Annotated in this window: 40 protein-coding genes and 5 pseudogenes (1 of these 45 only partly in view); 23 read left to right on the forward strand and 22 right to left on the reverse strand. The window is 74.6% G+C overall.

What is annotated here, in order from left to right; translation table 11 throughout:
• Nucleotides 1–3,285 carry the 5' portion of an ATP-dependent RNA helicase HrpA gene (gene hrpA / locus ACGFIZ_RS10655; protein ID WP_393417915.1) on the reverse strand. It extends 762 nt beyond the left edge of the window, so only the first 3,285 of its 4,047 coding nucleotides appear in the window; it begins with the start codon at nucleotides 3,283–3,285; its stop codon lies off the left edge, out of view.
• A 195-nt stretch (nucleotides 3,286–3,480) separates the two neighbouring features.
• On the opposite strand from hrpA, the gene ACGFIZ_RS10660 reads away from it, so the two are divergent.
• The gene (locus ACGFIZ_RS10660; RefSeq protein ID WP_393417917.1) at nucleotides 3,481–3,936 is read left to right on the forward strand and encodes a cytidine deaminase family protein; all 456 of its coding nucleotides are present in this window, start codon (nucleotides 3,481–3,483) and stop codon (nucleotides 3,934–3,936) included.
• A 36-nt stretch (nucleotides 3,937–3,972) separates the two neighbouring features.
• Here the strand turns inward: ACGFIZ_RS10660 and ACGFIZ_RS10665 are convergent, their stop codons facing one another.
• Nucleotides 3,973–4,341, reverse strand: a complete 369-nt coding sequence (locus tag ACGFIZ_RS10665; RefSeq protein ID WP_393417919.1) for a YciI family protein — start codon at nucleotides 4,339–4,341, stop codon at nucleotides 3,973–3,975.
• Between the two features lie 126 nt (nucleotides 4,342–4,467).
• On the opposite strand from ACGFIZ_RS10665, the gene ACGFIZ_RS10670 reads away from it, so the two are divergent.
• The 4 genes and pseudogenes from ACGFIZ_RS10670 (at nucleotide 4,468) to ACGFIZ_RS10685 (ending at nucleotide 8,585) form a co-directional block, all read left to right on the forward strand.
• The gene (locus tag ACGFIZ_RS10670) at nucleotides 4,468–5,514 is read left to right on the forward strand and encodes a FecCD family ABC transporter permease (RefSeq protein ID WP_393417921.1); all 1,047 of its coding nucleotides are present in this window, start codon (nucleotides 4,468–4,470) and stop codon (nucleotides 5,512–5,514) included.
• The gene (locus ACGFIZ_RS10675) at nucleotides 5,511–6,566 is read left to right on the forward strand and encodes a FecCD family ABC transporter permease (RefSeq protein WP_393417923.1); all 1,056 of its coding nucleotides are present in this window, start codon (nucleotides 5,511–5,513) and stop codon (nucleotides 6,564–6,566) included. Before ACGFIZ_RS10670 ends, ACGFIZ_RS10675 begins: the two co-directional genes overlap by 4 nt.
• 56 nt (nucleotides 6,567–6,622) lie before the next feature.
• Nucleotides 6,623–7,387: pseudogene (locus ACGFIZ_RS10680) on the forward strand (ABC transporter ATP-binding protein); the annotation flags it as partial.
• Nucleotides 7,388–7,640: 253 nt separating this feature from the next.
• Nucleotides 7,641–8,585 carry an ABC transporter substrate-binding protein gene (locus ACGFIZ_RS10685; RefSeq protein WP_393417925.1) on the forward strand — a complete coding sequence of 315 codons (945 nt, stop codon included), beginning with the start codon at nucleotides 7,641–7,643 and terminating at the stop codon, nucleotides 8,583–8,585.
• A gap of 115 nt (nucleotides 8,586–8,700) precedes the next feature.
• On the opposite strand, the gene ACGFIZ_RS10690 is transcribed toward ACGFIZ_RS10685, so the two are convergent.
• From ACGFIZ_RS10690 to trmB, 4 genes and pseudogenes are all read right to left on the reverse strand, one after another.
• A complete protein-coding gene (locus ACGFIZ_RS10690) occupies nucleotides 8,701–9,603 on the reverse strand; it encodes a type IV toxin-antitoxin system AbiEi family antitoxin (RefSeq protein ID WP_393417927.1) in 903 nt (300 codons plus the stop codon).
• A 280-nt stretch (nucleotides 9,604–9,883) separates the two neighbouring features.
• A complete protein-coding gene (locus ACGFIZ_RS10695) occupies nucleotides 9,884–10,528 on the reverse strand; it encodes a hypothetical protein (protein WP_393417929.1) in 645 nt (214 codons plus the stop codon).
• A 162-nt stretch (nucleotides 10,529–10,690) separates the two neighbouring features.
• Nucleotides 10,691–13,195, reverse strand: coding sequence for a DEAD/DEAH box helicase (locus ACGFIZ_RS10700; protein WP_393417931.1), 2,505 nt, complete (start codon nucleotides 13,193–13,195; stop codon nucleotides 10,691–10,693).
• Nucleotides 13,196–13,303: 108 nt separating this feature from the next.
• Nucleotides 13,304–13,921 (reverse strand): annotated as a pseudogene (gene trmB / locus ACGFIZ_RS10705) (tRNA (guanosine(46)-N7)-methyltransferase TrmB); the annotation flags it as partial.
• A 156-nt stretch (nucleotides 13,922–14,077) separates the two neighbouring features.
• On the opposite strand from trmB, the gene ACGFIZ_RS10710 reads away from it, so the two are divergent.
• Both ACGFIZ_RS10710 and ACGFIZ_RS10715 read left to right on the forward strand, forming a co-directional pair.
• Nucleotides 14,078–14,728, forward strand: a complete 651-nt coding sequence (locus ACGFIZ_RS10710; RefSeq protein WP_393417933.1) for a hypothetical protein — start codon at nucleotides 14,078–14,080, stop codon at nucleotides 14,726–14,728.
• A gap of 8 nt (nucleotides 14,729–14,736) precedes the next feature.
• Nucleotides 14,737–15,390, forward strand: a complete 654-nt coding sequence (locus tag ACGFIZ_RS10715) for a class F sortase (RefSeq protein ID WP_393417935.1) — start codon at nucleotides 14,737–14,739, stop codon at nucleotides 15,388–15,390.
• Between the two features lie 572 nt (nucleotides 15,391–15,962).
• Here the strand turns inward: ACGFIZ_RS10715 and ACGFIZ_RS10720 are convergent.
• Genes ACGFIZ_RS10720 through ACGFIZ_RS10730 form a run of 3 tightly spaced genes read right to left on the reverse strand, consistent with a single transcriptional unit; the run spans nucleotide 15,963 to nucleotide 18,055 of the window.
• Nucleotides 15,963–16,283, reverse strand: coding sequence for an antibiotic biosynthesis monooxygenase (locus ACGFIZ_RS10720; protein WP_347670547.1), 321 nt, complete (start codon nucleotides 16,281–16,283; stop codon nucleotides 15,963–15,965).
• Between the two features lie 16 nt (nucleotides 16,284–16,299).
• A complete protein-coding gene (locus tag ACGFIZ_RS10725; protein ID WP_393417937.1) occupies nucleotides 16,300–17,097 on the reverse strand; it encodes an exodeoxyribonuclease III in 798 nt (265 codons plus the stop codon).
• Between the two features lie 37 nt (nucleotides 17,098–17,134).
• Entirely contained in the window at nucleotides 17,135–18,055 is a 921-nt protein-coding gene (locus ACGFIZ_RS10730) for a proteasome assembly chaperone family protein (protein WP_393417939.1), read from the reverse strand.
• 412 nt (nucleotides 18,056–18,467) lie between these two features.
• On the opposite strand from ACGFIZ_RS10730, the gene ACGFIZ_RS10735 reads away from it, so the two are divergent.
• The 3 genes from ACGFIZ_RS10735 to ACGFIZ_RS10745 all read left to right on the forward strand — a co-directional run bounded on the left by ACGFIZ_RS10735 (nucleotide 18,468) and on the right by ACGFIZ_RS10745 (nucleotide 20,461).
• Nucleotides 18,468–19,385, forward strand: coding sequence for a peptidase M23 (locus tag ACGFIZ_RS10735; RefSeq protein ID WP_393417941.1), 918 nt, complete (start codon nucleotides 18,468–18,470; stop codon nucleotides 19,383–19,385).
• A gap of 119 nt (nucleotides 19,386–19,504) precedes the next feature.
• The gene (locus tag ACGFIZ_RS10740) at nucleotides 19,505–19,651 is read left to right on the forward strand and encodes a hypothetical protein (protein ID WP_393417943.1); all 147 of its coding nucleotides are present in this window, start codon (nucleotides 19,505–19,507) and stop codon (nucleotides 19,649–19,651) included.
• A gap of 51 nt (nucleotides 19,652–19,702) precedes the next feature.
• Complete coding sequence (locus ACGFIZ_RS10745; protein WP_393417945.1) at nucleotides 19,703–20,461, forward strand: EcsC family protein; 759 nt, start codon at nucleotides 19,703–19,705, stop codon at nucleotides 20,459–20,461.
• A gap of 12 nt (nucleotides 20,462–20,473) precedes the next feature.
• Here ACGFIZ_RS10745 and ACGFIZ_RS10750 read toward each other — a convergent pair whose 3' ends face one another.
• From ACGFIZ_RS10750 to ACGFIZ_RS10760, 3 genes are all read right to left on the reverse strand, one after another.
• Complete coding sequence (locus ACGFIZ_RS10750; RefSeq protein WP_393417947.1) at nucleotides 20,474–21,322, reverse strand: GDSL-type esterase/lipase family protein; 849 nt, start codon at nucleotides 21,320–21,322, stop codon at nucleotides 20,474–20,476.
• 220 nt (nucleotides 21,323–21,542) lie between these two features.
• A complete protein-coding gene (locus ACGFIZ_RS10755) occupies nucleotides 21,543–22,025 on the reverse strand; it encodes a roadblock/LC7 domain-containing protein (protein ID WP_393417949.1) in 483 nt (160 codons plus the stop codon).
• Nucleotides 22,022–22,393: a hypothetical protein gene (locus ACGFIZ_RS10760; RefSeq protein WP_393417986.1), complete on the reverse strand. Its 372-nt coding sequence runs from the start codon at nucleotides 22,391–22,393 to the stop codon at nucleotides 22,022–22,024. Before ACGFIZ_RS10760 ends, ACGFIZ_RS10755 begins: the two co-directional genes overlap by 4 nt.
• 290 nt (nucleotides 22,394–22,683) lie before the next feature.
• Between ACGFIZ_RS10760 and ACGFIZ_RS10765 the strand changes: the two genes are divergently transcribed.
• The 6 genes from ACGFIZ_RS10765 (at nucleotide 22,684) to ACGFIZ_RS10790 (ending at nucleotide 27,924) form a co-directional block, all read left to right on the forward strand.
• Complete coding sequence (locus ACGFIZ_RS10765; protein WP_347670538.1) at nucleotides 22,684–22,947, forward strand: DUF6343 family protein; 264 nt, start codon at nucleotides 22,684–22,686, stop codon at nucleotides 22,945–22,947.
• 12 nt (nucleotides 22,948–22,959) lie between these two features.
• A complete protein-coding gene (locus ACGFIZ_RS10770) occupies nucleotides 22,960–24,372 on the forward strand; it encodes an NADP-dependent succinic semialdehyde dehydrogenase (protein WP_393417951.1) in 1,413 nt (470 codons plus the stop codon).
• Between the two features lie 47 nt (nucleotides 24,373–24,419).
• Nucleotides 24,420–25,382 carry a TIGR03885 family FMN-dependent LLM class oxidoreductase gene (locus ACGFIZ_RS10775; RefSeq protein ID WP_393417953.1) on the forward strand — a complete coding sequence of 321 codons (963 nt, stop codon included), beginning with the start codon at nucleotides 24,420–24,422 and terminating at the stop codon, nucleotides 25,380–25,382.
• A 37-nt stretch (nucleotides 25,383–25,419) separates the two neighbouring features.
• Nucleotides 25,420–27,000 carry a Na+/H+ antiporter gene (locus ACGFIZ_RS10780; protein ID WP_393417955.1) on the forward strand — a complete coding sequence of 527 codons (1,581 nt, stop codon included), beginning with the start codon at nucleotides 25,420–25,422 and terminating at the stop codon, nucleotides 26,998–27,000.
• Nucleotides 26,997–27,254, forward strand: coding sequence for a UBP-type zinc finger domain-containing protein (locus tag ACGFIZ_RS10785; RefSeq protein WP_347670534.1), 258 nt, complete (start codon nucleotides 26,997–26,999; stop codon nucleotides 27,252–27,254). The genes ACGFIZ_RS10780 and ACGFIZ_RS10785 overlap by 4 nt, the downstream gene beginning before the upstream one ends.
• A gap of 151 nt (nucleotides 27,255–27,405) precedes the next feature.
• Entirely contained in the window at nucleotides 27,406–27,924 is a 519-nt protein-coding gene (locus ACGFIZ_RS10790) for a GNAT family N-acetyltransferase (RefSeq protein WP_393417957.1), read from the forward strand.
• 161 nt (nucleotides 27,925–28,085) lie between these two features.
• On the opposite strand, the gene ACGFIZ_RS10795 is transcribed toward ACGFIZ_RS10790, so the two are convergent.
• Together ACGFIZ_RS10795 and ACGFIZ_RS10800 are read right to left on the reverse strand one after the other, a co-directional pair.
• The gene (locus ACGFIZ_RS10795) at nucleotides 28,086–28,271 is read right to left on the reverse strand and encodes a DUF397 domain-containing protein (RefSeq protein WP_393417987.1); all 186 of its coding nucleotides are present in this window, start codon (nucleotides 28,269–28,271) and stop codon (nucleotides 28,086–28,088) included.
• The gene (locus tag ACGFIZ_RS10800; protein WP_393417989.1) at nucleotides 28,268–28,993 is read right to left on the reverse strand and encodes a DUF5753 domain-containing protein; all 726 of its coding nucleotides are present in this window, start codon (nucleotides 28,991–28,993) and stop codon (nucleotides 28,268–28,270) included. Before ACGFIZ_RS10800 ends, ACGFIZ_RS10795 begins: the two co-directional genes overlap by 4 nt.
• Before the next feature lie 240 nt (nucleotides 28,994–29,233).
• On the opposite strand from ACGFIZ_RS10800, the gene ACGFIZ_RS10805 reads away from it, so the two are divergent.
• The 3 genes from ACGFIZ_RS10805 to ACGFIZ_RS10815 all read left to right on the forward strand — a co-directional run bounded on the left by ACGFIZ_RS10805 (nucleotide 29,234) and on the right by ACGFIZ_RS10815 (nucleotide 30,742).
• A complete protein-coding gene (locus ACGFIZ_RS10805; RefSeq protein WP_393417959.1) occupies nucleotides 29,234–29,434 on the forward strand; it encodes a hypothetical protein in 201 nt (66 codons plus the stop codon).
• Nucleotides 29,435–29,510: 76 nt separating this feature from the next.
• Nucleotides 29,511–29,801, forward strand: coding sequence for a flavin reductase (locus tag ACGFIZ_RS10810; RefSeq protein WP_393417961.1), 291 nt, complete (start codon nucleotides 29,511–29,513; stop codon nucleotides 29,799–29,801).
• A 212-nt stretch (nucleotides 29,802–30,013) separates the two neighbouring features.
• A complete protein-coding gene (locus tag ACGFIZ_RS10815) occupies nucleotides 30,014–30,742 on the forward strand; it encodes a PP2C family protein-serine/threonine phosphatase (RefSeq protein WP_393417963.1) in 729 nt (242 codons plus the stop codon).
• Nucleotides 30,743–30,900: 158 nt separating this feature from the next.
• On the opposite strand, the pseudogene ACGFIZ_RS10820 reads toward ACGFIZ_RS10815, so the two are convergent.
• The 4 genes and pseudogenes from ACGFIZ_RS10820 to ACGFIZ_RS10835 all read right to left on the reverse strand — a co-directional run.
• Nucleotides 30,901–31,884 (reverse strand): annotated as a pseudogene (locus tag ACGFIZ_RS10820) (ATP-dependent helicase C-terminal domain-containing protein); the annotation flags it as partial.
• A gap of 321 nt (nucleotides 31,885–32,205) precedes the next feature.
• Nucleotides 32,206–33,705 (reverse strand): annotated as a pseudogene (locus ACGFIZ_RS10825) (helicase-related protein); the annotation flags it as partial.
• A gap of 31 nt (nucleotides 33,706–33,736) precedes the next feature.
• Nucleotides 33,737–33,937 carry a DUF397 domain-containing protein gene (locus tag ACGFIZ_RS10830; RefSeq protein ID WP_393417965.1) on the reverse strand — a complete coding sequence of 67 codons (201 nt, stop codon included), beginning with the start codon at nucleotides 33,935–33,937 and terminating at the stop codon, nucleotides 33,737–33,739.
• 38 nt (nucleotides 33,938–33,975) lie between these two features.
• Nucleotides 33,976–34,818 (reverse strand): helix-turn-helix domain-containing protein, encoded by an 843-nt coding sequence (locus ACGFIZ_RS10835; protein ID WP_393417967.1) that lies wholly within the window; start codon nucleotides 34,816–34,818, stop codon nucleotides 33,976–33,978.
• Nucleotides 34,819–34,954: 136 nt separating this feature from the next.
• Here ACGFIZ_RS10835 and ACGFIZ_RS10840 point away from each other — a divergent pair, with 136 nt between their 5' ends.
• A complete protein-coding gene (locus ACGFIZ_RS10840; RefSeq protein WP_393417969.1) occupies nucleotides 34,955–35,581 on the forward strand; it encodes a GPP34 family phosphoprotein in 627 nt (208 codons plus the stop codon).
• Between the two features lie 44 nt (nucleotides 35,582–35,625).
• A pseudogene (locus ACGFIZ_RS10845) lies at nucleotides 35,626–37,098 on the forward strand (APC family permease); the annotation flags it as partial.
• A 328-nt stretch (nucleotides 37,099–37,426) separates the two neighbouring features.
• On the opposite strand, the gene ACGFIZ_RS10850 reads toward ACGFIZ_RS10845, so the two are convergent.
• Entirely contained in the window at nucleotides 37,427–38,248 is an 822-nt protein-coding gene (locus tag ACGFIZ_RS10850; RefSeq protein WP_393417971.1) for a SigB/SigF/SigG family RNA polymerase sigma factor, read from the reverse strand.
• Between the two features lie 496 nt (nucleotides 38,249–38,744).
• Here ACGFIZ_RS10850 and ACGFIZ_RS10855 point away from each other — a divergent pair, with 496 nt between their 5' ends.
• A complete protein-coding gene (locus tag ACGFIZ_RS10855) occupies nucleotides 38,745–39,506 on the forward strand; it encodes a hypothetical protein (RefSeq protein ID WP_393417972.1) in 762 nt (253 codons plus the stop codon).
• On the opposite strand, the gene ACGFIZ_RS10860 is transcribed toward ACGFIZ_RS10855, so the two are convergent.
• Complete coding sequence (locus ACGFIZ_RS10860) at nucleotides 39,455–41,044, reverse strand: phospholipase D family protein (RefSeq protein ID WP_393417991.1); 1,590 nt, start codon at nucleotides 41,042–41,044, stop codon at nucleotides 39,455–39,457. The genes ACGFIZ_RS10855 and ACGFIZ_RS10860 overlap by 52 nt on opposite strands.
• Before the next feature lie 142 nt (nucleotides 41,045–41,186).
• On the opposite strand from ACGFIZ_RS10860, the gene ACGFIZ_RS10865 reads away from it, so the two are divergent.
• Entirely contained in the window at nucleotides 41,187–41,315 is a 129-nt protein-coding gene (locus tag ACGFIZ_RS10865; RefSeq protein ID WP_347670525.1) for a hypothetical protein, read from the forward strand.
• Between the two features lie 49 nt (nucleotides 41,316–41,364).
• Here ACGFIZ_RS10865 and ACGFIZ_RS10870 read toward each other — a convergent pair whose 3' ends face one another.
• Both ACGFIZ_RS10870 and ACGFIZ_RS10875 read right to left on the reverse strand, forming a co-directional pair.
• Complete coding sequence (locus ACGFIZ_RS10870; protein WP_393417974.1) at nucleotides 41,365–42,351, reverse strand: pirin family protein; 987 nt, start codon at nucleotides 42,349–42,351, stop codon at nucleotides 41,365–41,367.
• Between the two features lie 11 nt (nucleotides 42,352–42,362).
• Entirely contained in the window at nucleotides 42,363–42,842 is a 480-nt protein-coding gene (locus tag ACGFIZ_RS10875) for a MarR family winged helix-turn-helix transcriptional regulator (protein WP_393417976.1), read from the reverse strand.
• Nucleotides 42,843–43,281 lie beyond the last annotated feature (439 nt).

Here is a 43,281-nt window from a genome sequence, read left to right on the forward strand (position 1 = left end):
CTCGTCCACCAGGGCCGGGTACGCCGTGACCGCGTACCCGGCGCGGACCTGCTCGATGGTGCGCGGCAGCGCGCCGATGCTCCACTCCGTCAGGCCGGTGCGGGCCACGTCCGGCGCGGCGGCGGCCACCACCTGGCGTACCTCCTGGCGGAGCCGGCGTTGCAGCGCCGGCAGGTCCTTGCCCTCGGCGACCGGCTTGTTCTCCTCGTCGGTGACCCGGAAGGTGACCCGCAGGTGCGGCGGCAGCCGGTCGACGTCCCAGGCGTCCCGGGGCACGGTCACCCCGGTCATCCGGCGCAGCTGCCGGGTCAGCGCGTCCAGCAGCGGCTCCTGACCCGCGGGCATCGCCGCGAGGGCCGCGCGGGCGTAGTCGGGCACCGGGACGAAGTTGCGCCGGATCGCCTTGGGCAGCGACCGGATCAGCGCGACCACCAGCTCCTCGCGCAGGCCGGGCACCTGCCAGTCGAAGCTCTCCGCCGGCACCTGGTTGAGCAGCGGCAGCGGGATGTCCACGGTCACCCCGTCGGTGGGGGTGCCCGGGTCGAAGGTGTACGTCAGCGGCAGCGTCACCCCGTCGGCGGACCACTCGTCCGGGTAGTCGGCCTCGGCGACCCCGCCCCGGCCCGCGTTCACCAGCAGCTCGCGGGTGAACGTGAGCAGGTCCGGCCGCTCCCGTCGGGTCTTCTTCCACCAGGCGTCGAAGTGCCGGCCGGAGACCACGTCGGCGGGGATCCGCTCGTCGTAGAACTGGAAGATCGTCTCGTCGTCGACCAGGATGTCCCGCCGCCGGGCCCGGTTCTCCAGCTCCTCGACGTCGGCGAGCAGCTTCCGGTTGTCCGTCCAGAACCGGTGGTGGGTGGACCAGTCGCCCTCCACCAGGGCGTGCCGGATGAACAGCTCCCGGGACAGCGCCGGGTCGATCCGGCCGAAGTTGACCTTCCGCGACGCGACGATCGGGACGCCGTACAGGGTGACCTTCTCGTACGCCAGCACCGCCGCCTGCTTCTTCTCCCAGTGCGGCTCGCTGTAGCTGCGTTTGACCAGGTGCTGGGCGAGCGGTTCGACCCACTCGGGCTCGATGCGGCCGTTCACCCGCCCCCAGAGCCGGGAGGTCTCCACCAGCTCGGCGGACATCACCCAGCGCGGCGGCTTCCTGAACAGCGCCGAGCCGGGGAACAGGGCGAACTTCGCGCCCCGGGCGCCCAGGTACTCGTGCTTCTGCGCGTCCTTGAGCCCGATGTGGGAGAGCAGCCCGGTCAGCAGCGACTGGTGCACCCGCGGGGTGTCGATCTCCTCCGGCAGGTCCGCCCCGCCCCGGCGCCGCCCGCCGTCCGCGGCCGCCCGCCCGCCATCCGCGCCGTCCGGCGCCGGCCGCCCGCCGCCCTGCTCCGGCGTACGTAGCACCTGGCGCAGCTGGCTGACGATGTCCTGCCACTCGCGGACCCGCAGGTAGTTCAGGTACTCCGCGCGGCACATCCGGCGGAAGGCGCTGGACGACAGCTCCCGTTGCTGCTCGCGCAGGTACCGCCACAGGTTGAGCAGCGCGACGAAGTCGGACTCCTTGTCGGTGAACCGGGCGTGCGCCTGGTCGGCCTGGGCCTGCTTCTCCGCCGGCCGCTCCCGAGGGTCCTGGATGGACAGGGCGGCGGCGATCACCATCACCTCGGTGGCGCAGCCGTTGCGCTCGCCCTCGACGACCATCCGGGCCAGCCGGGGGTCGACGGGGAGCTGGGCCAGCCGCCGGCCCAGCGGGGTGAGCCGCTTCGCCGGGTCGGGCTCGGCCGGGTCGAGCGCGCCCAGCTCGTGCAGCAGGTTCACGCCGTCGGCGATGTTGCGCCGGTCCGGCGGGTCGATGAACGGGAACGCGGCGACGTCGCCCAGCCCGATCGAGGTCATCTGGAGGATGACCGAGGCCAGGTTGGTGCGCAGGATCTCCGGGTCGGTGAACTCGGGGCGGGCCAGGAAGTCCTGCTCGTCGTACAGCCGGACGCAGATGCCGTCCGACGTACGCCCGCAGCGGCCCTTGCGCTGGTTGGCCGACGCCTGGGAGATCGCCTCGATCGGCAGCCGCTGCACCTTCAACCGACTGGAGTAGCGGGAGATCCGGGCGGTGCCCGGGTCCACCACGTACTTGATGCCGGGCACGGTCAGCGACGTCTCCGCGACGTTGGTGGCGAGCACGATCCGGCGCCCGGCGTGCGGGGCGAAGACCCGGTGCTGCTCGGCGGCCGACAGCCGGGCGTACAGCGGCAGGATCTCGGTGCCGCGCAGCGCCGGCTTGCGCTCCACCAGCTTGCCCAGCGCGTCGGCGGTGTCCCGGATCTCCCGCTCGCCGCTGAGGAAGACCAGGATGTCGCCCGGCCCCTCGGCGGCCAGTTCCTCGACCGCGTCGCCGATCGCCTCGATCTGGTCGCGGACGTTCTCCTCGTCCCCGTCGTCCCCGTCGTTCTCGGCCTCGACGACCTCGACCAGCGGCCGGTACCGCACCTCCACCGGGTACGTCCGCCCGGAGACCTCCACGACCGGCGCGGGGTTGCCCTCGGCGTCGGCGAAGTGCTTCGCGAACCGCTCGGTCTCGATGGTCGCCGAGGTGATGACCACCTTCAGGTCGGGCCGGCGGGGGAGAAGCTGCTTCAGGTAGCCCAGGATGAAGTCGATGTTCAGGCTGCGCTCGTGCGCCTCGTCGATGATCAGGGTGTCGTACTGGCGCAGCATCCGGTCGGTCTGCAGCTCGGCCAGCAGGATGCCGTCGGTCATCAGCTTGACCAGGCTGCGGTCGCTGACCTGGTCGGTGAAGCGGACCTTGTAGCCGACCACGTCGCCCAGCTCGGTGCCCACCTCCTCGGCGATCCGGTCGGCGACGGTGCGGGCGGCCAGCCGCCGGGGCTGGGTGTGCCCGACCAGCCCGTGCACCCCGCGCCCCAGCTCCAGGCAGATCTTGGGCAGCTGGGTGGTCTTGCCGGAGCCGGTCTCGCCCGCGACGATCACCACCTGGTGGTCGCGGATCGCGGCCGCGATGTCGTCCTTGCGCTCGCTGACCGGCAGCCCGACGGGGTACGTGATCCGTGGCACCGCCGCCCGGCGGTCCGCCAGGCGCTGCTCGGCCCGGGCGACGTCGGCGGCGATCTCGGCGAGCGCGGCCTCGCGCCGCTGCGGCTCCCGCAGCCGGCGGACCCCGTCGAGGCGGCGCTGGAGCCGGCGCTGGTCGCGGAACATCAGGGCGGGCAGGCGGCGGTGCAGCTCGCGGACGGTGTCGGGTGCGGCGGGTGCGGCTGGATTCTGCATGTCGTCGCCAAGGATAGGCAGCGCAGCGCCGGGCCGCCCCCGGGTTACCGGGGCCGCGGCGGAGGAGGCCGGCCGGCGGGTCGATCCGGGGCAGCGGCGGAGCGGGTCGGCCCCGGCTCGTCGCGGTCTCCAGCCCCGGCTAGGCGCGGTCTAGAGTTGACCGCCGACACCGACCACGGGGGCCGAGAAATGACGATGCGGGACACGGACCGGGCGCTGGTGCAGGCCGCGACGGCGGTCGCCAAGCTGCGCTGCCGCAGCGACAACCACACCGTCGCCGCCGCGGCGCGCACGGCCGACGGCCGGGTCTTCACCGGCGTCAACGTCTACCACTTCACCGGCGGCCCGTGCGCCGAGATCGTCGCCGTCGGGGCCGCCGCGACCCAGGGCGCGGGGGAGCTGGAGACCATCGTCGCGGTGGGCGACCGGGGGCGGGGCGTGCTCCCGCCGTGCGGCCGGTGCCGGCAGGTGCTGCTGGACTACTTCCCGTCGATCCGGGTCATCGTCGGCCCGATGGACGCGCTGCGCGCGGTGCCCGTCGCCGACCTGCTACCCGACACGTACGTCTGGGCGGACCACCAGGTGGCGGTGCCGGTGGCGCCGCGCGCCGAGGGGCCGCCGGTGGTGCCGGCGCCCCGCGCCGACGCCTGAGTTGCCCGGGCAAGGTCGCCCCGCCCCGGCCGGGCGTTACCGGTACACGTCCCCGGCGGCGGCCTCCAGCATGGCCACCGGGATCGGCACCTCCCCGAACCGGACGCTGCCCTCCGGCACCCGCCAGCTCGCCACCCGCGCCACGAGCCGGCCCGCCCGCACCGCCGGATCGTCGCGGTACAGCTCGCGGGCCTCGTCGGGGCCGACGGGAAGCATCACGAAGCCGGACATCCGCTCGTCGTCGGGGTCGACGAACGGGCCGGCCGCCAGGACCAGGCCCCGCTCGACCAGCCCCGCGTGGTGGGCCAGGTGGGCGTCCCGCAGCCGCTCGGCGGCGTCCGGGGGCAGCTCCGGCGCGTCCGGCGGCCGGACCAGGAGCACGACGGTGTGCTGGTCGTATCGCATGTGGTCAGCGTATGGGTGGGTCTGCCCGGTTGGTCTCGCCATCGAGCGAACGGGATGAAGGCCCCCTGCTCAGGCGGCCCTGGATCGCGAGCTAAGGTAAGGCGTACCTAAGTTAAGGGGAGCTTCGTGACCACCGTCGCCGCGCGGCCGATCCGGGCCGGCAACCGGACCGCCCGGGGTCTGGGCCGCCGGGCCGGCGTCACCGCAGCGGCGGCGCTCGTGCTGGCGCTCGCCGTGCTGGCGAGCCTCGCCCTCGGCAGCCGGCCGCTCGCGCCTGGCGCGGTGTGGCACGCGCTGGTCGCCCCCGACGGCGGCGACGCCAGCACCATCGTCCGCGAGCTGCGGATCCCGCGTACCGCCCTGGGGCTCGTCGTCGGCCTCGCGCTCGCCGTCGCCGGGGTGCTGTTCCAGGCGCTGACCCGCAACCCGCTGGCCGAGCCGCGCATCCTCGGCGTGAGCGCCGGCGCGTCGTTCGGCGTGGTCCTGGCCATCGCCGTCTTCGGCGTCGGCAGCCTCACCGGGTACGTCTGGTTCGGCATCGCCGGGGCGCTGCTGGCCGGCCTGGTCGTGTTCGTGGTGGCCAACCGGACCCGCGAGGGGGCCTCGCCGGTCACCCTCGCGCTCGTCGGCGCGGCGCTCGACGCCAGTCTCGGCGCCGTCGTGTACGCGCTGCTCAGCATCGACGCCCGCACCTTCGAGGAGTACCGGTTCTGGGTGGTCGGCGGGCTGACCGGCCGGGACGTCGGCGTCGCCGCGCAGGTGCTGCCGTTCGTCCTCGCCGGGCTCGCGCTCGCCGCCCTGGTCGCCCGGGGCCTCGACGCGCTCGCCCTCGGCGACGACGTGGCCCGGGGCCTCGGCCACCGGATCGGCCTGGTCCGCCTCGGCGGCGGTGCGGCCGGGGTGCTGCTCACCGGGGCGGCCGTCGCGGCGGCCGGGCCGATCGCGTTCGTCGGCCTCGCCGTGCCGCACCTGGCCCGCGCCCTGGTCGGCGCGGACCACCGCTGGACCCTGGCCGTCGCCGCCCTGCTCGGGCCGGCCCTGCTGCTCGGCGCCGACGTCGTCGGACGGCTCGTCGCCCCGCCCGGCGAGGTGCCCGCCGGGGTGGTCACCGCGCTCGTGGGCGCCCCGCTGCTGGCGTTCCTCGTCCGCCGGGCGAAGGTGGTGACGGCGTGAGCACCGGCACTCTCGTTCCCGCCGCGCCGTCCGGGCGGTGGCTGCTGCGCGTCGGGCCGGTACGGGTGCCGGTGCGCCGCCGCCCCCTGCTCGTCGCCGCCGCGCTGGTGGTCCTGCTCGCCGCCGCCGGGGTGCTCAGCCTCTCCCTCGGCACCCCGTACGTCGCGCCGGCGGACGTGCTGCGCGCGCTCTCCGGCGCCGGCACCCCGTACGACCTGGTGGTGCTGGACCTGCGGCTGCCCCGGCTGGTGCTCGCGGCGGCGGCCGGCGCGGCGTTCGGCGTCGCCGGCACGCTGATCCAGAGCGTGGCCCGCAATCCGCTGGCCAGCCCCGACGTCATCGGCATCACCCAGGGCGCCGGGCTCGCCGCCACCGTGGCCCTGACCAGCGGCGCCGCCGCCGTCCTGGTGGCGCCGGCGGCGCTGCTCGGCGGGCTCGCTGCGGCGGCCGTCGTGCTCGCCCTCGGCGCCCGGCACGGGCTGGCCGCCCAGCGGTTCGTCCTTGCCGGGGTGGCGGTGGCCTTCGCCCTGCGGGCGCTGATCGAGGTGGTCATGCTCACCGCCGACCCGATCGACGGGCTGCGCGCGCAGGTCTGGCTCATCGGCACCCTCGCCGGCAAGGGCTGGGCAGAGGCGGCGTGGATCGCCGGCACGCTGCTGGTGCTGCTGCCCGTGCTGCTCTGGGCCGGCTGGGCGCTGAACAGCAGCTCCCTCGACGACGACACCGCCCGGGGAATCGGGGTGCGCCCGGTGGCCCGGCGGGTCGGGCTGGCCGGCACGGGCGTACTCGCCGCCGCGATGGTCACCGCCCAGGTCGGCGCCGTCGACTTCGTCGCCCTGGTCGCCCCCCAGCTGGCCCGCCGGCTGGTCCGGGCCGAGCGTCCCCCGATGCTCTGCTCCGCCCTGGTCGGCGCGCTGCTGCTGGTGCTGGCCGACCTCGCCGGCCGCCGGTTGTTGGCGCCCACCCAGCTGCCGGCCGGGGTGCTCACCGCCGCGATCGGCGGACCGTACCTGATGTTCCTGCTGCTGCGCGGCCGGCGGAGGACGTCGTGATGCCCGGTCCCGACGCCGTGCGACCGCCCGCCGATCCCACCACCCGAGGAGCCGCGATGCTCTCCACCCGTGACCTGGTCGTCGGCTACGACGAGCGGATCGTGCTGGACGGCCTCGACGTCGAGCTGCCCGCCGACGCGTTCACCGTCGTCGTCGGGCCCAACGCCTGCGGCAAGTCCACCCTGCTGCGCACCATGGCCCGGCTGCTCACCCCGCGCCGGGGTACGGTGCTGCTCGACGGCACCGCGATCCGCGACCTGCCCACCCGCCAGGTCGCCCAGCGGCTCGGGGTGCTGCCGCAGAGTCCGCTGGTCCCCGAGGGGGTGACCGTCGCCGACCTGGTGGGCCGGGGCCGGCAGCCGTACCAGCGGTGGTGGCGGCAGTGGTCGGCGCGGGACGCCGAGGCGGTCGCCGAGGCGATGGCCCTCGCCGACGTGGCGGAGCTCGCCGACCGCCCGGTGGACACCCTCTCCGGCGGCCAGCGGCAGCGGGTCTGGATCGCCATGACCCTCGCCCAGGACACCGAGGCGCTGCTGCTGGACGAGCCGACCACCTTCCTCGACCTGGCCCATCAGGTGGAGGTGCTGGACCTACTGCACCGGCTGCGCGCCGAGCGGGGCCGGACCGTGGTCGCCGTGCTGCACGACCTGAACCAGGCCGCCCGGTACGCCGACCACCTGGTCGCCATGCGCGCCGGCCGGGTGGTGGCCGCCGGCCCGCCCCGGGAGATCCTCACCGCCGAGCTGGTCCGCGACGTCTTCGGGCTGGACTGCGTCGTCGTGCCCTGCCCGGTGACCGGCGCGCCCCTCGTGGTGCCCGCCCTCACGTCCCCCTCCCTGGCCGCCGCCTCGACCCCTGCTCCGGCCGCCGCTTCCGTGCCGGCCACTTCCCCGGCGGCCGCTTCCGTGCCGGCTGCGTCTCCGGGTGTCGCTTCCGTGCCGGCTGCCTCCCCGGCTGCCTCCCCGGCTGCCTCCCCGGCTGCCTCCCCGGCTGCCGCTTCCGCTTCCGTGCCGGCCGGCTCCGCCTCTACCTGCGCCGGCCCGACCGCCGGTTGAACCATCGGAAAGGAAACCCATGCGTCGTCTCGCCGCCGCGCTCGTCGCGGCCCTCGCCCTCGGCGTCGGGCTCACCGCCTGCGGTGAGAGCGACCCCGTCGCCGGCACCGCCACCGGGGAGACCCGGGAGATCACCCACGCCATGGGCACCACGAAGGTGCCCGCCGCCCCGAAGCGGGTCGTCGTCCTCGACACCGACAAGATCGACACGGCGCTGTCGCTCGGCGTGACGCCGGTCGGCGCCGCCACCGCCGGTCAGGCGAAGAGCTGGCCGACGTACTTCGGCGCGGACAAGCTGGCCGGGATCAAGGAGGTCGGGGTGCTCACCGAGCCCGACCTGGAGGCGATCAATGCGCTGCACCCCGACCTGATCCTCGGCAGCAAGTTCCGCCAGGAGAAGTTCTACGACGAGCTGAAGGCCATCGCCCCGACCGTGTTCACCGACAAGGTGGGCATCACCTGGAAGGAGAACTTCCTCCTCGACGGCAAGGCACTGGGCAAGGAACAGCAGGCCAAGGATCTGCTCGCCGCGTACGAGAAGCGGGCCGAGGAGTTCGGCGCGAAGCTGGGCGACGCCGCGAACCGAAAGATCTCGATCGTTCGCTTCATCCCCGGCGCGATCCGGGTGTACGGGCCGGACTCGTTCTCCGGCATCGTCGTCGGCGACACCGGCCTGGGCCGCCCCGAACGGCAGCAACTCGCCGGCAAGGAGGACAGGCGCTTCGACGTGGTCAGCGCCGAGCGGGTCAACGAGGTCGACGGCGACGTCATCTTCGTGACCGCGTACGGCGAGAAGGCCGCCGCGGAGCAGGCCGACGTCACCGGCGGTGCCCTGTGGAAGGGCCTGTCGGCGGTCAAGGCCGGCAAGGCGTACGTGGTCTCCGACGAGGTCTGGATGACCGGCATCGGCGTCGGCGCCGCCAACAAGATCCTCGACGACCTGGCCAAGTACCTGACCGCCTGACCCGCCTCGCCCTTCGGGGCCGCTCAAGATCCGCGCAACTTCTGGGCTTCTGGGAAGATGCTGCCTCGATACTGGACGGGGCAGCAGCTTCCGTGAAGTTGCGCGGATCTTCGCGTCAGCGCAAGCGAGCGGTGCGGGAGGACAAGACTCGGCGGAGCTCGGTCAGGAAGCCGTCGAAGTCCGTGCCGAAGCGTTTTGCCGTGAGGTGCAGGACGATCCACTCCTCGCCGAGTAGGCGGTTGAGGCGTTGCCGGTCGCGGTGGAACTGCTCGGGGTCGTGGTGCCAGAGGCCGTCGTACTCGACCGCGACCTTCAGCTCCGGCCAGGCGAGATCGACCCGGGCGATGAACCGGCCGTCCCGCTCCACGACGAACTGCGTCACCGGTCGGGGCAGGCCGGCAAGCACGAGCCGGACCCGCACCCGCGACTCCTGTGGCGACTCGGCCCCTCCGTCGGCCAACTCGGCGACGCGGAGCATGCGCTTCCAGCCCCGGACGCCCACGCTGGCCCGGGCTCGATCTCGCAGCTGACCAGGGCGAACCAGCCCGTGCCGGACGAGGCTGTCCACCAGCGCCACCGCATCCTCGACCCCGAGCCACTGTGCCAGGTCCCAGCAGGTGCGCTCCGGCGTGGTGACCGGGATCCCGTCGCGCTGCCGGATGTCGCCGTCCGTCATCGCTGCCGTGTGCACGGCGAGGCCGGCGACGGGACCGAAGCGCCGACCGGCGGGCACCAGGACGTCGAGAGGGGCGGTGGCGTCGACGGTCCCCGCGCCGAACAGGGCGGCCGCACTGCGTCCGGCAATCGTGATGCCCTCGGGAAGCAGCCACCGTGCGGCTGCGACGCACCGGAGCCGGTGCGAGATCGGGACGTTCGCGTCGACGTAGATGTCCTTGAACAGCGGTCGCCAGGCCCGGCTGCGCAGCTCGGACCGGGTCAGCAGCCCGCGGGCGACGACCTGTGAACCCCGGAAGACGCGCCCCCGCAACTGATCGGGACGCCGAGGAGAAACCGCCATCCACCAACCCTGACCGCCCCCGACCCCCCTCCGCGACCCCTGTGGATAACCTCGATTCCCTGCCAGGACTGCAAGATCCGCGCAACTTCAGCGAAGATGCCGGGTCGCGGCGCGGCGATGCAGCATGTTCACCGAAGTTGCGCGGATCTTGGGGCGCGCCGCGGCGCGGGGCGGCGCGGGCGGCGCGGGGGCGGGGTGGGGGCGGGGTGGGGGCGGGGTGGGGCGGCGCGGCGCCCCGCGGTGGGGTTGGGTGGGGCGGGGGTGGGTGGGTGGCGGTGGGTCAGGCGGCGGTGGACCAGATGGCGCGGAAGGCGGCCGCCTCCCCGGCCAGCCACTGCTCGATCTGCTCGGGCTTGGTGCCATCCGGCATGCGGTGGGCCTCGCCGCGACGGACGTCGACCAGGACCGGCTCGGCGTGCGGGAGCACCGCGTCCATGTGCCGGGCCATCAGGTGCAGGGTGGCCAGGGCGGCCTCCTCGCTCGGCGGGGCCTCGTCGAAGTGCAGCCGGACGGCCTCCGCCCGGCCGTCGGCGTATCGGATGCCGAAGTGCGGGTTGATCTTGACAGGTAGGTCGCCGAGCATGGCAAGGGCGTCGCGGGTCTGCGCCAGGTCGACGCCGGTCGGCTCGCCGAGGGTGTGCAGCCAGGCAGCCGCCCCGGGGACGAGGGCCTGGTAGAGCGGGCGCCAGCGCGGCTTGACGAGGTCGGCCACCTGGGCGAGGTGGGTGCCGCCGGTGTGGAAGGCGATGTCGGCCTTGAGCGCCTTGACGAACTGGCCGTGCGGGTTGAACCCGTGCTTGCTGGCCCGCTGCTTGCGCAGGCCACCGACGAAGCTGGCCTTGGTCGGCCCGGTGCGGTCGACGTACCGGGTGAAGCCGAGGAGGGTGGCGTAGGGCGGGAGGGTGCTGGAGGTGGGCGCGGTCACGGACGTCCTCCCAGGTCAGGACTTCGATTAGTACATACATTCTAATCGACGGGACTGACATCGCCCAGGGAACGAAAGGGGCCGTCCGGGCATCCCGGACGGCCCCTGTGAAGAGTTTCCACGGCCCCTAAAAAGAGGGTTCCACGGCCCTGAAAAGAGGTCCTACAGCTGCCCGACGTCGGTGATCCGGACGACGGCGGCGCCCGCCTCGTCGGAGGCGGCCAGGTCGATCTCGGCGCTGATGCCCCAGTCGTGGTCGCCGTCCGGGTCGTCGAGGATCTGCCGGACCGTCCACCGCTGCGGGCCCTGCTCGATCATCAGCAGCGCCGGGCCGCGGGCGTCCGGCCCGGTCCCGATCGAGTCGTACGCCTCGAAGTACGGCTCCAGCGCGTCCGCCCACGCGTCGGCGTTCCAGCCCGCCTCGGCGTCCAGCTCGCCGAGGAGATCCCAGCGGCGCAGGGCGGCCAGCTCGACCCGGCGGAACAGCGCGTTGCGGACGAGGACCCGGAACGCGCGGGCGTTGCGGGTGACCGCCGGCGGCCGGTCGTCCAGGGCGGCCTGCGCCCCGGCGACGTCGGACGGGTTGCGCAGCCGCTCCCACTCGTCGATCAGGCTGGAGTCCACCTGGCGGACCAGCTCGCCGAGCCACTCGATGAGGTCGACCAGCTCGTCGGTCTTGGCGTCCTCGGGGACGGTCTGCCGCAGCGTCTTGTACGCGTCGGCGAGGTACCGCAGCACCAGACCCTCGGACCGGGACAGGCCGTAGAACTGCACGTACTCGGTGAAGGTCATCGCCCGCTCGTACATGTCGCGGACGACGGACTTGGGGGAGAGCTGGTGGTCGGCCACCCACGGGTGCCCCTGCCGGTACATCTCGTACGCGCCCTCCAGCAGCTCGGCGAGCGGCTTGGGCCAGGTCACCTCGTCGAGCAGTTCGAGGCGGGCCTCGTACTCGATGCCCTCGGCCTTCATCGCGGCGACCGCCTCGCCGCGGGCCTTGAACTGCTGCGCGGACAGCACCTGGCGGGGGTCGTCGAGGATCGACTCGATCACGCTCAGCACGTCGAGGGCGTACGCGGGGGACTCCCGGTCCAGCAGTTCGATCGCGGCCAGGGCGAGCGGCGACAGCGGCTGGTTGAGCGCGAAGTCGAGCTGGAGGTCGACGGTGAGCCGGACCCGGCGGCCGGCTTCGTCCGGCTCGGGCAGCTCCTCGACCACGCCGCCGGCCCGCAGCGCCCGGTAGATGGCGATGGCCCGGCGGATGTGCCGGCGCTGGGCGGCCCGGTCCTCGTGGTTGTCGGTGAGCAGGTGCCGCATCGCGGCGAACGCGTCGCCGGGCCGGCCGATGACGTTGAGCAGCATCGAGTGGCTGACCTGGAAGCTGGAGGTCAGCGGCTCCGGCTCGGCCTCGACGAGGCGGTCGAAGGTGGGCCTCCCCCAGCCGACCGAGCCCTCCGGCGGCTTCTTCTTGACGACCTTGCGCCGTTTCTTCGGGTCGTCGCCGGCCTTGGCGAGGGCCTTCTCGTTCTCGATGACGTGCTCGGGCGCCTGCACCACCACCCGGCCGAGGGTGTCGAAGCCGGCCCGGCCGGCGCGGCCGGCGATCTGGTGGAACTCGCGGGCCTTGAGCAGCCGGGTACGCGTGCCGTCGTACTTCGACAGGCCGGTGAACAGTACGGTGCGGATGGGCACGTTGATGCCCACGCCGAGGGTGTCGGTGCCGCAGATGACCTTGAGCAGGCCGGCCTGGGCCAGGGTCTCCACCAGGCGGCGGTACTTGGGCAGCATGCCGGCGTGGTGCACGCCGATGCCGTGCCGGACCAGCCGGGACAGCGTCTTGCCGAAGCCCGAGGTGAACCGGAAGTTGCCGATCGCGCTCGCGATCATGTCCTTCTCGGCCCGGGTGCAGACGTTCACGCTCATCAGCGCCTGGGCGCGCTCCAGCGCCGCGGCCTGGGTGAAGTGCACGACGTACACCGGGGCCTGCTTGGTCTCCAGCAGCTCCTCCAGGGTCTCGTGCAGCGGCGTCGTCGCGTACGAGAAGAGGAGCGGGACCGGCCGCTCGGCCGAGCGGACGACGGCGGTCGGCCGGCCGGTGCGCCGGGTGAGGTCGTCGACGAAGCGGGTGGTGTCGCCGAGGGTGGCGGACATCAGGACGAACTGCGCCTGCGGCAGCTCGATCAGCGGCACCTGCCAGGCCCAGCCGCGGTCGGGCTCGGCGTAGAAGTGGAACTCGTCCATGATCACCTGGCCGACGTCGGCCCGGGTGCCCTCGCGCAGGGCGAGGTTGGCCAGGATCTCGGCGGTGCAGCAGATGACCGGGGCGTCCGGGTTGACGCTGGCGTCGCCGGTGAGCATGCCGACGTTGTCGGCGCCGAACACCTCGCACAGGGCGAAGAACTTCTCCGACACCAGGGCCTTGATCGGCGCGGTGTAGAAGGTGGTCCGGTCGTCGGCCAGGGCGGCGAAGTGCGCGGCGATCGCGACCAGGCTCTTGCCGGAACCGGTCGGCGTGTTCATGATCACGTTCGCCCCGGAGACGATCTCGATGACCGCCTCCTCCTGGTGGGGGTAGAGGTCGAGGCCGCGCTCGGACGCCCAGCCGGCGAACGCGTCGTAGAGGGTGTCGGGATCGGCGGTCGCGGGCAGCGCGGCGGTGAGGGTCATAGCGCGTCCATGGTGCCTGGATCATGGCCGCCCGCGCCAACCGGGGCGGCCGCCGACGTCCGTGCCGCTGCACCGGACGGCCGCCGGCGGGTCAGAAGGGGCCTTCAGGTGGACCAGGTCGAAGACCGGGCGGCCGGCGGTGCGGGCGCGGCGCTCGAACCGGGTGACCGGGCGGTGATCGGGTCGCGGCGCGTACCCGCCGTGCGGGTCGGTCAGCCCCGGGTCGGCGGTCAGCGTCTCGCGCATCGACTCGGCGTACTCGGCCCAGTCCGTCGCGCAGTGCAGGGTGCCGCCGGGCGCCAGCCGGGAGCGCAGCAGCGCCACGTGCGCCGGCTGGATGATCCGCCGCTTGTGGTGGCGCGCCTTCGGCCACGGGTCGGGGAAGAACACGTGCACCGCGTCCAGGGACTCCTCGGGCAGCGCCCGGACCAGATCCAGGGCGTCGCCCCGGGCCACCCGCACGTTGGGCAGGCCCCGGCGCTCCACCAGGTCGAGCAGGTTGCCGATTCCGGGCGTGTGCACCTCGACCGCCAGATAATCTCGGTCCGGGTCGTCGGCGGCCATCGCGGCCGTCGCGTCACCCATGCCGGAACCGATCTCCAGCACCACGGGGGCCCGTCGGCCGAACAGCGACGCCAGGTCCACCGGCGCGGCGAGGCCGTCGTCGATCGTCAGGCCGTACGCGGGCCAGAGCCGGTCGAGGGCGTCGGCCTGCCGGCCGCTCATCCGGCCGCGGCGGGGATGGAAGGTGCGGATCCGGGCCAGGTGGGGCGCGGTTCCGGCGGGGTTCTGGTCGATGGCAGTCACAGCGACCCGAGCGTACGCGACGGTCGCGCCGAATCGGATGTGATGTACGGCCGGGGATGAGAGGATTCATCCCGTATGGCAGGCCGGGCGGCCGCCCGGCGTCGCGACACCGCGCCGGGAGGGGTCATGGGGTCAGCCGCTCGCCTCGGCGCCGCGCTGGCGATCGTGGTCACCGCGTTCGCCGGCCCCCTTGCGACGGTCGCGCGTGCCGCGGAGGCGCCCGCCGCAGCCCAGCCCGATCCCGGCAACGACCAGCCCGACCCCGGCGCTGTCCCGCCCGGCCGGGTCTTCGTCCAGGTCACCCCCGGCACCGTGGAGGCCGGCTTCCTCGTCGGCATCCGGGCGAGCTGCCGGGACAACTCCGTGCCCGCGATCGTGGTCTCCGACGCCTTCGGCCGGATCGGCGTGCAGCCGCAGTGGGGGCTGCTCACCGCGTCCCCGATGGTGCGGGAGCGCACCCGGCCGGGCAACTACCCGGTCAAGCTGGAGTGCCGGGACGAGGAGACCGCCTCCACGATGCTCCAGGTGGTCAAGCGGATGCCGACACCGACCCACGGGCCGACGCACCGGCCCAGCCGCGGCCCCGCCACCGGCTTCGGGGGCACCGCCCGGGACGCCACCGGCGGGCTGCTGCTGCCCGGCGGTCTGGCGCTGACCGTGGCCGGCGTGACGATCGGCGTGTTCGCGGCACGCCGGCCCCGGGCCGGCCGCGGCGGGAGGCGGTGAGGGCGGCCGTGGCGTCCACGCGCGTACCCGGATCGGCCGGCCCGGCGGGACGGCGGCGGCCCTGGTCGGTGCCGGCGGCCGTGGTCCTGGTGGTGGTCGGCGTCTTCGCCACCGGCGTGGGGCTGGGGCGCACGGTCGGGCCGTTCGACCGCGCCACCGGCGGGGGGACCGCCTCCGCCGACGGGGCCGCCAGGCTCACCGCCAGCCGCCCGGTCAGCCTGGCCGTGCCGGCGATCCGGGTCGCCGCGCCCGTGGATCCGGTCGGTGAGGCCCCGGACGGGTCGATCGCCGTCCCGCCGCTGAGCAAGCACGACCAGACCGGCTGGTACGACCGGGGCCCGACCCCGGGCGAGCCGGGCCGGGCGATCATCGTCGGGCACGTGGACACGAAGGCCGGCCCGGCGGTCTTCTACGACCTGGGCCGCCTGAAGGCCGGCGACCGGATCGAGGTGACCCGGGCCGACCGCACGGTGGTGGTCTTCGCAGTGGACTCCGTCGAGCACTTCGGCAAGGACGACCTGCCCGCCGACCGGGTGTACGGCGACGACGGCCCGCCCGCGCTCCGGCTGATCACCTGCGGCGGCGACTGGGTCGGCGGGCGCACCGGCTACGCCGACAACGTCATCGCCTTCGCCTCGCTGGTCGACACCCGCCTCCCGTGAGCGCACCCGTCCCGCCGCGGGCCGCGGGACGGCCGCGTCGCGGGACGCCGCGTCGCGGGACGCCGGGCGGGCGGACCGCGCGAATGTCGGCGACATGGCGGCATCTTGCCGCGGGGAGACCGCGTTGTGGGCGACGTGGGGGTGTCCCGCCGCGCGGACCGCGCGTTGTCGGCGGCGTGGGGTGTCCCGCCGCGGGCGACGCGATGTCGGCGACATGGCGGCATCTTGCCGCGTGGAGACCGCGTTGTCGGCGACGTGGGGGTGTCCCGCCGGCGCGGACCGCGCGTTGTCGGCGGCGTGGGGTGTCCCGCCGCGGGCGACGCGATGTCGGCGACATGGCGGCTTCCCGTGGCGCGGATACCACGATGTCGGCGGCGTGGGGTGTCCCGCCGCGGGCGACGCGATGTCGGCGACATGGCGGCATCTTGCCGCGTGGAGACCGCGGCGACATGGCGCCATCCCGCCGCGCAGACCGCGCGTTGTCGGCGACATGGCGGCCCGCCCGCCGGGTCGGCCCGCCCGCCGGGTCGGCCCGCCCGCCGGGTCGGCCGGGTCGGCCCGGTCAGCGTGGCTCAGGCCCGGCCCGGCACCTGCTGGACGACCTCGAACTCCAGCAGCGTCGCGCCCGAGGCGACCGGCCGGCGCTGCTCGCCGCCCGGACCGCCGGCGTGCGCGGCCCGCGCCGGCCCCGACGCCCACGCCTGGTACGCCTCCTCCGACTCCCATCGTGTGTACACGAAGTAGCGGCTCTCCCCGGCGACGGGGCGCAGCAGCTCGAAGCCGAGGAAGCCGGGGGAGTTCTCCACCGCGCCGGCCCGGGCCGCGAACCGCCGCTCCAGCTCCTCGCCCGCGCCCTCGGGGACGTCGATCGCGTTGATCTTCACAACCGCCATGGCTCCACACTAGTGGTCAGAGCGGCTCGACGGCCGGGACCAACTCGGCGTCGACGACGATCGGCGCGTGGTCGGAGGGCCCCTTGCCCTTGCGCGCCTCCCGGTCCACGTACGCGGAGCGGACCGCCCGGGCGAAGGGCGCCGAGGCGTACACGAGATCGATCCGCATGCCCTTGTTCTGGTGGAACATCCCGGCCCGGTAGTCCCAGTACGTGTACGGGTGGGGGCCCTTCATCGGGGTGGGCACCACGTCGCTGAGCCCGAGGTCGCGCAGCGCCGCCAGGGCCGCCCGCTCGGCCGGGGTGACGTGGGTGGAGCTGACGAACAGCGCCGGGTCCCAGACGTCGGCGTCGGTCGGGGCGACGTTGAAGTCGCCGCAGACCGTCAGCGGCAGGGGACTGGTCAGCTCCTGCTCCAGCGCGTCGCGCAGGGCGGCGAACCAGGCCAGCTTGTACGCGTAGTGCGGGTCGTCCGGGGCGCGGCCGTTCGGCACGTACACCGACCAGACCCGCAGCCCGGCGCAGGTGGCCGAGATGGCGCGGGCCTCCGGTTCGGGGAAGCCCGGCTCGCCGGGGAAGCCGACCGCCACGTCGGCCAGGCCCGCCCGGGACAGGATCGCCACCCCGTTCCACCGGCCGTCGCTGTGGCTGGCCACCTCGTAGCCCAGCGCGCCGACCTCGGCCGCCGGGAACGCCCCGTCGGGGCACTTGGTCTCCTGGAGGCAGACGACGTCGGGCGCGGTGGTGGCCAGCCAGTCGAGCAGCCGGGGCAGGCGGGCCTTCACCGAGTTCACGTTCCAGGTGGCCAGGCGCATGTCCCTAGCCTGCCCCATCCCGGGCCCGCCCGCCCGATCAGCTCCCCGGGGTGTCGCCCGGCCGGCCCTGCTCGGCCAGGAACCGCTCCAGCTCCGCGCCGAGCTCGTCGGCGGTGGGCAGCGGACCGGTCTCGGCGGCCAGCAGGTTCTTCTCCCCCCGGCCCCGGGCGAACGCGTCGTACTGCTCCTCCAGGGCCCGCACGAGGGCGGCGGCCTCGTCGGTCTGGGCGACCTGGCGGTCGATCTCGACCCGGACGACCTCGGCGGCGGAGCGCAGGCCGTCACGGGGCAGCAGCAGGCCGGTGCTGCGCGACACCGAGGCGAGCAGCACCTCCGCCGCCGCGGGGTACTCGGTCTGTGCGACGTAGTGCGGTACGTGCGCGGCGAAGCCGAGCGCGTCGCGGCCCTGCTCACCGAGGCGGTACTCCAGCAGGTGGCCCACGCTGCCGGGAACCTGGACGCGCTGCAGCCACGGCTCGTAGCCGGCGATCAGCTCGCGCCGGGTGGCGTGCGCGGTCACCCCGGTCGGGCGGGTGTGCGGCACGGCCATCGGGATGGAGTTGAGCCCGACGGTGAGCCGGACGTCGAGGCGGGCGGCGAGCCCGGCGACGGCGGCCACGAACCGCTCCCACTGCAGGTCCGGCTCGGGGCCGTTGAGCAGCAGGAACGGGGTCTCGTCGTCGTCGCGCAGCAGGTGCACCTCGAGCTGGGGGGCCTCGTATTCCGTCCAGTGGTCCTCGACGAAGGTCATCGGCGGGCGTCGCGACCGGTAGTCGTAGAGCTGGTCGACGTCGAAGCGGGCGACGGGCCGCGCGTCGAGCGAGGTGAGCAGCTGCTCACGGGCGAGCCGGGTCGCGTTTCCGGCGTCGACGAAGCCGGTGAGGGCCTGGATGAGGACAGGCTGTCCGATGTCGGGCAGATCGTCGGTGAGCTCGTAGAGCTCGTGTGGGTCGAGCACCGGTGCGGACCTCCCTGGGGATCAGCGTGCGGGAGCCGTGGCGCGCACGGCTCCCGGTTCGGGGAACGTACCCGACATCCTCGTGCATTCCTCGTGGGGGTGATCCGCCGGAAGACTCCTCGACCGTGGCCAGGGGAAGACCGGGTGGGGGACCTGCGCGATCGGCTGTTTGGACGAGTGGACACCGGCCGAACGGCGGAGTATGGGGACGCCGTCCCGGCGGGTCGCCGGCGGGGCGGTACCTGCCCGGGTCGGTCCGCCCCGCCCGGGGGCGGAGGTCCGTCCGGATCGCCCGAAGTGCCAGGCGGTGCCCCGCCGATCAATGGAATATCCGCATTTTCGATGAAAAACTGTGGGAACCACCACTCCGCCTGCCTGGGCCGGCGGCGCGCGGCCTGCCTAGCCTCGTCAGATGCGCGACGACGGCACCCTCGACGACCAGCACGGCCCCGGTGGCACGACTGGCCGTTCGGACGTTACCCCCTCGCCCGAACGGCCAGCCTCCACCACTGCCAGCGCGCCCCCCCGGCGCCCCTGGAGTTCCCTCGCTGGCCTGTCCCGTACCCGCTTCGGCTCGCTCCGAAACCTCCTCCTGCCCGGCCGCCCCGGATCCGGCCCGGCCCGGGCGCGGGTGGCGCTGGCCACCGGTGTGGTCTGCTGCCTCGGCCTGGCCGCCTTCGCCCAGGCCAGGGGCGAGGCGGTCCAGCCCGCCACCCGGGCCGGATCCACGGCCGACGCGGCCGAGCGCGCCGGTGGGGACGCGGCGTCCCGGTCGCTGCCCCGCACGCCGGTCGCCTCCCCCTCCGCCACTTCCTCCGCCTCGCCCTCAACCGACCCGGACACCACCCGTACGCCGGCGCCCCGCAGGTCGCCCGCCCGCCCCGCCGACCCCGCCCCGGTGGCCGGCCTGACCCGCGTCCAGATGACCAACGCGAAGACGATCGTGACGACCGGCCGGAAGATGGGCGTCCCCCGGCGGGGCCTGGTCATCGCCGTGGCGACGGCGATGCAGGAGAGCAACCTCTACAACTACGCCAGCGGGGTGCTGCCCGAGTCGCAGAACTACCCGCACCAGGCCATCGGCTGGGACCACGACTCCGTCGGGCTGTTCCAGCAGCGGCCCAGCAGCGGGTGGGGCGAGGTCGGCCAGCTCATGAACCCCGCGTTCGCCACCCGGCAGTTCCTCACCGCGCTGCGGGAGATCCCGGGGTGGGAGGACATGGCGCTCACCGACGCCGCCCAGGCGGTGCAGGTCTCCGCGTACCCGTGGGCGTACGCCCAGCACGAGTGGCGGGCGACCGAGGTGGTCGACGCGTTCCTGGGCAGGTGAACCCGGCCCGCCGGGGGCCCGCGCCCGGTCGGCCGGCGGACCGTTATCGTCCATAGTGGACGCTTGACGGTTGCCGGGTCCGGGTACACATGATGAGGAGCGACCGACAGGAGGACGACATGTCAGCACTGGTGCAGCGGATCAGCAGGTTTCTCCGGTCCCCGCAGGGGCAGCGGCTGGTCGAACGGGGACGCCGCGAACTGGCCAAGCCGGACACCCAGCGGAAGCTGAGGCAGCTCGCCACACGCCTGTCCAGCCGGCGCTGACCCGGCGCCGCGCCCGCCGTACCCGATCGTCACCGACCACCGGGAGCCCCCGTGACCGACCCCGCCCCCGCCGACGGCCAGCCCACCACCCCCGCACCCCAGCCGGCGTCGCAGCCGCCGGCGGTGGCCCCGGACGCCCCGGAGGGTCCACCGGCCAGGCTGTGGGACCGGATGCGCGAGGATCCGCAGTACGCCCCGGAGCACCTGGCCCTGGAGGCCGTGCGCCGGCTCGGGCCGGAGGCGGCGCAGTGGGCGGCGCGGGCCCGGGCGGAACGGCCGGACGCCCCGGCCGACGAGTTGGCCGACCAGGCGGTCCGCCGGTTCGTCAACCTGGCGCGGCTGTCGGGCGCGGTCTCCGGCGCGGCCGGCCTGCCCGGCGCGGTGATCGACGTGGGGGTGCTCGCCTGGACCCAGGCCCGGATGGTGCTGCACGTCGCGGCGGCGTACGGGGCCGACCCGAAGCATCCCGACCGGGCCACCGACCTGTTGGTGCTGCAGCGGGTGCACAAGGCCGCCGAGACCGCCCGGCTGGCGCTGGGCGTGGCCGCCGGGCGGGAGCGGGCCGGGGCGCTCTTCGGCACCGGCGGGCAGCCCGCGCTGGGCAGGGTCATGCTGCGGCTGAGCGTACGGCTGGCCCGGATGGCCGGGGTGCGCGCGGCGAAGCGGCTCTTCGCGAAGGTCGTGCCGGGCGCCGCGATCATCCTCGGCACCTGGGCCAACTCGTCGGCCACCAAGGATCTCGCCGACCGGTCCCGGCAGCTCTACCGCGCGACCGGTCCGGGCGGGATACCGCGACCCCGCCGTCCCTGAGCCCTGTCGGCTCTAGTCGAGACCCGCGGCGCGCCAGGTCACCTCGGCGAGCCGGCCCTGCCCGGCCACGTTCGGGTGGAACCAGTCCAGCGCGTTGACCAGGTCGAGGCTGAACCGCACCCGGTGCACCGCCCCGCCGTCATGCCGGCACCGCGAGCCGTACGCCCGGCAGGCCGCCCGCAGTTCGGTGTTGTACGCGTCGATGCGCTGCCGGACGGCGGCCCGGCGGGCCACGTCGTCCGGCGCGGTCGAGGCCGCGTCGGTCAGCAGCGCGGGGCACACGCCGTGCCGCCACGCCCGCAGCGCCCGGGAGTCGGTGTGCCCGACCTGCCACAGCCGGTGCAGGTCGGGGATGCTCACCACCAGCACCCGCGCCTTCGGCCGGCCCCTGCGCAGCACCCGCAGGCCGCGGTCCACCTCGGCGCGGAAGGTCGCCACCGGCGTCATCGCCTCGACCCCGCCCCGGCACACGTCGTTCGCCCCGATCAGCACCGTGACGTAGTCGGCGCGGTCGCGTACGGCCGCCTCGGCCTGCCCGGCGAGGGCCGCGGCCCGGGCGCCCGGCGCGGCGTGGTTGTACGCCCTGCCGCGGATCCGCGGGTCGCGGTCGAGCAGCCGCCGGTAGTGGCTGTCCACCCGCAGGCCGTCGCCCGTGGACCAGGAGTTGCGCTGGCAGGAGGTGAGCATCAGGCAGGAGCCGAAGCCGGTGCTGATCGAGTCGCCGAGGGCGACCATCACCGCCGGCGAGCCCGGCGCGGGCGGACGGCCGGACGGCCGGGGCGAGGCGGACCCGCCGCTCTCGCAGGCGAGGGCGGCCAGGGCCAGCAGGCAGGCGACGGCGGTGACCCAGCGGCGTGGCATGATCCCCCACTCCTGCGCGGCGGAGAGCGACGGCGCGGTAACCGTACGCGCCGGGCCGGGGTGCGCGGCTGGCCGCTGTCGGCTTTCCGGCAGAACCCACCGCCGGAGGGTGGGGTGTGCTAGGGGCAGATGGAGGGTGGGCCGAGCGGGTCCGGCCGCCGCCGAGGCGGGGTGACACGAACGCCTCGACGACGCTCGGACGCCGTCGGTCGGGCCGGCCTCAGATGCCGGCGCTCAGAAGGATGGCCAGGCGCTCGGCCACGCCGGGGGCGTGCAGGTGGAGCCGAGCCACGTTCACCGCGTCCTCGCCGACGACCGCGAGCAGCGCCTGGCTGTTGACGGCGTAGACGCTCAGGTAGCCGCCGGCGTTGCGGACGGTGGACTGCCGGAACGGCCCCTGCCCGAGGCTCAGGCCGACCTGCCGCCCCAGCCCGAACGTGCTCGCGGCGAGCGCGGCCAGGTCGTCCGGCCGGCTGCCGTCGGGCATGTTGTGGGTGATGAGGAGCCCGTCCACGCCGCCCAGGATGCAGCCGTTCACGCCGGGGATCTGGAGCCGGAGCTCCGAGAGTTCGGTGTTGATCGCGCCGTACGGAAGGGAGGGGTTGCCGGCCAGGGGCGCCGGGGAGAACGCCACCGGCGGCAGCGTGCCGGGCTGCCGGACGCGGCGGGGCAGCGCCGTGTTGAATGGTCCGGAGGCGCTCACAGTTCCAGCTGCTCCTCGACGCCGCGCAGCTGGTGACGGGCGAGCGCCAGGTTGGCCCGGTTCTTGCTGAGCATGAGGTAGAGGAAGAGCCCCTTACCGCTGCGGGTGGTGACGGGCCGGATGATGTGGTACTGCGTGCCGAGCGTGATGAGGATGTCCTCGATCTCGTCGTCGAGGTTGAGCATCTCCATCGTGCGCATCTTCGCGCGCACGACGTCGGTGTTACCGGCGGCGGCGATGGTCAGGTCCAGTTCGGCGGTGCCGCCCGCCACACCGAGCGTCATCCCGCTGGTGTAGTCCACCACCGCGACACCGATCGCGCCATCGATCTGCAGCGCGCTTTTGAGCGAAACGTCAAGGTTCGCCACGAGAATTTCCCCCAGGTCGAGAAAGGCGTTCGCCGCACCGTGCGTGCCCGGGTGGTAACGGCTTGGGCGATGCCTGCGGAACAACCTTGAAAGGCTTGCATACCGGCTGGTCGCGCGCATCGGGAGGACTCCCCAAACGGCTGACCGGGCAACCGGATTCGGGTTACGGACCGGAAAGAGTGTCGGCCCAGTGGATGAGGCCCCAGCCTTTCGGTCTGTCAGGCGAATCCGCGTACCGGTCGTGTCGGGACGAGCCGGTTAAGCCGGGCGAACCGGGGTAGCTCGCAGGGATGACGAGATCGCAGCCCCGGCGCCGCCGCGGCACGGTGGGCCACGCGTACAGCGCGCTCAACCTCCGCCTCGTGCTCGCCACGTTCGGCCTGGTGACGATGGTGATCTTCGCCGTACTCGCCTTCTGGGCGGGTGTCGCCTGGCTGGGCGTGCTCTGCGCGATCCTCGCCGCCGTCGCCGTGGTCGACCTGGTCGTCATCCAGCGCCGCCGGGCCGCGCGCCACCGGGAGCAGCCGGGCGCGCGGCACTCGCTGTTCGAGTGACAGGAGTACGAGATGCCCATCGCCACCACCAACCCCGCCACCGGACAGGTGCTCAAGACGTACGACCCGATGTCGGACGAGCAGGTCGACGCCGCGATCGAGCGGACCGACCTGGCGTTCCGGGACCTGCGCCGTACCTCGATCGCCCAGCGCGGCCGGTGGATGTCCGCGGCGGCCGACCGGCTCGACGCCGAGCGGGACGACACCGCCCGGCTGATGACCACGGAGATGGGCAAGACGTACGCGGCCGCCAAGGCCGAGGTGACCAAGTGCGCCGCGGCGTGCCGGTTCTACGCCGCGCACGCCGAGCGGATGCTGGCCGACGAGCCGGCCGACGCGCGGGCGGTCAAGGCCGTCCGGGCGTTCGTGCGGTACCAGCCACTGGGGCCGGTGCTCGCGGTGATGCCGTGGAACTTCCCGCTCTGGCAGGTGATCCGCTTCGCCGCGCCCGCCCTGATGGCCGGCAACACCGGCCTGCTCAAACACGCGTCCAACGTGCCGCAGACCGCCCTGTACCTGGAGGACCTGTTCCGCCGGGCGGGCTTCCCCGAGGGCGCGTTCACCACCCTGCTCGTCGGCTCGCAGGCCGTCGACCGCATCCTCGCCGACCCCCGGGTCCGCGCCGCCACCCTGACCGGCAGCGAGGGGGCCGGCCGGTCCATCGCCGCCAGCGCCGGGCGGAACCTGAAGAAGACCGTGCTGGAGCTGGGCGGCAGCGACCCGTTCGTGGTGATGCCCTCGGCCGACCTGGACCGGGCCGCCGAGGTCGCCACCACCGCCCGCTGCCAGAACAACGGCCAGTCCTGCATCGCCGCCAAGCGGTTCATCGTCCACGCCGACGTGTACGACGCGTTCGCCGAGCGGTTCGTCGCGAACATGGCCGCCCTGCGGGTCGGCGACCCGATGGACGCCGACACCGACGTCGGCCCGCTGGCCACCGAGCGCGGCCGCGACGAGGTCGACGCGCAGGTGCGGGACGCCGCGGACAAGGGGGCCAGCGTGCTCTGCGGCGGCGAACTGCCCGCCGGGGACGGCTGGTTCTACCCGCCGACCGTGGTCGCCGACCTGCGCCCGGGGATGCGGATGTGGTCGGAGGAGGTGTTCGGGCCGGTCGCCGGCCTGTTCCGGGTGTCGTCGTACGACGAGGCGGTCGAGGTGGCCAACGGCAGCGCGTACGGCCTGGGCTCCAACGCCTGGACCACCGACCCGGCCGAGCAGGAGCGCTTCGCCGACGACCTGGACGCGGGCAGCGTCTTCGTCAACGGGATGACCACGTCGTTCCCGGAGCTGCCGTTCGGCGGGGTGCGTAACTCCGGGTACGGCCGCGAGCTGTCCGCGCTGGGCATGCGCGAGTTCTGCAACACCAAGACCGTCTGGGTGGGCGAGGGCGCGCCGTCGGCGGGGGCGGGCGCGCACGCCGAGTAGCCGCGCGCAGGCATGGGTGGGCGGGGGCGTGGGTACGGAACGCGCCCATGACGGTGTTCGCCCTCCACGCCTCGCACGAGCAGATCCACCCGGGCCGGCTGCTGGAGGCGGTGGTCCACGCTGAGCGCGCCGGCTTCGACGCCGCCATGTCGTCCGACCACTTCTCCCCGTGGAGCGCCCGCCAGGGGCACTCCGGGTACGCCTGGTCCTGGCTCGGCGCCGCGCTCCAGGCCACCGGGCTGCCCTTCGGGGTGGTCACCGCCCCCGGCCAGCGATACCACCCGGCGATCGTGGCGCAGAAGATCGGCACCCTCGCCGCGATGTACCCGGGGCGGTTCTGGGCCGCCCTCGGCACCGGCGAGGCCAGCAACGAGCACATCACCGGCGACGGCTGGCCGCGCAAGGACGTGCGCGCCGCCCGGCTGCGCGAGTGCGTGGACGTGATCCGGGCCCTCCTGGCCGGCGAGGAGGTCAGCCACGACGGCCTGGTCCGGGTGGACCGGGCGCGGCTGTGGACCCGCCCCGAGCAGCCGCCCGCGCTGATCGGCGCCGCCGTCAGCGTCGCCACCGCCCGCTGGTGCGCCGAGTGGGCAGACGGCCTGATCACCGTCAACGCCCCCCGCGAGCACCTGCGGAAGATGATCGACGCCTACCGGGACGCCGGCGGACGCGGGCCCCTGCACCTGCAGGTGCACCTGAGCTGGGCGCCCGACCAGGCCGAGGCCGAGGCGCTCGCGTACGACCAGTGGCGCAGCAACGTCTTCGCCCCGCCGGTCTGCTGGGACCTGGAGACGGCCGAGCTGTTCGACGCCGTCTCCGAGCAGGTGCCGATGGAGCGGGTCACCTCGACGGTCAACGTCTCCGCCGACCTCGGCCGGCACCTCGGCTGGCTGGCGGAGTACGTGGAGCTGGGCTTCGACCAGATCGCCCTGCACCACGTCGGGCAGGAGCAGCGCGCGTTCGTCGACGCGTTCGGCGCCGACGTGCTGCCCAAGCTGCGGGAGGCGTGAGCAGCCCAGATCCGGCGGCGGCCTAGGCTCTTACCTCATGGAGGGACTGTTCGAGGTCGTCGTCTTCCTCGCGATCGCGACGCTCGGCGCGGCGCTGGCCCGCAGGCTCGGCCTGCTCGCCCCGATCGTGCTCGTGGTGCTGGGCCTGCTGCTGTCCTTCCTGCCCGGCTTCCCCCACGTCCGGCTCGACCCGGAACTGGTGCTGGTGGGCATCTTGCCGCCGCTGCTGTACGTGGCGGCCCTGGAGACGTCGGTGCCGGCGTTCCGGCTGAACCTGCGGCCGATCCTGCTGCTGGCCGTGGGGCTCGTGCTGTTCACCGCGTTCGTCGTCGGCACGGTGGTGCACCTGTTCCTGCCCCACCTGCCGTACGCGATCTGCCTGGCCCTCGGCGCGATCGTCGCCCCGCCCGACGCGGTCGCGGCGACGGCGGTGGCGCGGCGGGTCGGGCTGCCCCGGCGGGTCGTCACCATCCTCGAGGGCGAGAGCCTGCTCAACGACGCGACCGCGCTGGTGCTGCTGCGGGTGTCGATCGTGGCGGTCACCGCGACCGGCGGCGGGGTCGGGGCCGGCGAGGTGGCCTGGGAGGTGCTGATCGCGGCCGGCGGCGGGGTCCTGATCGGCCTGCTCGGCGTGGTGGTCTTCAGCTTCCTGCACCGGCGGATCACCGACGCGGTGCTGGACAACGCGTTGTCGCTGATCATCCCCTTCGCGGTGGTCTTCGCCGCCGAGAACATCCACGCCTCGGGCGTGGTGGCCGTGGTGGTCACCGGGCTGGGCATCGGCCACCGGATGCCGCTGCTGATGTCGGCCGCCTCCCGGCTCCAGGTCGCCGCGTTCTGGCGGCTGACCCGGTTCCTGCTGGAGGGGCTGGTGTTCCTGCTGGTCGGGCTGCAACTGCGGGAGGTGCTGCGTGACCTGGACGAGCCGCTGGGCTCCCTGGTCGGGATCACCGCGGCGGTGCTCCTGACCGTCTTCCTGACCCGGTTCGTCTGGCTGTTCCCCGCGACCTACCTGGCCCGGCTCGTGCCCCGGGTGCGGCAGCGGGACCCGGCGCCGTCGGTGAAGTTCCCCGTCGTGATCGGCTGGGCCGGCATGCGGGGCGTGGTCACGCTGGCCGCCGCCCTGGCCCTCCCGCTGACGCTCGCCGGGGACCGGCCGTACCAGCGGGCCCTGCTCATCTGGCTGGCGTTCGCGGCGATCGTGGTGAGCCTGGTCGTCCAGGGCGCCACCCTGCCGATGGTCGCGCGCCGGCTGCGGCTGCCGCCCGACGACCCGGTGCAGGACGCGCTCTCCGCCGCGGCGGTGCAGCAGCAGGCCAGCCGGGCGGCCCGGGAACGGCTCGACGCGCTCGCCGACACGGTTCCCAAGTCGGTCGCCGACCGGGCCCGCCGGATGCTGGAGGACCGCACCAACCTGGCCTGGGAACGGCTGGGCGGCACCGAGCGGGAAACCCCGTCCGAGGCGTACGCGCGGCTGCGGCAGGAGATGATCGACGCGGAGCGGGAGGTGTTCCGGGCGGCCCGCGACGCCGGCCGGATTCCGGAGGAGGCGCTGGTGCGGGCGTACCGTGACCTGGACCTGGAGGAATCCTTGCTGCGACGGGAGGTCGAGGAGTGAGCTGCGAGCACCTGACGGGGGCGGGCGCGGCCGAGCCGCACACGACGGATGAGTGCCCGGACTGCGTGGCCGTCGGCAACGCCGACTGGGTGCACCTGCGCTCCTGCCTGACCTGCGGGCACGTCGGCTGCTGCGACTCGTCGCCGTACCAGCACGCGACGCGGCACTTCGAGGCCACCGGGCACCCGGTGATGCGTTCCATCCAGCCGGGCGAGCAGTGGCGCTGGTGCTTCGTCGACGAGGAGATCGGCTGACGGGCCCGGCCCATTGCACGCCGCCGCGGCGGGGCGTCCCCTCGCGCCGCACGACGCAGTGAACGCCCGGCCCTGTGGAGTTGCCCGCGCAGACGGGGCACGCGGGAAATCGCATTGCGGCCACCGCCGGCGCGCTGGTGGGGTGTCGGGTGTGGACTCCGTACGGGTGCGGGCCGCCGGGCCCGACGAGCTGACGACGCTCCAGCGGATCGAGGTGGCCTCGGGCGAGCTGTTCCGCGAGATCGGCATGGCCGCCATCGCCGACATGCCGCCGCTGCCCCTGGACGCCCTGGCCCGGTTCCGGCGCGCCGGACGGGCGTGGGTGGCGGTCGACCGGGCCGACGCCCCGGTCGCGTTCGTCGTGGTCGACCCGCTGGACGGGGCCGCCTACGTGCAGCAGGTGAGTGTCCACCCCGACCACGCCCGTCGCGGCATCGGCCGGATGCTGCTCGACAAGGTGGGCGGATGGGCCGCCGACCGGGGACTGCCGGCGCTCACCCTCACCACCTTCCGCGAGGTCGCGTGGAACGCCCCGTACTACGCCCGCTGTGGCTTCCGGCCCCTGGCGCCGGCCGAGCTGACTCCGGGCCTGGCCGCCGTCCTGGCCGCCGAGGCGGCCCTGGGCCTGGACCCGGCCGCCCGGGTCGCGATGCGCCGCCCCACGCCCTGACCGCTCCGATACCTTCGGGGAAGTCGCTGCCTCGCGAGCGCGCCGGCCAGCAACTTCGGGGAAGTTGCTGGCTCCAGCGGGCGGCAGGCAGCGTCTTCCCCGAAGATGCGCTTCCTGCCCCGACATTGCGCGGGGCAGCGCCGCGCAGGTTGGCGCGGCGGTCAGGCGCGGTGGGGCGGGTGGGCGACGAACGCGCGCCAGGCGGTGGGGTGGAAGGTGAGGGTGCCGGCGGCGCGGTCCTTGGAGTCGCGGACGAGGACGACGCCGGGCAGGTTGTCGGCCACCTCCACGCAGTCGCCGCCGTTGGAGCTGCTGCGGGTGCTGGTGCGCCAGCGGGCCTCGGTCATCTCAGCCATTCTCGCGCCTTCAGGAACTGGATCGACTGGTCGCGCGGCAGCGCCACCGACCTCACAGTGTCCCAGACCCGCCACAGGGGAGCAACATCCCTGGTGATCTTGCCTTCGGCCTGGTCGTCGATGTAGCCGAGGTCGGCGGCGCCGTCGAGGCTGGCGATGACGAACGCCCCGGCCTGGCCGGGGTGGAAGCCGGCGCGCAGCGGCAGCACGTGCACCAGGACGCAGGGCCGCCCGGCCATGGCGATCAGGTGGTCGAGCTGCGGGTGCATCACCTCCGGGTCGCCCCGGCGCAGCGCCGCCTCGTCGACGACGAAGACGGCCAGCGGCGGGCGGGTCCGCTCGAACACGGCGGCCTGCCGCTCCAGCCGGGCCGCGACGTAGCCCTCCACCTCGTCGCCCGCGAGCGGGCCGCTGCTCAGCACCGCGTGGGCGTACTCGGGGGTCTGCAACAGCCCCGGCACGACGGACGCCTGGAACGAGCGCAGCGAGGTGGCGTCCCGCTCGGTCTGCGCCCACGGCCGGAACCAGTCCGGCTCGCGCGGGCGCACCACCTCCGGCCACAGGTCGCCGACCTCCCGCCCGAGCACCCGGGCCACCGCGATCCGGTGCCGGGGGTGCGGGACGCGGCCCGGCGTCACCCACCGGCCGGCCGTCTTCGGGTCGACGCCGACCCTGCCGGCCAGCGACTCCGCCGTCTCGCCCGCCTCCGCCATCGCCACCCGGAGCAGCTCGTTTCCCGTCGGCCGTGCGTCGTGCACATCCGCCTCCACGTAGGACGTCCAAAACGTCTGGCGACTCTATCGGCACGGAGTGTGCTCGTCTCGCGACGCGCGGAAGGCTGCCGTACATGCGGGACCGTCGCCGTGGCCCGAACCGCCGGCGGCACCGCCGGGCCGCCCCGCCAACGCCGTCGGGGCGGCCCCTCCATCGTGTACCCGAACAGGAGGTCTCCCGTGCGTTTCCGTTTCTGGCGTCGCCCGTCCGACCCGGCCCCCGACCCGCGGCCGGGCTGCGTCCCCCGGCCCCGACAGTCCTGGGAGAACGGCCCGACCGAGATCTTTCCCACCCTGGGCCCCGGGCGGACCGGGAATCTCACCCGGGGGCAGCAGTGGCGGGCCGGCGGCTGGCGGCGCAACGAGCGGGGCCGCTGGTGAGGGCCGACGGTCGGCGGGGCGCCGGGCGCACCCGACCGGACGCCCACCGGCGCTGTGCCTCGACGGGCGCTCACGGGTGCCGTACCCGGGTACGGCGGTCGGGCCGGTGACGGCCGGCGGCGGGCGGCCCGGCCGCCCGCACCTGCCGATGCGCCCGCTGTGGCGGTGCCGGGCCTGCGGCGCGGAGTGGCCCTGCCAGCCCGCCCGGCTGTCGCTGCTGGTCGAGTACCGCGACGACCGCACCGCCCTGCTGATCTACCTGGCCACGCTGATGGCCGAGGCGGGCGACCAGCTCGCCCAGCTCACCGCCCAGCCCCGTGTGGACCTCAGGGACCGCTTCCTCACCTGGGCCCGCCCGCGCGGCTGACCGCATCGACAACTTCAGGGAAAGTGCTGCCTCCGGGCGCCGGGGAGGCAGCACTTTCCCTGAAACTGGTCGCCGGCCTCAGGCGGAAAACACCGAAGCCGGGCTCAGACCGCTGGCTCCAGGCGGTTCCGCGGTGAGATGCGCCGCGCCACGGAACGCGGTTGGCGATCTCCTAGAGACAACCGAGCCCTCCAACTGGCAGGCTGCGTCCCATGACCCTGAAGCTGCGTTCCGTGGGGGCGAGTGACCGCGGGCTGATCCGCAGCGGCAACCAGGACGCCCTGCACGCCGGCACCTGGCTCGTCGCCGTCGCCGACGGCATGGGCGGGATGGCTGCCGGTGACCTGGCCAGCCGGATTGCGATCGACGCGATCGGGCCACTGGACCTGGAGACACCGGAGGACGCCCTCGTCGCCGCCCTGCAGAGCGGGATCGAGTTGGCGACAGCCAGAATCCGGCAGGCGGTGGAGGAGGACCCGGAGCGGCAGGGCATGGGCACCACGCTGACCGCCCTGCTGTTCGCCCGTACCGGCAGTGCCCTCGCCCTGGCCCACGTCGGCGACTCCCGCGCCTACCTGCACCGGGAGGGCGTGCTCAAGCAGGTCACCCGCGACGACACCTTCGTGCAGATGCTCGTCGACCAGGGCCTCATCACCCCCGACCAGGCCGCCAGCCACCCCCGCCGTGCGGTGGTGACTCAGGCGTTGCAGGGCGACGAGGTCTCCCCGGCGTACGCCACGATGGTGCCCCGGGCCGGCGACCGGTGGCTGCTGTGCAGCGACGGCCTCTCGAACGTGGTCCGCCCCGACACCCTCGCCGAGGTGCTCGCCGGGTACCCGGATCGGGGCGACTGCGCCCGCAAGCTGATCGACCTGGCGCTGCGCGCGGGCGGCCCCGACAACGTCACCGTGGTCATCGGCGACGTGGTCGCCGAGGGCTGACCGCCGGTGGGCCGCGCCGCCGTGTCGGCGACATCGCGGCAGTCCCGGCCGCCGGACACCGCCGTGTCGGCGACATGGCGGCAATCTGTCGCCGACATCGCGGTCTCACGGCCGCCCGCCGGGTCAAATCCCGGACCGCACGGCCGCCCGGCGGCGGGTCAGCGGCGGGCGTTCGTCCGGCGGGTCGGCTCGGCCGTGGTCGGGTCCTCGGGCCAGGGGTGCCGGGGGTAGCGGCCTCGCAGTTCGGCGCGGACCTGCGGGTACCCGCCTCGCCAGAACGACGCCAGGTCGGCGGTCACCGCCACCGGCCGCCCGGCGGGGGAGAGCAGGTGCAGCAGCACCGGCACCCGGCCGCCGGCGATCCGCGGCGCGTCGGCCCAGCCGAAGGTCTCCTGGAGCTTCACCGCGAGCACCGGGGCGACCGGGTCGGCGTAGTCCACCCGGACCCGGGACCCGCTGGGCACTGCGAGCCGTTCCGGCGCCAGCTCGTCGAGTCGGGCCGCCTGCGCCCAGGGCAGCAGCCGGCGCAGCGCGGCGGCCACGTCGATCCGGGCCAGGTCGGCGCGGCGGCGAGCGGCGGTCAGCTCGGGGCCCAGCCAGTCGTCCACCCCGGCCAGCAGCGCCGCGTCGCCCACGTCCGGCCAGTCGGGGCCGAGCGCGTGCCGGCAGAACGCCATCCGCTCGCGCAGGGCGTGCGCGGCCGGCGTCCAGGTCAGCAGCGCCAGGCCGTCCCGGCGCAGCCCGTCGCGCAGGGCCTCGGCGACCAGCGCCGGGTCGGGCCGGGGCAGGTGCCGCGAGGCCAGCTCGATCGCGCCGAGCCGGACCGTCTCCCGGGCCACGACGTCCCCGCCGGCCCAGGCCACCTCCCGTCCGGAGCGCAGCAGCGGCCCGGCTGCCTCACGGGCGGTCGCCTCGTCGAGCGGGGCCGCCAGCCGGACCCGGGCGGTCGGCGCGCCGGGGGAGCGGTCGGCCACCGCGACCGCCAGCCACGCCGACCCGGCGAGCCCGGAGCCGGGCGCCAGGTCCGCGGCGGTCCCGCCCGCCATCAGGTACGTCGACCCGCCGGCGCGGCGCGCCCGGCCCAGCCGCTCCGGGTACGCCAGGCCGACCAGCAGCGCGGCGGCGAGATCGTCGGGCAGGTGGCCTGGATCGTTGCTTCGTGGGCCGTCGCGTCGTGGGTGGTCGTTGCTTCGTGGGCCGTCGCGTCGTGGGTGGTCGCGTCGTGGGTCGTCGCGTTGCGGGTGGTCGTTGCTTCGTGGGCCGTCGCGTTGTGGGTGGTCGCGTCGTGGGTGGTCGCGTTGCGGGTCGTCGCGTCGTGGGTGGTCGCGTTGCGGGTCGTCGCGTCGTGGCTCGGTTGGGGGCCGCCGCGTCGGTGGGTGCAGAGCAAAGGGCCCGTCGCGCACGGTGTCAGCCGCTGCCGAGGCGAGGCCTGAGCGGACGGCCGGGTCCGGGGCGGCGTCGTCCACGGCCGCGCGCAGCCGGCGTACCTCGGCGCGCCAGCGGGCCGTGGCGGCGGCGTCCGCGCCCCCGCGCAGCCGGCGCCACGCGGCGGTCAGGTCGTCGCCCGGCCCCGCGACGCCCTCCTCGGCCAGCAGCGCCACCACCTCGGCGGCCCGGACGGCGCCCACCCGTGCGGCGCCGTCGAGCAGTGCCCGGGCCAGCCGGGGATGCGCCCCCGCGCCCGCGATCGCCCGCCCCCGGTCGGTGATTCGCCCCTCGGCGTCCACCGCGCCCAGTCCGCGCAGGGTGTCCCGGGCGACGGTCAGCGCCGCGGCCGGCGGCGGATCGGGCAGGGCCAGGCCGGTGCCGTCCGGGTCGCCCCAGGCTGCCAGCTCCAGGGCGAACCCCGTCAGGTCGGCCGTGGCGATCTCCGGCTCCGGCTGTGCGGCCAGCCGCTCGTGGGTCGCCTCGGACCAGCACCGGTAGACGTGCCCGGGGGCCTCCCGGCCGGCCCGGCCGGCCCGCTGGGTGGCTGCCGCCCGGGACACCGGCACGGTGACCAGCGCGCCCAGCCCGCGGGCCAGGTCCACCCGCGGCACCCGGGCGAGTCCGGCGTCGACCACCACCCGCACCCCGGGCACGGTCAGGCTGCTCTCCGCCACGGCTGTCGCCAGCACCACCCGCCGTCGGTCGGCCGGGCGCAGCGCGGCGTCCTGCTCGGCGCCGGGCAGCCGCCCGTGCAGCGGCAGCAGGGCCACCTCGTTGCGCAGGTCGGCCAGCCGGCCCGCGACCGCGGCGATCTCCCCCACCCCGGGCAGGAATACCAGCAGGTCCCCGACGCGCTCGCGCAGGGCCCGACGGACGGTGGCCGCGACGTGGTCCAGCAGCGCCGGGGCGACCCGGCCGGACGCGGTCACCGGGGCCGGCCGCGGCGGCGGGGCCCAGATCCGGGTCACCGGGTGCAGCGCCGCCGGCGCCCGGACCACCGGGGCCGGTACGCCGTCCGCGCCGAGCAGCGCCGCGAACCGGTCCGCATCCGGCGTCGCCGACATGGCCAGCAGCCACAGGTCGGGACGCAGGGCCGCGCGCGCCTCCACCGTGAACGCGAGTGCCAGGTCGGCGTCGAGCTGTCGTTCGTGGCACTCGTCGAGCAGTACCGCGCCGACGCCGGGCAGTTCCGGGTCGTGGTGCAGGCGGCGCACCAGCAGGCCGGTGGTGACCACCTCGACCCGGGTGGCGGGGCCGACGCGCCGCTCGCCGCGCACCGCGTACCCGATCCGCTCGCCGACCCGCTCGCCGAGCAGGTCCGCCATCCGGCGCGCCGCCGCGCGGGCGGCCACCCGGCGCGGCTGGGCGATCACCACCCGCCCGGCGACCTCCCCGGCCACGGCCAGCGGGGCGAGGGTGGTCTTGCCGGTCCCGGGCGGCGCGACGAGGACCGCGCCGCCGGCCGCGCGCAGCGCGTCGAGCAGCGCGGGCAGGGCGGGCCGGACCGGCAGGTCGAGGGGTACGTCGGCGAGCACCGTCCTACTGTCGCACCGCGCCCCGGGAGCGTCAGTCGGGGCGTACCGCGTCGAGGCCGGCGACGAACGCGGCCCAGGCCGACGGGGGGAAGACCAGCACGGGACCGGAACGGTCCTTGGAGTCCCGGACGGCGACCCGGCCGTCCGCCGGGGCCACCTCGACGCAGTTGCCGTTGCCGCTGCTGCGGCTGCTGGTCCGCCAGGCCGCCCGGGACAGGTCGAGCGCGGTCATCCCGTACCTCTCGTCTTCTGCTGGCGTGCCGCAGGGCGTCACGCAAAGTTACGAGAAGCCTCCTCCAAGCGGGCCAACGAGTCCGCCGGAGACAGCGCCATGGCGCACAGCTCCTCGTGCAACAGGCTATACCCGCGCACGTGGTCGGCACCCTCCAGAGCCAGCCCCATTGTGAGGTTATCCAGGTAAACCACGGACGCGTCGGCGGCGTCGGGGAAGCTGAGGATGACGTACGGCGTGGTCATCGCCGGGTGGCCGCCGGCCGAGAACGGAAGTACCTGCACCGTCACGTTGGGTAGTCGAGCCACTTGGCCGATGTGAGCCAACTGCTCGGCCATCCCGGCCGGGGTGCCGACCGGACGCAGCAGCACGGCCTCGTTCAGCACCACCGACAGCTCGACCGGATTCTCCCGGTGCAGGACGTTCTGCCGGTGCAGCCGCGCGGCGACCTTGCGCTCGACGCCCTCCTCACCGGCGGTCACCCGGTAGATCGCCCGCGCGTACGCCTCGGTCTGCAACAGCCCCGGCACGGCCTCGGCCTCGTACGTCCGCAGCGACGCGGCCTCGGCCTCCAGCCCGACGTAGAACTCGAACCACTCGGGCAGCACGTCGCTGTAGTTCTGCCACCAGCCGCGCTGCTGGGCGCCCCGGGCGATCTCGATCAACGCCTCGGCGTCGGCGCCGGTGACCTGGTAGAGCGCCAGCGCGGCGCGGACGTCCCGGGGCTTGATTCCGATCTGGGCGGTCTCGATGCGGGACAGGTTGCTCTTGGACATGTCCAGTTGGCGCGCGGCGACATCGAGGGTCATCCCGGCGCGCTCGCGCAACTGGCGAAGCTCGCGGGCGATGCGGCGGCGGCGGACGGTCGGGCTCGCGGTCACCCTCCGAGTCTGTCACGCCAAGATCCGCAGGTCGTGCAAGCACGGAGTGCAACCGGTTGAAACGGGAGTTGCGTTGCAGCCGGCCGCCGGGCATCCTTTCACCCCGTCAGTTGTGGACGGTCGATCGGGAGGCTCGGTGCTCATCGCCGACGAGTTCTACCTGATCTCCCACGACGACAGCCGGGGCAGGGCGAAGCTGCATCCGACGGCGGCCGGCATCGGTCTGGCGGCCGGCCTGCTCGGTGAGCTGGTCCTGCTCGGACAGATCACCGTCTCCGGCGGGCAGGTGTCCGTGGTGGACCGCCGCCCGCCCGCCGACGACCTCGCCCACACCGTGCTGGACCAGCTCGTCGGCGAGCCCGAGCCCCAGGCCGTCCGTACCTGGCTGGGCATCCTGGCCCGGAGCGCGGCGGCGTCGGTCGCCCAGCGGCTCGCCCGCGCCGGGGTGTTGAGCCCGCGGGAGAGCCGGCGGCTGCTGCGCACCACCGTCACGTACGTCCCGCTCGACCTCAACGCGGTCGCCTGGCCGGCCACCCGGCTGCGCGCCCTGCTGGACCGGCCGGAACCGCCGACGGCGCCGGACGCGCTGCTGCTCGGCCTGGTCTGCGCGGCCGGCCTCACCCGCGAGCTGCTGTGGAGCGTCGACCCGAGCGCCCACCACCGGCTCGATGTCCTCGTTCCGGCGTTGCCGACGCCGCTGCGGGAGCTGGTCGCCCACACCGAGGCCGCCGTCGGCGCCGCGGTGCTGCGCGGCATTTCCTGATCGTCCGCCTTCCGCACCCACGCCTCACCATCGGAGCCGCCCCCATGCCCCCCACGGCGACACCCGGGAGATCCGGCGGGGTCTCCGCCGCCCTGGCCCGCGGCCGGCTCGGCGTGCCGTCGGTGGTCCTCTTCGTGCTGTCCGGGGCGGCGCCGCTGGCCGTGCTGGCCGGCCTGGTCACCACCGGGTACGCGGTCACCGGCGGCACGGGCATGCCGCTGGCGTTCCTCGCGGTCGCGGCGGTGCTCGCCCTGTTCTCCGTGGGGTACGTGGCGATGTCCCGCCGGGTGGAGAACCCGGCCGCCTTCTACGCGTACGTCTCCCGGGGGCTGGGCCGGCCCGCCGGCGTCGGCGCGGCCTGGGTCGCCCTGCTGGCGTACAACGCCCTCCAGATCGGCCTGTACGGCGCGATCGGCGCGGCGGCGGCCCCGGTGCTGGACCGGCTGTTCGACGTCACCCCCGACTGGTGGCTGCTGGCCCTGCCCAGCTGGGCCCTGGTCGCCACGCTCGGCCTGTTCCGGGTCAACGGCCTGGTGCTCGCGGCGCTGCTGGCCGCCGAGGTCGTGGTGATCCTGGCGTTCGACCTCGGGCACCTCGGCGATCCGGCCGGCGGGACGGCGAGCCTCACCGCCCTGTCACCGGACAGCCTCCTCGTGCCCGGGGCCGGCGCGCTGCTCGTGCTCGCCATGATCGGCTTCGTGGGCTTCGAGTCCGCGGTGCTGCTCCGCGAGGAGAGCAGGGACCCGGGCCGCACCGTCCCGGCGGCCACATACCTGTCGGTGGCGCTCGCCGCCGCGCTCTACGCCCTGTCCTCGTGGACGATGACCGTGGCCACCGGGCCGGAGCGGATCGCCGCCGAGGCCGGGGAGCAGGGCCTCGGGCTGATCTTCAACCTGGCCGGGAAGCACCTCGGGGACACCGCCGTCGCCGTCGGGGAGGCGCTGTTCGTGACCTCGCTGCTGGCCGCGATGATCTCGTTTCACAACGCCACCGCCCGGTACGCGTTCGCGCTCGGCCGGGAACGCGTGCTGCCGCCCGCGTTCGGGCGGGCCGCGCCGCGTACCGGCTCGCCCCGGGTGGCGTCGCTCGCGCAGAGCGCCCTCGGCCTGGCGGTGATCCTGCTGTACGCGGTGAACGGCGGGGACCCGGTGCTGGAACTGTTCTACCGGGCGAGCGCCGGCGGCGGGTTCGGGGTACTGCTGCTGATCGCCGTCACCTCGATCGCGGTGCTCGCGTACTTCGCCCGGCATCCGGCCGGGGAGGGGCCGTGGCAGCGGCTGGTGGCCCCGGGGCTCGCGACCGTGTGCCTGGTCGCCATCGGCGTGGTGGCCGTGGGCGACTTCGCCGTCCTGCTCGGTGTCGCGGCGGACTCTCCGCTGCGCTGGGCCGTCCCGGCGGCGTACCCGGTGCTGGCGCTGCTCGGGGTGCTCTGGGCGCTGCTGCTGCGCGCGACCCGGCCGGACGTGTACGCCCGGATCGGACTGGGCGCGGAGGCGGCGGCCCTGCTCGCGGCCCCGGCGCCCGCGCCCGCCGGCCACGCGGCGCCCGCGCCGGCCGGCCACGCGGGACCCGCGCCCGCCGGCCACGCGGCGCCCGCGTCCGCCGGGCAGGTGGCGCCCGCGCCCGCCGGCCACGCGGGACCCGCGCCCGCCGGCCACGCGGGACCCGCGCCCGCCGGGCAGGTGGCGCCCGCGTCCGCCGGGCCGGAGGCGACCGCCCGGCGGTGAGCCGGAAGCCGGGACGGGGACCGGCAGCCTGACGCCGAGACGGCGGCGGCCCCCGGGCGTCCGTGGGGACGCGAGGGGCCGCCGCCGATCGCGGGCCGGGCGGGTCGCCCGCCGTTGTCTAGTACGTGCCGTCGAGCTGCCCGCGCAGCTTCGTCAGCGCCCGGGCCAGCAGCCGGGACACGTGCATCTGCGAGACGCCGATCTGCTCGGCGATCTGCGACTGGGTCAGGTTGCCGTAGAAGCGCAGCGTGAGGATCTTCTGCTCGCGCTCGTCGAGCGTGGCGAGCGCCGGGCCGAGGGCCACCCGCAGCTCGGCCAGCTCGAACTCGCCGTCCTCGCCGCCGAGCATGTCGCCCAGTTCGGTCGCCCGGTCGCCGTCGCCGGTCGGGGTGGACAGCGACACGGCGTTGTACGCGCGGGCGCCCTCCAGGCCCTCCAGCACCTCCTCCTCGGTGATCTTGAGGTGGGCGGCGATGTCGGCGACCGTCGGGGAGCGGCCCAGCGTCTGCAGCAGGGAGCTGTTCGCGTCCGAGATGGCCAGCCGCAGCTCCTGGAGGCGGCGGGGCACCCGGATGTCCCAGGTACGGTCGCGGAAGTGCCGCTTCAACTCGCCGATGATGGTCGGGATCGCGTAGCCGGCGAAGTCGACGCCGCGGGACGGGTCGAACTTGTCGATGGCCTTGATCAGGCCGACCGCGGCGGTCTGCGCCAGGTCGTCGGTGGGCTCGCCCCGCCCGCTGTAGCGGTGGGCCAGGTGGTTGGCCAGCGGCAGCCAGGCCTCGATCGCCCGGTCCCGCAGGGCGGCGCGCGACGGGTGGTTGGCGGGCAGCGCGGCCATCGCGTTGAGGAGGTCGGTGGCGCTGTCGCTGAGGGCCCGCGGGTCGAGCTTCCCGGTGGTGGACGGTGCTGTCGTCCGCCCGCTGATGGTGTGCGCGGTCATGGGTGGTCCTCCCTGCACCTCGTCCGCGGAGAAAAGACGTGACGCTTTCGTTTAGCTTCGTATGGGCCTTTCGGGACTCACCTTAGCCCTGTTGGTTAGAGGAAATCTAGCCGAAAGTACGATGTACTTACTACGCTTTTCCGAACAAAAACCCTAAATCGGGCGCGAAAAAGCGGAAGTTGTGATCGTGATTACGGCTTCGGGTGGCTGGTCGTACCCCCGTCGTTGGGGCCATCCGGAGCCGCGAGCCGGGCCGGGTGACCGGCCACCGGGGGCGACCGGGCGGCGTCTCGGCCCGGGCCGGCCCTGCCGCCCCGACGGTTCGGCCCGGGCGGTAGGGCTGTAAGAGTGGCCACGCGTCGGCCGATCGGCCGATGCCGCGGACCTGTCCGTCGGTCCCGAACCCGAGGCGGCCCCGCTGTCAGGTCTCTGCTGTTGTCCCTTCGACGGGACGTTCCGTACCGTCGCTGGGAACACCCCAGGCCCGGAGGGCATCGTGCTGGACCCCGCCGACCCGCATCTCGTCGTGCACAGCCGCATGCTCTACTTCCGCTGGCTGCCGGCCGACCCCGACGCGGTGGCCGCCCTGCTGCCGCCCGGCCTGCGCGCCCGCGCCGACCATCAGGTCTTCATGAACCAGTACGTGGTCGACGACGACGCCCAGACCTCCGGCGTCGGGGCGTACTCGCTGACGTACCTCGGGGTGTCGCTGGCCGGCCTGGACGCCCCGGGCGGCGCGGTCCCCGCCGGCTGGTGGACCCACTACCTCTGCTCCGAGCCCCAGGTTCGCCGGTACGCCGCCGCCCGTGGTGCCCCGGCGACGGACGGCCGCACCCGGCTCACGGAGCACGGCGGCACCCTGATGACGCAGACCGAGGTCGACGGGGTGCCGCTGATCCGCGTACGGGTCCACGTCGGCGAGACCGGCCACGTCGTCCTCAACGGCCACCACCGCTACGTCGGCGACCGGGACGGGTGCCTGGTCAGCGGCGTCTACCCGTTCGTGGCCGAGCCGGTGAGCCCGTTCGAGATCGAGTCGGTCGACTTCCTCGACCGGGACCACCCGGTCTATCCGCTACGCCCGGCCAACCCGCTGCTCATCACCGCCGGCTTCTACTCCCCGCGCGCCTCGTTCGCGTACCCGGGCGGGGAGAGCGCCGTCGCCCCGCCGGCCGCCGGCCACCGCGCCCCGGGCGCCCAGACCGGTCACCAGGCGCCCGCCCGCCGCGCCCGCAGCGGCCGGCCGTCCGGGTCGTAGACGAGCCGGTACGCGGGCAGCGCCCACGCGCGGGTGTACCAGGGCAGGCGATCCGGGCGGTGCGGGCGCAGCCGCCCCGGCGGCCGGGGCCCCACCCGGCCCGAGTCGTGCCAGCGTTGGAGCGCGTCGGCGGCCGCCGTGATCACCCGCACCGCCGCGGCCGGGTCCAGCAGGTCGTCGTCCTCGCCGCCGTCCGGGTCCCGGTCGAGGTGCTCGCGCAGCAGCCGCAGCCGCAGCTCCCGGGCGAAGCGTCGGGCCCCGTCGCCCAGCCCCGCGGGGTCGGCCGGCGCCCGCCCGTCGCGGGTGTCGTCGAGCACCGCGCAGGACAGCTCGCTGTCGTGGGTCCACGACCGGCGGTTGAAGTTGTCGCTGCCCACGCTCGCCCACACGTCGTCCACCACGCACACCTTCGCGTGCACGTAGACCGGGCCGCCCGCGTGGTTCTCCAGGTCGAACACGTGCACCCGGTCGGGGGCCGCCCTGCCACACAGCGCCAGCGCCTGCTCCCGGCCGACCAGGTTCGGCGGCAGCGCGAACCGGCCGTCGACGTCGGGGTGCCGGGGGACCACGGCCACCAGGTGCAGGTCCGGGTTGTCGCGCAGGGCCCGGGCGAACAGGTCGGCCACCTCCGTCGACCAGAGGTACTGGTCCTCCAGGTAGATCAGCCGCCGGGCCCGGCGGACCGCCTTGGCGTACCCGCGGGCCACCGTCCGCTCGCCGTCGGGGGCGAACGGGTAACGCGGGCGCACGGCGGGGTAGGTGCGCAGCACCTGGATCCGGTGCGGCCCGCACGGCGGCGGGTCGACCGGCTGCTCGGGCAGCGGGTCGGGGCGCAGGTCCGCGCCGCGCAGCCGGTCCCGCAGGTAGGCCAGCGGGTTCTCCGAGTCCAGCGGCGTCGGGTCAGTCCACCGCTCCCGGAAGGTCGTGTCCAGCGCCCCGACCACCGGCCCGCGCAGCGCGAGCTGCACGTCGTGCCAGGGCGGGCGGTCGCCGTACCGGGGCGACATCGCCACGGCCTGCGGGTCGCCGCGGTGCTCGGCGTCGTCCCGACGGCTGTGGCACAGGTCGATGCCGCCGGCGAAGGCGACGTCCCGCTCCGGCGCGCCGGGATGGCGCAGCACCACCAGCTTCTGGTGGTGCGAGCCGCCCCGGCGGACCCGCTGGTCGAGCAGCACCTCGCCGCCGGCCGCGGAGACGGCCTCGCTGAGGCTGCGGTTCTCCGCCTCGCTGAACGACAGGGCGTCGAGGTGGGAGCGCCAGACCAGGCCCTTGACGACCACGCCGCGCTGCGCGGCCCGGCTGAACAGCTGGGCCACCGTCGGGCCGCCGGGGCGCATCAGCTCGTCCGGGTCGCCCCGCCAGTCGGTGAAGAACAGGTGGTCGCCCGGGCCCAGCGCCCCCACCTCGTCGACCAGCCGGTCGAAGTACGCGGCGCCGTGAATGAGTGGCTCGGCGAGGTTTCCGGCCGTCCAGACGGGTAACTCAGAGGCCGGGTTGGCGCGTTCCGGTGCGGCGAGAAACCAGTCCCGCATGGGCACGTTCCTCCCGAGGTCGACCACGTCCTCACCGTAGGACCCCGGTGGACGGACCGCACGCCGACCGGTACCCCTGGTCACCCGGCCGACGGCCCGTGCCCGACACCCCACCCGTACCCCGACGCGCACCCGAGGAGGCCGCACGATGCCCGCCGAGACGACCGATGCCGTGACCGAGTACCGCCAACAGCCGGTGGAGAGCGAGCGCGGCGCGCTGGTGGCGGTGCTGGTGATGGTGCTGCTGGGGGTGGCCGGGATCTTCGCCGTCTCCTGACCGACCGGCCCGGGCGCCGCGGGCGGCCCCGGGGCCGGTGTCGGGTCGGTCAGGCGTGGTCGCCCTGCCCGCCGGTGTGCGGCATCCGCCCGGTCGGGATGACCCCGAGCCGGCCGGCCTGGAAGTCCTCGACCGCCTGGATCAGCTCCTCGCGGGTGTTCATCACGAACGGCCCGTAGTGGGCCACGGGCTCCCGGATCGGCTGCCCGCCCATGACGTACAGCTCCAGGGCCGGGGCGTTCGAGTCCTGCCGCGCGTCGGCGGTGACCCGCAGCGCGTCGCCCGCGCCGTGCACGGCCAGCTGCCCGGTGTGGATCGGCCGCCGGTCGGCGCCGACCGTGCCACGCCCGGCGAGCACGTACACCAGCGCGTTGAAGTCCGGCTGCCACGGCAGGCTCAGCTCCGCGCCGGGCTGCACGGTGACGTGGGCGATGGTGATCGGGGTGTGGGTGGAGCCCGGCCCCCGGTGCCCGGCGACCTCGCCCGCGATGACCCGGATCAGCGCGCCGCCGTCCGGCGTGGTGAGCAGCGCCGCCTCCCGGCCGCGGATGTCCTGGTAACGCGGCGGCTTCATCTTCGCCACCCGGGGCAGGTTGACCCAGAGCTGGAGGCCGTGGAACAGGCCCCCGCTGACGACGAGGTGCTCCGGCGGGGCCTCGATGTGCAGCAGGCCGCTGCCCGCCGTCATCCACTGGGTGTCGCCGTCGGTGATGGTGCCCCCGCCGCCCGTCGAGTCCTGGTGCTCCATGATCCCGTCGATCATGTAGGTGACGGTCTCGAAGCCGCGGTGCGGGTGCCAGCTCGTCCCCTTCGGCTCCCCGGGGGCGTAGTCGACCTCGCCCATCTGGTCGAGGTGGATGAACGGGTCCAGCTCGTGCATCGGAACCCCGGCGAACGCCCGGCGCACCGGGAAGCCCTCGCCCTCGTACCCGCTGGGGGCGGTCGTGAGCCGGCGGACCGGCCGGTAGCTGGTGGACTCGTCGAGCCGGGGCAGGCGAGGCAGGACGAGGACGTCGTCGACGGTGATGGCGGGCATCTCGGGACTCCTTACTCGGGGTGGGTGGACGAGTCGTCGCGGTCGGCGCGCAGCCGCCGGCCGAGGCGTTCGAAGACCCGGGTCAGGCAGGCGATCTCGGCGTCGTCGAGGTCGTCCATCAGGTGGGCGCGCACGGAGCGCAGGTGGTGCGGCGCGGCCTCGCGCAGGGCCAGCAGCCCGGCGGCGGTGAGCACCGCCTCGCTGCCGCGGCGGTCCTGCGGGCAGGACTGCCGGGCCACCAGGCCCCGCCGCTGCATCGACGAGACCTGGTACGTCAGCCGGCTCGGCGAGAAGACCAGGCGGGCGGCCAGCTCACCCATGCGCAGCCGCTGGCCCGGCGCCTCGGAGAGCAGGACCAGCACGTGGTAGTCGGCGAAGGTCAGCTCGCTGTCGGCCCGTAGGTCGTCCTCCAGGCGCGTGAACAGCCGCTGGCTCGACTCGATGTACGCGCGCCAGCAGGCCATCCGCTCCGCGTCCAGGCTCTCGGTCACGCGCCTACAGTAGCACTCCTTCAAAATTTAACTAGTGCTCGGCGGCCGGTGTGAGCGGCGCGACAACCGTCAGAATCGCGGTGGACATTCGGATTTGAAGCACCCACCGAACATCCGGGGGCGGCTCGGTTCGCGGGCGTGCCACACTGCTGCCTCGTGGACCCGTTCGAACTCGCCACCCCCGGCCTACTGGACCCAATGCCACGTAGCCTAATTTGATCATGTTGTTGTGCTGGTTGTTTGTGCCCGGACGGGCTTCCGGCGGGTGTGGTGCGGCGGGCGGGTCAGCGTGTCCGGGCTGTGGTGTTGACGCCGGCTGGCTGGGCGGGTCTGGCCGGGTGTTTCTGGTAGTCCTTTGTGGCTGGTGGCGGCGGGCGGGTCCGCCGGTGGTGGGGGTTTGAGGCCCCAGAACCGGATGGTCGCTGGGCCGTCGTGGCGG

The sequence above is a fragment of the Micromonospora sp. NPDC048830 genome (genome assembly GCF_043198215.1).
GTDB lineage: Bacteria > Actinomycetota > Actinomycetes > Mycobacteriales > Micromonosporaceae > Micromonospora.

Excerpts from the sequence above, each read along its gene's own strand:
- ACGFIZ_RS10660 (WP_393417917.1), top strand. The coding sequence starts at position 3,481 with ATGCGGGACACGGACCGGGCGCTGGTGCAGGCCGCGACGGCGGTCGCC.
- ACGFIZ_RS10665 (WP_393417919.1), bottom strand. The coding sequence starts at position 4,341 with ATGCGATACGACCAGCACACCGTCGTGCTCCTGGTCCGGCCGCCGGAC.
- ACGFIZ_RS10685 (WP_393417925.1), top strand. The coding sequence starts at position 7,641 with ATGCGTCGTCTCGCCGCCGCGCTCGTCGCGGCCCTCGCCCTCGGCGTC.
- ACGFIZ_RS10690 (WP_393417927.1), bottom strand. The coding sequence starts at position 9,603 with ATGGCGGTTTCTCCTCGGCGTCCCGATCAGTTGCGGGGGCGCGTCTTC.
- ACGFIZ_RS10700 (WP_393417931.1), bottom strand. The coding sequence starts at position 13,195 with ATGACCCTCACCGCCGCGCTGCCCGCGACCGCCGATCCCGACACCCTC.
- ACGFIZ_RS10710 (WP_393417933.1), top strand. The coding sequence starts at position 14,078 with ATGGCAGGCCGGGCGGCCGCCCGGCGTCGCGACACCGCGCCGGGAGGG.
- ACGFIZ_RS10720 (WP_347670547.1), bottom strand. The coding sequence starts at position 16,283 with ATGGCGGTTGTGAAGATCAACGCGATCGACGTCCCCGAGGGCGCGGGC.
- ACGFIZ_RS10725 (WP_393417937.1), bottom strand. The coding sequence starts at position 17,097 with ATGCGCCTGGCCACCTGGAACGTGAACTCGGTGAAGGCCCGCCTGCCC.
- ACGFIZ_RS10735 (WP_393417941.1), top strand. The coding sequence starts at position 18,468 with ATGCGCGACGACGGCACCCTCGACGACCAGCACGGCCCCGGTGGCACG.
- ACGFIZ_RS10740 (WP_393417943.1), top strand. The coding sequence starts at position 19,505 with ATGTCAGCACTGGTGCAGCGGATCAGCAGGTTTCTCCGGTCCCCGCAG.
- ACGFIZ_RS10750 (WP_393417947.1), bottom strand. The coding sequence starts at position 21,322 with ATGCCACGCCGCTGGGTCACCGCCGTCGCCTGCCTGCTGGCCCTGGCC.
- ACGFIZ_RS10765 (WP_347670538.1), top strand. The coding sequence starts at position 22,684 with ATGACGAGATCGCAGCCCCGGCGCCGCCGCGGCACGGTGGGCCACGCG.
- ACGFIZ_RS10770 (WP_393417951.1), top strand. The coding sequence starts at position 22,960 with ATGCCCATCGCCACCACCAACCCCGCCACCGGACAGGTGCTCAAGACG.
- ACGFIZ_RS10775 (WP_393417953.1), top strand. The coding sequence starts at position 24,420 with ATGACGGTGTTCGCCCTCCACGCCTCGCACGAGCAGATCCACCCGGGC.
- ACGFIZ_RS10780 (WP_393417955.1), top strand. The coding sequence starts at position 25,420 with ATGGAGGGACTGTTCGAGGTCGTCGTCTTCCTCGCGATCGCGACGCTC.
- ACGFIZ_RS10795 (WP_393417987.1), bottom strand. The coding sequence starts at position 28,271 with ATGACCGAGGCCCGCTGGCGCACCAGCACCCGCAGCAGCTCCAACGGC.
- ACGFIZ_RS10800 (WP_393417989.1), bottom strand. The coding sequence starts at position 28,993 with ATGGCGGAGGCGGGCGAGACGGCGGAGTCGCTGGCCGGCAGGGTCGGC.
- ACGFIZ_RS10815 (WP_393417963.1), top strand. The coding sequence starts at position 30,014 with ATGACCCTGAAGCTGCGTTCCGTGGGGGCGAGTGACCGCGGGCTGATC.
- ACGFIZ_RS10830 (WP_393417965.1), bottom strand. The coding sequence starts at position 33,937 with ATGACCGCGCTCGACCTGTCCCGGGCGGCCTGGCGGACCAGCAGCCGC.
- ACGFIZ_RS10850 (WP_393417971.1), bottom strand. The coding sequence starts at position 38,248 with ATGACCGCGCACACCATCAGCGGGCGGACGACAGCACCGTCCACCACC.
- ACGFIZ_RS10865 (WP_347670525.1), top strand. The coding sequence starts at position 41,187 with ATGCCCGCCGAGACGACCGATGCCGTGACCGAGTACCGCCAACAGCCG.
- ACGFIZ_RS10870 (WP_393417974.1), bottom strand. The coding sequence starts at position 42,351 with ATGCCCGCCATCACCGTCGACGACGTCCTCGTCCTGCCTCGCCTGCCC.